The sequence below is a fragment of the Sphingomonas sp. UV9 genome, from assembly GCF_004101245.1.
Classification (GTDB): Bacteria; Pseudomonadota; Alphaproteobacteria; order Sphingomonadales; family Sphingomonadaceae; genus Sphingomonas.
The window spans coordinates 1-57,259 of record NZ_SCIN01000003.1 but is presented as its reverse complement, the minus strand read 5'-3'; the positions used below and the strand labels follow the sequence as shown (position 1 = coordinate 57,259).

The window sequence follows — 57,259 nt, the reverse complement described above, 5'->3', positions numbered from 1 at the left end:
GGCGTGAAGTTGCGCGAGGGCGGCGCGAGTCTACGGAACGCCTCCGCCATGGCGAGGCCCGCAATCCCCACCGCGGCAAGCGACCAGCGCCACCCGGCGACATCGGCGACCACGCTGACGACCAGCCGCCCGGCCATCCCCCCAAGCGCGCTGCCCGCGATATACAACCCCATCGCCGCGCCGACCGCGCCCGCATCGACCTCCTCGGCGACATAGGCCATCGCCACCGCGGGCACCCCCGCCAGCGCGACGCCGGTCAGGAAACGGAGCACGAGCAACCCGCTCCACCCCGGGACGACCGCCGCGGCCAAGGTCAGTGCCCCCGCCGCGAACATCGCCGCGATCATCAACGGCCGCCGCCCGACGCGGTCCGAGACGAACCCGGCAAAGAGGATGCCGATCGCCAGCGGCCCCGTCGCGAGCGACACAGCCAGCGACGCGACCTCCGCCGTCAGCCCGAACTGCGCGGCGAACAGTGGCAGCAACGGCTGCACCGAATAGAGCAGCGAGAAGGTCGAGAACCCCGCGAACAGCATCGCCAGCGTCAGGCGCCGATAGGCTGGCGTGCCGACTCCGATGGGGCTTGCGATCGGGGCTTCAGAACCCACCAAGGAAGCTCGCGACATTGTGCCCGAGCGCGTCGACCGCATAGCCCCCCTCCATCACGATCGCTGTCGGCCAGCCGCGTGCGGCGATGTCGCGCGCGAGCACGCCGTAATCGGGGGTGGTCAGCTTGAAGTGCGAGATCGGATCGCCCTCCCACGTATCCGCGCCGAAACTGACGACGATCAGGCCGGGCTCGAATGCGGCGATCGCGTCCAGCGCGGTGGTCTGCGCCGCGCGAAACGCATCGATGCGCGTGCCATGGGGAAGGGGGAGGTTCAGCGTCGTGCCGAGCCCTTCGCCTTCGCCGGTCTCGTCGGCATGACCCCAGTAGAACGGATAGTCGGTCTTGGGATCGGCGTGGACGGACGCGTAGAACACGTCGCCGCGGTCCGCGAAGACGTCCTGCGTCCCGTTGCCGTGGTGGTAGTCGATATCGAGGATCGCGACCCGCGCGATCCCGGCGTCGCGCGCCGCCTGCGCAGCGATCGCGGCGGTATTCAGGTGGCAATATCCGCCGCAATAATCCGGCCCCGCATGATGCCCCGGCGGCCGACACAGCGCGAACGCGGCACGGTCGCCACCCAGCACCGCATGCGTCGCGGCGAGCGCGGATTGCGCGCTGCCATAGGATGCGGCCCAGGTCTCGGCCGTGATCGGCGTCGTCGCATCGAAGCTGTGCGCCCCGATCAGCGCATCGATCCGGGTCAGGTCGAGCGGCCGGCGCCCCCGGATCGGAAACGCGTACGGGATCGCATCGCCCTCCCGCCCCGCCTCGCGCCACAACCGCGCGGCCTCCTTGAGAAACGCGACATACGCCGCCGAATGCACGGCCAGGATCGGCGCCTCGCCACGATCCTCCGGCGCTTCGACCGGCCCGAGCGCGCGCAGGATCGAATCGATCCGCGCAGGCGTCTCGGCATAGGCAGTAAACGCCCCGTTATGCAGCTCCCGCGCCGGCGCATGAGTCCGCTGGGCCTCGTCGAAGAACAACCGCATCTCTTGTTTCCCCTGCGCACGCGTCATGATGACAGAACCGACGGATCACTCTGCAGGTCCGCGAACCGATAGGCACGCATGCCGCAGTTCGGCGCGCCAAGGAATGTCTGGAATGGGAAGGAAAGCGGACCGTCCGCTATCAGATGATCGGTAGCCATTGCAGACCCTCGCGACGGCGCTAAGGTCGTCCAATGCGCGAGCCAGATTTCGAGATCGACGGGTGGTGTCTTGAGGACGGGGAGGCCTACCATGCCGAAGCGCCTGAAACCTTTTGGATACCTGAGCGAGACAGGCGAGAAAGCCTTGAAGCTGGCGATCACGCAAAGCTTATTTTTCGCATAAATGTCGACAATGCGGATGGGAATGTCTCATTCGAGCGCATGTGGGTGCTTGTCCGAGAGCGGACATCAGACGGGTATCTTGGTGTTCTAAATAATGAACCCGATACCGTCGCCGAGAACGATGAGTTTTGGCTTGGTACGGAGCTTCCATTCTCTGCCAAACACGTGATCAACATCAACGAACGAGACGCAACCACCACGGCGCTCGCCCTCGACGAGCCGCGCACGCGCTGGCCAGGCTGACGGCTGCTCCGGGCCTGTGCCGACAGGGCATTGGACGTCCGCTAATGGGGGAGGAAAGCGGACAGGCGGCGTTCGGGACGATCCGCTGAAAAGCGGACGCTGAGAATTACCGACTTGTGAGCAATCGCTTCCTATACAGCGCGTCCGGGGCCTTGGCCGCTTCGATCCTGATACGGCGATGTAGCACCCCCACCATCAATGGACCGCCTACTAGAAGCAGCCCGACCAGCACCTCTACGAACTCCGGCGACCAGCCAGCCAGCAGAGCCGCTCCATAGATCAGCGCGAAGAACGCGAACCACGTGAATGCTGCGGCATCAACGAGGAGCAGCGGCGTCCTGCACTGGTAGTGCTGGTGTGCAAAACGCCAAAACGCCGCTTTCATGCTGCCCCCATCTCTATTTCGGCCCAATCGTAACGTCGGCTTTCGGGAAGCGCCACCTGCGATGCAAGCGGCAACAACTGGGCGTAAGCGGAATGGTCGGAATGGAGAGGAAAGCGGCCAGGTGACTTTCGAGAGCGGGGCGTGGATAACTGCCGTTGCGTGTCGGTTCCATTGGATACATTCGATCGCAAAGGATCGCGGATGTTCAGAGCAATAATCGAGGTGTTGGGTGCGTTATTCGCCAATGCTCCGGTGTCCGAAGACGCCCGTGGGCGGCGATTCTGATTTTTGGCTGTCGCCATGACTTTAGCAGCGGTTTTTATTTACATTGGCATCGCAATACATAGGTAGTTCGCTTGGGCGAATGTCCGCAATCGGGAAGCGGAAGGCTGGCTCTGAACGGCCGCAATTGGGCGAAGGTACGCCTTACCGCGCCAACGCCTCCGCAATCAGCGTCCGAGAGTTCGCCACGCCGTACAGCGCGATGAAGCTGCCCATCCGCGGGCCCTGCTCCGACCCGAGCAGCGTCTCGTACAGCGCCTTGAACCAGTCGCGGAGATTCTCGAACCCGCCGGTCTTGCCGATCTCGTAGACGATGTTCTGGATATCCTCCGCGCTCGCCTCCGCCGGCAACGCGGCCAGTTCCGCATCCAGCCGCTCCAGAGCCGCGACCTCGACACCCTCGGGCGCGCGGCGCTTCAACGTCGGCGCGACGAAATCACGGCCATAGGCCAGCGCATGGTCGATCAGCTTGTCGAGCTCGGGGTATTTCTCCGCCGACGCATCCGGCACGTAATTCGCCAGATAGCCCCAGACCTGCTCCTTGCTCGCATCGCCCATCACGCCGACGAGGTTGAGCAACAGCCCGAACGTCACCGGCAGCTCGCCCGTCGGCAGCTTGCCGTCATGGATGTGATGCACCGGGTTGCCGAGCTTCTGCTTCAGGTCCTGACCCGCGTAATTGCCGCGGAACTGCCAGTAATCGTCCACCGCACGCGGGATCACGCCCATGTGCAGCGATTTCGCCTTTTTGGGCTCGCGGTAGGCGTAGAACGCCAGCGACTCCTGCGGGCCATAGGTCAGCCACTGGTCGAGGCTCAGCCCATTGCCCTTCGACTTCGAGATCTTCTCGCCATTCTCGTCGAGGAACATCTCGTAGTTGAACCCCTCGGGCGGGCGCCCGCCGAGCACGCGCGCGATCTTCGACGACTGAGTCACCGAATCGATCAGGTCCTTGCCCGCCATCTCGTAATCGACGCCGAGCGCGACCCAGCGCATCGCCCAGTCGACCTTCCACTGGAGCTTCGCCTTGCCGCCCAGCACCGACTGCGTGATCCGCTGCCCCTCATCCTCGAACGCAATAGTGCCCGCCTCGGCATCGATCACCTCGATCGGCACCTGCAACACGATCCCGCTGGTCGGCGAGATCGGCAGCACCGGCGAATAGGTCGCGCGGCGTTCTGCACGAAGTGTAGGGAGCATCACGTCCTGAATGCCCTGGAAATGCTGGAGCACCCCCTTCAGCGCCTCGTCGAAACGACCGGAGGTGTAGTATTCGGTCGACGATGCGAATTCATAGTCGAAGCCGTAGCGGTCGAGGAATTCGCGCAAAATCGCGTTGTTATGCGCGGCAAAGCTCGAATGCGTCCCGAACGGATCGGGGATCTGCGTCAGCGGCTTGCCGAGATGTTCGCGCAGCATGTCGCCGTTCGGCACGTTGTCCGGCACCTTGCGCAGCCCGTCCATGTCGTCCGAAAACGCGATCAGCCGCGTCGGCGTATCGCTCAGCGCATGGAACGCGTTGCGCACCATCGTCGTCCGCAGCACCTCGTTGAAGGTGCCGATATGCGGCAGGCCCGACGGCCCGTAGCCGGTCTCGAACAGCACCGGCGCGCCCTGCTTGCCCTGCGGATAGCGCTTCAACAGTTTGCGCGCCTCCTCATACGGCCAGGCTTTGGACTCGAGGGCGGCGGTGCGGAGGTCTTCGGTCATGCCTGGGGCGATAGCGTGTGCCAGCCGAAACGCACAACCCCGTTCCCCCGCGGACGCGGGGGCCCAGCTAAACCTCGGGCGGGATGCTTGGCCCCTGGCCTCCCGCCTTCGCGGGAGAACAAGGAAGCAAAAGGTTGCCCTTTCGTTCCGCTTCGCACAAGGTCCGGCAGTGCTGCCCTATCCCGCCCTCCACGCCAGCCACGCCGGCATCTGGATCGCGAATGCAGACGGCGCGCGTCCGATCGGCCGGGGCGAGGCGATCCGGATCGCCGCCGACACGCCCGTCATCATGCTCAACGCGCCGCTCGTTGGACAGCGCCTCGGCTATCCCGACCTGTCCGGGCTAGACCTGCTCGAACTCTACGCGTTCCTGCGCCCGGCGCAGTTTGCGGTGCCGACGCCCAAGGGGATCGCCCGCGTCACCGGGCTCGAAATGCCCAGCGAGGATGCGAAGGTCGCCCCCTTCCTGCTCCGCGCGGCCGAGGCGATGCTTGCGCTGACCGACACCGACTGGCCGGAACGCGAAGGCGCATGGACCGCGGCGCAATCCTTGTTCCGCCTGCGCTGGCCCTGGGCGCCGGTCGTCGCCGAGCGGCTGAAGAAACCCGCGGTCAACGAACGCTGGCTCTTCACGCGGCTTCCCGAATGGGAGGAGCACGCCCCGCGACCCGCGCCGCGCACCGTCACGATCGAGCCGGGCGATGCCGAGGCGCGCCTCGTCGACCTCACCGGCCACGGCGCGGAGGAACGGATGGGCCAGCGCGCCTATGCCGGCGCCGCCACCGCCGCGTTCGCTCCGCGCGCGATGCGCGACACGCCGAACCTCGTCCTCGCCGAGGCCGGCACCGGGATCGGCAAGACCTTGGGCTATCTCGCCCCAGCCTCGCTCTGGGCGGAGAAAGCCGGCGGCGCGGTGTGGATCTCGACCTACACCAAGACGCTCCAGCGCCAATTGGGCCAGGAAACCGCGCGCCTGTTCCCCGACCCCGCGATCCGCAAGGCCAAGGTCGTCACGCGCAAGGGCCGCGAGAATTATCTCTGCCTGCTGAACCTGGAGGACGCGCTGCAAGGCGGGTTCGCGGGTCGCGCGGCGATCCTCGCGCATCTCGTCGCACGCTGGGCCGCGTACAGCGCGGATGGCGACATGGTCGGCGGCGACCTGCCCGGCTGGCTGCCGACATTGTTCCGCCGCAACGGCTCGACCGCGCTGACCGACCGGCGCGGCGAATGCGTCTATGCCGGCTGCCCGCACTACCGGAAATGCTTCATCGAGCGCGCCGCCCGCGCCTCGTCCGACGCCGACATCGTCATCGCCAACCACGCGCTGGTGATGGTCAACGCCGCCCGCGGTCGCGAACTCGCGACGCGTCCGACGCGCTACGTGTTCGACGAGGGGCACCATATCTTCGACGCGGCCGATTCGATGTTCGCGACCGCGCTGACCGGTGCTGAGACGATCGAGTTGCGCCGCTGGATCCTCGGCCCCGAATCGAGCGGTCGTGGCCGGAGGCGAGGGCTCGCCGCGCGCCTCTCCGATCTCGCCAGCTACGACGAACAGGGGGCCAGGGCGATCAGCGACGCGGTCACCGCCGCGGGGGCGCTGGCGTCCGACGGCTGGCTGCAACGTCTGGGCGAAGGCGCGCCGTTCGGCCCGATCGAGACGCTGCTCGCCGCCGTCCGCGGCCTCACCTACGCGCGCGCCGAACAGCCGGGCGACGCGGGCTATGGCCTGGAGACCGAACTCGCCGAACCCGACGCCACGCTGATCGAGGCCGCAGCCCCCGCCGCCGCGTCGCTCGACGCACTGGTCCGCCCGCTCGTCACGCTCGGCCGTCGGCTGGAAGCGGTGCTCGCCGAAGCGCCCGACTGGATGGACGGACCCGCGCGCGCACGAATCGAGGGCGCGATCGCCTCGATCGGCTGGCGCGCGGAGACGGTCGCGTCGTGGCTGTCGCTGCTCGCGCGCGTCGGCGGCCCGGTCGACGGCGATTTCGTCGACTGGCTCGCGGTCGACCGCATCGAGGGCCGCGAGTTCGACATCGGCCTCCACCGCCACTGGCTCGACCCGACGCGGCCCTTCGCCGAGATCGTCCTGAAGCCCGCCCACGGTGCGCTCGTCACCTCGGCGACGCTCACCGGCGGCGGCGACTGGGAGGTGGCCGAAGCCCGCACCGGCGCACCACATCTATTGCGCCCACCCGCCCGGTTCGAGGCAAAGAGCCCGTTCGACTACACCCGGCAGGCCGAAGTCCTGATCGTCACCGACGTGAAGCGCGGCGACATCGGCGCGCTGGCCAACGCCTATGCACAGCTGATCGTCGCCAGCCGCGGCGGCACGCTTGGCCTGTTTACCGCAATCCGCAGGTTGCGCGGCGTCCACGGCCGAATCGCCGATCGCCTCGCGCGCGAAGGCCTGCCGCTCCACGCACAGCACGTCGATCCGATCGACACCGGCACGTTGGTAGACATCTTCCGCGACGATCCCGGCGCGAGCCTGCTCGGCACCGATGCGCTGCGCGACGGCGTCGACGTGCCCGGCGAATCCTTGCGGCTGGTGGTGATGGAGGGCGTTCCCTGGGCGAAACCCTCCGTCCTCCATGCCGCACGCCGTCTCGCCGGCGGCGGTTCGGCGTACGACGATCGCCTCGTCCGCGCGCGGCTCGCACAGGCGTTCGGCCGGCTGATCCGCCGCGCCGACGATTCGGGCGTGTTCGTGATGCTCTCCGCGGCGATGCCTTCGCGCCTGCTCAGCGCCTTCCCGCCGGGCGTGCCGATCGCCCGCGTCACGCTCGAAGAAGCGGTGGCCCGAGTCGCAAGCCGGCTTTCCTCAAGCGCCAGCGTAGGGCATGAAAGCCACGAACCGGCTTGAGGATTACCATGAAGACGTTGACGCTCTTGCGCCACGCCAAGTCCGGCTGGGACGATCCGGTCGCGCGCGACTATGATCGTCCGCTCAACGCCAAGGGCAAGCGCGCCGCCGCGATGGTCGGCCGCCACATGCGCAGCCTCGACCTCGTTTTCGACCACGCGATCGCCTCGCCGGCGATGCGCGTGACGGAAACGCTGGAGCAGATCGAGGCCGGTTATGGCCGCACGATCGCCCCCGCGCTGGACCGCCGCGTGTACCTCGCGTCGGCGGCGACCTTGCTGGACGTCGTCCACGGGTTTCCGGCGGAGGTCGAGAGCGCGCTGCTGATCGGCCACAACCCCGGGCTCGAGGATCTGGTGCTGATGCTGGTCGCGGACGGCGCGGACGGCGCGGACCCCTTACGCGACGCGGTGGAGGACAAATACCCCACCGCCAGCATCGCCGAACTTCAGTTCGACACGGCCGATTGGGCGGACATCGCCACCGGCACCGCCCGCCTGACCCGCTTCATCCGCCCCCGCGATCTCGACCCGACGTTAGGCCCCGACGCGGACTGACCTGTACGCGAACTAACTTGTTTCCCCGCGAAGGCGGGGACCCAGACTGGGCTCCCGCCTTCGCGGGAGAACAAGGAGAGGCGCGTACCCTCCCAACCAACACCACCCCGGCGAAGGCCGGGGCCCAATTGGGTGACCTCGCGAACTGCGCGCGCGCCTAGTTACCGCGACCTTTCCAATTGGGCCCCGGCCTCCGCCGGGGTGGTGGGTATGCGTGAGAACAGAAACTCAGCGCTTCGCCGCCATCTGCGCCTTCAAATCCGCAAACGCGTTCGCCGGCCGGAACTCGTCCTCGCTGATCACCCCGGCCGCCGCCAGCGCCGCCGCCGCATTCGGCCCTCTTGGAAACGGATCGATCGCCAGCGCCAGCGTATCCGCCGCCGCCTCACCCAGATCGATCGCGCCGCCCACGATCGCGACCACGTCGAGCGCGTCGTCGGACAGTTCGACCTCGTCGCCCTCCGCCACCAGCTGTTGGACGAAGCGCAACGCCACCGGCTCGTCGATCTGCGTATCGAGAGGTTCGTCGGTCACCGAACACGCCTGCACCGCCGCCCCGGTCACGCGGCCCTTCACCAGGATCCCGCTATCGTCGCGCCGAATCGTGAACCGCGCCTCGAGTCGCGCAATCGAGACGATCGCGAACCGCTTCGCCAGCGCGGCGCGCTCGGCCTCGTTCGCGACGATCTCGACGATCCGCTCGCGCTCGCCGATCGTGTCGAGGCGTTCGGGGCGGCTGAACTCGGTATTCAAGGCAACTCTCCAGCAAGCAAATTAGTCATCGGCGTCGTCGCCAGCGCGGCATGGAACGCCATCACGGAGTCGCGGACATGCGCGAGCGCGGCATGCTGAGGCGCCGCGCCGCGGTACAGATTACGAACCAGCGCCGGCGTGATGTCACCCGCCGCCAGCCCGTCGCGATACGCGCCGAGGCGCCCGCCGAGCATGCTCATCATCTTGCCGATATGCTTGCCGACGATGATGTCGCCGATCCCTATCTCGCGCAATTGCCCGTCCATGTCGTCGACGAAGCGCTCCGCCAGCCTTGCCGCGGGTTCGCCGCCCGCCGGCTCCGCCTCGAGCCGCAGCATGACGATCGCGAGCAACGTCGCGATCATGTCGAACCGGCCATCCACCGTGTCGGGCACCGCGCCATCGCAGTACCAATGTTCCGCGCGTGCACGGCCGACCACCGCATTATACAGTGGCAATGCCTCGTCCGGCTTCTCGCCGAGCAGTTTTCCGAACCAGCCCAATCGTCGTCCTTCGGGTCGTACCTGCGCTTCGGCTTGTTTGCCCGCGCAACCTCGCATATCGAGGCGAACGGCGGCCGATGCAAATGCGTGGGACTCGTCACGTGTTTTCGCGTGCCCCGGTTGGGAGTTTATATGAGTGTGTTTTCCGCCCGTACGGGTCTCGCCGCAGCACTTGCGGTCGCCGCCTTGGCCAGTGGGGGCTGCACCCAGCTGCGCTCGCATCAGGGCTATGTCGTCGACACCGACCTCGTCAACTCGGTCCAGCCGGGGGTCGACAACCGCCAGTCGGTGCTCGCCACGCTCGGCAAGCCGACGCTCGCGGGGCAGTTCGACCAGGGCGACTGGTATTATCTCGCGCGCGACAGCCGCAACCTCGCGTTCCGCAATCCGCGCCCGAACGCGCAGATCACGCTGCAGATCAGCTTCGACCAGAAGGGTACCGTCACCGCGATCCGTCGCGGCGGTCTCGATCAGGTCGCCTCGATCAAGCCGTATGGCAAGAAGACCCCGACGCTTGGTCGCGAGCGCGGCTTCTTCCAGGATCTGTTCGGCAACATCGGCACGGTCGGTGCGGCGGGTGCAGGCGGTGGCGCGGGCAATGGCAGCAACACCGGCGGCGGCGGACGCGACCGTCCATAATTTCTGTGTGATTCGAGTATCCTGAGGCCAGTTTGGCCGCGCCGCGTGCTACGCATCGGCGCGGCCGGCCCGATGACGGTTCGGTGCCGATCCCGAAAGGGGGAAAAGGGATCCCGTGCCTAACGCGCGTGCCGCGGGAAGGTTCGAATAATATCGCACGGCTCAAACATTCGATTCGGATCAGGTTGAAACCGAAACGGACGCGATCTTGTATAGCCTCCGCGCCCGGGGGTGCGATGTGGTCGAGTCGTTGTGGATCTTCGACGTCTTCGCACGCGAGACCCTGCTGTTCGCCGGCGTAGGTTTGCTGATCGGTGGCATCGACGACCTGCTGATCGACCTGGTCTTCCTCGTCCGACGCCTCCTATATGGGCACCGGCCCCGCCTGACGCTCGCGACCCTGCCGCCACGGCGCGTCGTCGGCCGCATCGCGGTCTTCGTCGCCGCGTGGGACGAGGTTGCGGTGATCGGCGGCATGTTGTCGACCGCGATCGAGCGCTACGAGCATGACGACTATCGCATCTATGTCGGCGTCTATCCCAACGACAAGGCAACGATCGACGCCGCCGCGGCGGTCGCGGAACGAGACCCGCGGATCCGGCTGGTCATCGGGCCGCGCAATGGGCCGACCACCAAGGCGGACTGTCTCAACACGCTGTGGCGGGCGCTGCGCCGCGACGATGCGCGCGATGCGCGGCCGACCAAGGCGATCGTCCTCCATGATGCCGAAGACGTGGTGCATCCGCAGGAACTGCGCGTCGTCGACAGCCTGATCGATCGGTACGAGGTCGTGCAGCTGCCCGTCCTGCCGCTGGTCAACCGCGGCGCGCGGCTGGTGTCGGGCCACTATGCCGACGAATTTGCGGAATCGCACGCCAAGCAGATCATCGTCCGCACCGCGCTCGGCGCGGGGATGCCGCTGGCGGGGACGGGCTGTGCGATCGCACCCGAAGTATTGGCGATGGTTGCCCAGGCGCGCGGCGGCGACCCGTTTGACGCGACCAGCGTGACCGAAGATTATGAGCTTGGCCTGCGCCTCGCCGAACTCGGCGCCCGTGGCATATTCGCGCGGGTCGCGACCGACGATGTCGGCGGGGTGGTCGCGGTCCGCGCGTATTTCCCGGGAACGATCGATGCGTCGGTGCGACAGAAGACCCGGTGGATGACCGGCATCGCGCTCGCCGGCTGGGATCGGACGGGATGGGCGCCGCCGCGCGCGGTCGCCGATCACTGGATGCGGATGCGCGACCGTCGGGCACCGCTCGGCGTCATCGTGCTCGCGGTCGCCTATCTCGCGATGCCGGCATGGGCGTTGGCGATCCTGCTGCACTGGCAGGCGGGTGCCGCGATTCCCTATCCCCCGTCGCAGCCGACCGGCTTCGTCCTGCTCGTCGCCAACGCCGCGCTGCTGGCGTGGCGGCTGGCGATGCGAATGATCTTCACCGGGCGAAGTTACGGCCTGCGCGAGGCGCTGTGGTCGTTGCCGCGTTTCCTGGTCGGCAATGTCGTCGCGCTGCTCGCGGCGCCGCGCGCGGTGATCGTCTATATCGGCATGCTGCGTGGCGCGCCGCTGGTCTGGGACAAGACCCGACACGACTTTCCCGACGTGATGGCCGGCGCCGAAACGCTGCCGACCGGTCGACCGCAGACCGCCGCCGTCGTCGTCGCCGTCGCCATCGCCGTCGCCGTCAGATGACCGGCGGTCGTCCGCTGCGGTTCCTGGCGATGATGCTGGGCGGGTGGACGATGATCCGGATCGCGGTCCTGCTCTCCGAGGACGGAACGCTGCCCGACGGCCCGGTCATTCCGGCGGTGATCGAAATCCTGGTCCCCGACGCGGTCGCAGCAGTCTTCACGAAGTCCGGCGAGCGCCAGCCCATACCCGAACCGATCGGTGCGCTCCGTACCGAGCCGGTCGCTGCGCCACATTTACGGACCCTCGCGCTGGCGTGGAAAATGCCTGACCGGCCCCACTACCCCATCGACCACGGTCTTCCAGCGCAGCCCCGACCGTTCGCCGAATCGAAACGGCAAACCATCCCCTCCCCGTTCGCACCGCCGGCACGCGTACGCGAAGCGCGCCGACTGAACGGCAGTGCGTGGCTGCTCGCCCGCGGCGGACCTGCGGGTACGTTGTCCGGCGGTCAGCTTGGCGCCTCGCAAGGCGGGGTTCGATTGACCTACGCACTGGGACGACGACGCCGGTTCGCGCTGACCGCGCGTCTGGCGGCCCCGTTGCGCGGCAAAGGCCGCGAAGCCGCGCTCGGCGTCGAATGGCAACCGACCGCGCTGCCGATCCGCCTGATCGCCGAGCAGCGTTTCGTGCTGGACGGCGGCCGCGGCGGCCCGACATTGGGGATCATCGCCGGCTACGGCCCCGCCGACATCGCCCCCGGCGTACGCGTCGAAGCGTATGGCCAGGCCGGCGTCATCGCCCGCGACGGTCTGGAGCGGTTCGTCGATGCATCCGCGCGCATCACGCATCCGCTGGGCGGCGTCGCGGGCGCCCGCATCGATATCGGGCTCGGGATATGGGGCAGCGCGCAACGCGGCACCGAACGCCTCGACATCGGTCCGTCGCTGGTCGTCGGCGTACCCGTCGCAGGCAAATCGTTGCGCCTCACGCTCGACTGGCGCGAACGCGTGGTTGGCGCCGCCCGCCCCGGCTCGGGCCCGGCCCTGTCGATCGGCAGCGACTTTTAAAGACGGTATCGCATGCCACGACGGCCTAGCCCCGCCGCCGGGTTCCGGTGTAACGCTGCGGCCGTGGATCTGTATCTCCCCGTCGCCAACCTGTCGGTCAATGCGCTCGTCATCATCCTGCTTGGCGGGGGTGTCGGGCTGTTGTCGGGTATGTTCGGGGTCGGTGGCGGCTTCCTGACGACGCCGCTGCTGATCGTCTACGGCATCCCGCCGACCGTCGCCGCCGCCTCGTCGGCCAGCCAGGTGACCGGCGCCAGCGTCTCGGGCGTGTTCGCGCATTTCCGGCGCAAGGGCGTCGATACCAAGATGGGCGGGGTGCTGGTCGCGGGCGGTATCGTCGGCTCGTTCTTTGGGGCGTGGCTGTTCCGGCTGCTCCAGCAGAGCGGCCAGATCGATACGGTTATCGCGATCGTCTACGTCGTCATGCTCGGCTCGATCGGCGGGCTGATGGCAAAGGAGTCGATCAGCACGATCGGCCGCGTGCGCACCGGCCGCCCGCCCAAGGCTCGCAAGCGACGCCATCACCCGCTGGTCGCCGCGCTCCCGCTGCGCACGCGCTTCTACGCGTCGGGGCTCTACATCTCGCCGCTCGCGCCGCTCTTGCTCGGCTTCTTCACCGGTATCCTGACGATCCTGCTCGGCATCGGCGGCGGCTTCATCCTCGTTCCCGCGATGATCTACCTGCTCGGCATGGCGACCTCCGTCGTCGTCGGCACGTCGTTGTTCCAGACGTTGTTCGTCACCGCGGTGGCGACGATGGTGCACGCGACCACCACCAAGGCGGTCGACATCGTCCTGGCCGGCCTGCTCCTGCTCGGCTCGGTGGTCGGCGCACAGATCGGCGCGCGGTTCGCGACCAAGTTCCGCCCCGAATATCTCCGCCTCGCACTCGCGGTCATGGTGCTGCTGGTCGGCGCGCGCATCCTGCTCGGGCTGGTCTGGCGGCCCGAGGAGATCTTCTCGGTCACGCTGTCATGAGGGCTGGCTGGCTCGTCCTCCTGGCGCCGCTCCTGATGGCGCAGGCGAAACCCGTGCTCGTCCCCGACGTGTCGCAGCGCAATATCGAGATCGCCTACAGCTTCACCGGCGCCGAGCTCCTGCTGTTCGGTGCGATCCTTTATCCCGGCGGGCGATTGCCAAGCGACGAGCATCCGACCGACGTCGTCGTCGTCGTGAAGGGCCCGACCCAGTCGATCCTGATGCGCGAGAAGGAAAAGGTCGCGGGTATCTGGGTCAACGCCTCGCGGCTGCGCTATCGCTCGGCGCCCAGCTTCTACGCGATCGCCTCGTCCAAGCCGATCGACCGCCTCGTCGACGACCGCACCCGCGCGATCTACGAACTCGGGCTCGACAGCCTGCAATTGTCACCCGCGTCCAGCGCGCCGACCGGCACGCAGGACCGCTTCCAGAAAGGCCTCGTCGACCTCAAGCGCCGCGCCGGCCTGTATTACGAGGCGCCGCGCGCGGTCGAGATCACCGACGGTGTCCTCTACCGCGCGCGCGTGTCGATCCCGGCGCGCGTGCCCGTCGGCCGATTCACCGCGGAGACGTTCCTGATCCGCGACGGCCGCGTGCTGGCGGCGGCGGTGCGCGACATCGAGATCCGCAAATCGGGTTTCGAGCGCTTCGTCGCCCGCGCCGCGGATCGATCGTCGGTGATCTACGGTCTGGTCGCGGTCGCGCTGTCGGTATTCCTCGGCTGGGCGGCAGGCTGGATCGCGCGAAGAGTGTAGCGCGCGTTCACCATCGTCACCGGATGTTTACGCCTTTGCGGGCACGGTCGGGTTGGAATGACTGGGGATCTTGCCGGAATGAGCCAAATGCCGGGATCAGACGCGTTTGCGCGCGCAGTGTCGCTCGGCGGCAGTTTGCCCAGTGCGGATGCGGTTGCCGCACCGATCGGGGTCGTCTTCGCGATCGCCGGATCGAGCAGCCGCGTGTTGCTCGACCGCGCCTCGATCGGCGGGCTGCTCGACGACCCGGACCCTGTCGTCGTGGCGGCCGGCCAGGTCGGCAGCCAGGTCAAGATGCGGGTCGGCGGAACATGGCTGGTCGCCAATGTCCGCTCGTTGAAACTCGAGGACGCAGTGGGCACCTGCATCGCCGCCGAGATCGACTTTCTCGGCGAGGGCGACCAGGAGACGCTCACCGGCAAGCTCCATCGCTTCCGGCGTGGCGTCACCCGCTATCCGATGCCCGGCTGCGAGGTGTTTCCGATCACGACGTCGGACCTGCAACAGATCTACGCTGCCGACGACCGTGCCAACATCACGATCGGCACGGTCTATCCGACCGAGGACATCCCCGCGGCGCTGTACGTCGATGCCATGCTCGGCAAGCATTTCGCGCTCGTCGGGTCGACCGGCACGGGCAAGTCGACCGGCGCCGCGCTGATCCTCCACCGGATCTGCGAACTCGCGCCGCAGGGTCACATCGTGATGATCGACCCGCACGGCGAATATGCCGCCGCGTTCAAGGCGAACGGCGCGATCTACGACGTCTCGAACCTGCAGATGCCCTATTGGCTGATGAACTTCGAGGAGCATTGCGAGGTGTTCCTCACCAGCAGCGGTTCCGCGCGGCAGTTCGATGCGGATATCCTCGCCAAATGCCTGCTCGCCGCCAAAGCCAAGAGCCGCATCGGCCAGGAGATCGCAAAGCTGACGGTCGACGCACCGATCCCGTATCTGCTCAGCGACCTGACGGCGATCATCAACGCCGAGATGGGCAAGATGGACCGCGCCGGCGATACCGCGCCGTATCTCCGTCTCAAGACCAAGATCGACGAGATCAAGGCGGATCCGCGCTATGGCTTCATGTTCTCGGGGATGCTGGTCGCCGACACGATGGCGGGGTTCCTCGCGCGCATCTTCCGCCTGCCCGGGGACGGCAAGCCGATCTCGATCATCGACGTCTCGGGCGTGCCGTCGGAGATTACCTCGGTCGTCGTCGCGGTGCTCGCGCGAATGACGTTCGACTTCGCGATCTGGTCGCGCAACGAACCGCAGCGCCCGATCCTGCTCGTCTGCGAAGAGGCGCATCGCTATATTCCGGCGGGTCAGGAAACCAGCAGCGCAGTCGGTCGCATCCTCGGCCGGATCGCCAAGGAAGGCCGCAAATACGGCGTGTCGCTGGGCCTCATCACGCAGCGCCCGTCGGATTTGGCGGAAGGCGTACTGTCGCAGTGCGGCACGATCATCGCGATGCGCCTCAACAACGATCGCGACCAGGCGTTCGTCCGTGCGGCGATGCCCGAGGGTGCGCGCGGGTTTCTCGATTCCATCCCCGCGCTGCGCAACCGCGAATGCATCATCTGCGGAGAGGGCGTGACGATCCCGATCCGGGTCAGCTTCGACCGGCTGGAGGATGCGAAGCGGCCTGCGTCGAACGATCCGCTGTTCTCCGCGCTATGGCGCGACGTCGGCGGCGAAGATCAGATCATCGGGCGCACGATCCAGCGGTGGCGCGCCCAGGGAAAATAACGGCGGAAATAAAGGCGGGAACTTGCGGGGGATCTCGCAGGCTATTGCCGCGGCGGCATCGTCACGCGGGTCGTCGCGATCGCGCCCAGCACCATCAGCGCACCGCCGAGGTACAGGATATTGCGCGGTTCGCCGCCCAGCAGCGAGTGGTAGAATAGCGGCACCGTCAGGCTCTCGATGATCATCGGGATGACGATGAACATGTTGAAGATCCCCATGTACACGCCGTTGCGCTCGGGCGGGATCATGTCGATCAGCATGATGTACGGGTTGCCCATCATGCTCGCCCAGCCGATGCCGATGCCGAGCATCGCGACGAACAGCCCGGCTTCGGTGCCGATGCCGGGGATCGCGAGCATCGCCACGCCCGACGCGAGCAGGCACGCGGCATGCGCGCTCTTGGCGCCCCAGCGTCGCGCGAGCGGAACCAGCGCGATTGCCGCGACGAACGCGACCGCATTGTAGAACGCGCCCAGCTGGCCGACCGTCAGCACGGTGTCGCGAAATGCCTCGCTTTTGGCATCGGTCGTGCCGTGCAGCGACCGCGCGACCGCGAAGGTGATGAACTGCCAGTAGGCGAACATCGCATACCATTGGCACAGCATCGCCAGCGCCAACTGCCGCATCGGCCTCGGCATCTCGACGAGCGCGGTTTTCAGGTCGCGCAGCGTCCCGCCGAGCGTCAGCGGCTCCTTCGCCAGCCGCGCCTGCTCGTCGGCGGGCAGCGGCAGTTCGGGCACGCGCACGACCGACCAGACGATCGTCGCCAGCGACAGCACTGCGCCGATCAGGAACGCGATCCGGGTGATGTCGGGAATGCCGTTGGCATCGACCGCGTTCTTGCTGAAACCGATCCACACCAGCAGCGACGGCGCCAGGTACGACAAAGTCTGCGCGAGGCCGGTGAACGCCGACTGGGTCAGGAACCCGGCGGCGCGCTGATCGTCGGGCAGCCGGTCGCCGACATAGGCGCGGTACGGCTCCATCGTCACGTTGTTGGCGGCATCCAGCACCCACAACAGGCTCGCCGCCACCCACAGGCTCGGGCTGTACGGCATCGCCAGCAGGCACAGGCTGCACAGCACCGCACCGACCAGGAAATATGGCGTGCGTCGGCCGATCCGCGTCGAGGTCCGATCGCTCATCGCACCGATCAGCGGCTGGATGAGCAACCCGGTCACCGGCCCGGCGAGCCAGAGCAGCGGCATGCTGCCCTCGTCCGCGCCGAGATAGCCATAGATCGGCGCCATGTTCGCCTGTTGCAGCCCGAACGAGAATTGCAGCCCGAGGAACCCGAGGTTCATCTCGATCAACCGCATCAGCGACAGGCGGGGCTTGGTCATGAGGCCGAGGTTCATCATCGTCATGCCCCTTGTACAAGCCAGCAAGGCGCGGACCTATCGATCCTCCCCCGCCAGGGGGAGGTGGCTGGCCCTTGCCAGACGGAGGGGGAGGAAAGAGGAACCGCTGTTCTGTGTCCTCCCCCTCCGTCACCTTCGGCGACACCTCCCCCTTGCGGGGGAGGATTGTGAAATTGCACGATCATGCCGCCGGGCCTGCCCAGACGACGCCCCAAGGCTCGACGACAAGCGTGGCCCCGCAAGGTTGTTCGGACAAGCGATCCTGCCAGCCTGCCAAGCCATCGACTTGCACCGCAGCATCGGAGAAGTTCAGGAACACCCGGTCGCTACCACAGCCGATCCCGAGCAGGGCAGGAGAGCCCGTCGCGATCGCCGTCGGTGCGCCCGCACCGCCGCTCGCGATCCGCGCGGCACGCAAGGCTTCCAGATCGCCGCTGATCCTTCGTGCGGCAGTGCCGTCGACTGCCGCCCAGTCCATCTCCGGCCGGTGCAGCCAGCGGCCTTCGTGCGCGCGCTCGGGATCGGTCAGATAACTCGTGTCGTTCAGCAGCCCCGCTTCGTCACCCATGTATGTCGTCGCCAGCCCACCACTCGCGATCGACAGCGCATTCAGCAATGCGATGCGCCGAAACGCCATCTCCCGCGCCTCGTCATCCGCCGCCGCTTCCAGCCCGGCCAACGACGCCATCGTCCCGTTCGAGCCATGCAGCACCGAGCCGTCCGACTGGAACGGCGCGCCGCGCGCCCAGCTGCCGTCGCCGCCTTCCAGGAAGCGGGCCGCCGTCTTCAGCCGTACGACCGGATCCGGGTCGACCCCGGCGAGATCGCCGATCACCGCGCCCCAGCCGATATCGTCGTGGCAGCGCGCGTAGCTCAGCCAGTTCGCACCGCGGGGCAGGCCGCCGCTCGCCTCGCCGATCGCATGGGGCAGGGTGGCCGACTGTTCGGCCAGCGCGACCCAGCCCGCCACCATCAGCGAATTATTGTAGACCAGATGGCATTCGGGCTCGAACCCGCCACCCCAATCGGCCCCCTCGTCGGCCCCGAAATACGGCGGCACCAGCGCGGTCGGCACGATCGCCTCGGCCTTCAGCAGCGTCGCGGGCGCGACGATGTCGAGCGCAGCCCTGAGCGCCCGGACGATGAAATGCGCTTGCGGACGATTACGGCAATCGGTGCCGATCTGTTTCCACAGGAACGCGATCGAATCCAGCCGGAACGCCTCGAACCCGTGGTTCGCCAGCCGCAGCATCGTATCGACGATCGCGAGCATGACTTCGGGATTGGACCAGTTCAGATCCCACTGGAACGGATAGAAGGTCGTCCAGACCTGCCCGCCCATCGCCGGCACATGCGTAAAATTGCCCGGCGCGGTCGTCGGAAACACCTGCGGCAGGTCGGCCTCATAGGCCTGCGCCTCGTCCTCGCTCAGCACATGATAAAAGGCGCGGTAGTGCGGATCGCCGGCCAGCGCCGCCTTCGCCCAGGCATGATCGTCGGCCGTATGGTTGAGCGCCAGATCGACGCACAGGCTGATCCGCCCGTCGCGCAACCGCGCGGCAAGTCGCTCGACATCGGCCATCGACCCAAGCCGCGGCTCGATCGCAAGATAGTCCGCAACCGCAAACCCGCCATCGCTGTCGCCCGCGCGCGCCTTCAGCAACGCGAGCAGATGCAGATAGCGAACGCCCAGCGACTCCAGATGGTCGACCCGGTCGATCAGCCCGCCGACGGTCCCGGCGTACCGATCGACATAGGTCGAATAGCCCAGCATGTCGGGCGCGACGAACCAGTCGGGATCGCCCAGTCGCGCGTCGTCGAGCGCGACCATCGCCGCCGGCCGATCGGCCGCGCGCTCGCGAAGGATCGTCTCCATCCGCGGCCAGAGCACGGCCAGCCGGTCCGCGCCGTACAGCCGCTCAAGCTGGCGTTTGAGGCGGGGGGCGAGCGCGACGAGGCGCCGCTCGGTTTGAGACGACAAGGTCACGCTCACCCGCCCGATCAGAAGCCGACGCGAACCGCGGCGGAGATCGTCCGGCCGGTGATCGAGCGCGCCCGCACGATGCCGTTGGTCGGGATCGCGCCTTCCTCGGCCTCGGTGATGCCCTTCACGTCGAACAGGTTGTTGCCGTTCACCGACAGCGTCACGTTCTCCGCCGGACGGACCGACACGAACGCGTTGACCTGCGTGTAGCCGGGCATCTTGAGGACATTGTTGTCCTGCGCGAAGCTGTCGGTGGTGCCGATCACGTTCGCGCCGACGGTCAGCCGACCGACATCGACCTGCGGGGTGGCCTGGAAGATGAACTTGGCCTGGCGACGCGGGCGGTTGCCTTCGACCGCGGGGTTCAGGACATCCTTGGTGATCTCGGCATCGGTGTAGGTGCCGCCCGCCGACAGCGAGAACGGCCCGCGTGCGATCCGACCCTCGAGCTCGACGCCCTTGGCTTCATATTCGCGGTTGAAGAAGCGCTGCGTCGTGGCCTCGAAATTCTGCTCCTCGGTGCGTGCCCAGAAGCCGGTGGCGTAGAGCGAGAGGCCGTTCTGGCGGAACTTGAAGCCGCCTTCGAGCTGGCGGACGAAATCGACCGCGGCGCCCTGGTCGGTGAGGCCACCCGTCGTCGTGTCGATCGAGGGGCCGAACAACAGGCGATCGGCATTGGCGCGGCCGCCGCGGCTGTAGCGGGCGAACAGCGCGGTGGTGCCGGTCAGGCGATAGTTCGCGCCGCCCGAATAGGACAGATAATCGTAGTTGTAGTTCAGCGGCGACCGGACGTTCGGGATCACCGCGACCTGGCGCTCGGCGGCCGAGATCACGCCGTCGCCATTGATGTCGAAGCTCGTGATGCCGGTGCCGAAGCCCGCACCCAGATCGGCGCCGGCGACGCTGCCGCGAGCCCGACCGAAGTCGTAGCGCAGCGAACCGTCGATGTTGAAGCGGCCGATCTCCAGCCCCAGCTGTGCGAACGGCGCGTAGGTCGTGTAGTCGAGATCGTACGACCGGCGGCAGCAATTGCCGAAGCCTTGCGCCGAAAATCCCTGCTGGCCGCCCTGCGTCACCGGCACGCCGGCGGCGGTGCGGATGTCGACGAGTTCCGAACGCCCGTCATCGGCGACGGTCTGGACGAACGAGTTCCACAGCCAGTCGCTCTTGATGTCCTGGCGCGACGCATAGAAGCCGCCGGTGATCGCCAGCGTTCCCGAGCCCAGCGGCACCGAGCCGTTGAGGCGGATGTCGTTGGTGATATTGTTGAGGCTCTTCAGGTCGACGTCGAACAGCACGACGTTTGCGAGCAGGCCGTTGCCGTTGAGCGACGCCGGGTTGGCGATCCGCTGGCCCGCCTGCGATCCGCTTGCGTAGAACAGCTGCGCGCCCGCGCCGCCGATCGAGTTGGCGATCGTCTGTGCGGAGTCCACGGCGGATGGGAACGGCGAGGTGAAGCCGCCCGAGATGTCCGAATAGCGGAAGCGCTCGACGATGTTCCAGCCGTCGGCGACCGGGATCTGCGTCTCCAGCCCGGCCGAATAGACGACCGGATGCTGGCCGTCGGCGATCGAGCGCGTGGTCAGCTGGTTGTTGCCGTCGAGCGTCTGGACGGTGCGGATGTTGCCGCTGTGCAGCGTGCCGTTGTTGATCGAGAAGTTCGGCAGGTTGCGGTAGGTCGGATCGCTATTGGTGCCGGTCACCTGCACCGGGTTCGGCAGGTAGCCGATCGCGCGGTCGTCGAGATACTTGCCGTACAGCCGGACATAGCCGCCGTCGCCGAACGACTTGGTGATGTTCGCCTTGAACTGGCCGCCCTTGACGCCGTCATAGCCGACCTGTCGCTGGCCGTCGCCGATCCGGTAGAAGCCACCGAAATGATAGGTGAGGGTGTCGGACAGCTTGCCGCCCTGGTCGAAATCGACGCGGAACTCGCGGTAGTCGAGCCCGCTCGACAGCTGGAACGCGCCGCCTTCCTGCTCGCCGGTCTTCGAGATGAAGTTGATGACGCCGCCCGGCGAGTTCGAGGCGAAGGTCGAGGCCGATCCGCCGCGGACCGACTCGATCGTCCGGACGTTGAAATCGGCGCGCAGGAAATTGTCCGTGTTGCCGAAGGTGATGTCGCCGAATTCGAGGATCGGCAGGCCGTCCTCCTGCAACTGGAGAAACTTCGACCCGCCCGACGCGACCGGCAGGCCGCGCACCGAGATGTTCGCGTTGCCGTCGCCGCCAGACGCCTCGACGCGGATGCCGGGGAGGTTGCGGAGAAGCTCACCCGAGGTGCGCGGTGCAAGCTGGACCAGCGTGTCCGAGTTGATCGAGCTGGTCGTGATCGAGGTGTTGAGCCGGTTGGTGCCGCGCGCGACCGCGGTGACGACAATGTCGTCCTGCGGTGCGTCGGCAGCGGGAGCGGCGGCGGCTGCCGGGTCGACCTGCGGATCGGCGGTCTGGGCCGAGGCCGTGGTTGCGAACGAAGCGGCGGCGATGCCAGCCAGCAAAACGTGACGTACTCTCATGCGATCCTCCCTGCGGGCTGGCTTTCTGTGAAGCCAAGGATCGCCTCCTACTATTTCTGCAATCGATTGCAACAGGATTTTCACAATCGATTGCAGAGCTCATCCGGACTGTCGTGTAATCAACACGGGGGGGACGATCGCGGACTCGGCAGGCTCCCCGGCGATCCGTTTCAGCAGGCGATCGACCATGAGTTCGGCGCCGATTTCCAGGTCCTGGCGGATCGTCGTCAGCGACGGCGAGGTGTGGGCGGCGAGCGTCACGTCGTCATAGCCGACCACCGCGGTCTTGCCGGGAATATCGATCCCGGCCTCGGCCAGCGCGCGCAGGACGCTCATCGCCGCAACGTCCGATGCGGCAAAGATCGCATCCGGAACCGTGCCGCCGGCGAGGTGCTCCGCCATCGCGGCATGGACCGCTTCGGGCATCATCGGCGTCGTCAGCACGTCGTGCGCAACGCCCGCGTCACGTGCCGCCGCCGCGAACCCGGCCAGCCGGTCCGCGAATTCGGGCGGGGCAGGGTCGCCGACGAACAGGAGCCGCTGCCGGCCTTGCGCGATCAGATGCTCGGCCGCCATCCGACCGCCCGCGACATTGTCCGATCCGATCGTCAGATGATGCTGGTCCGGACGATGCGCGCCCCACACGACCAGCGGACGATAGCGTTGCGCCACCCGCTCGATCGCCGCGAACTGGTCCGACTGGCCGACCAGCAGCAGACCGTCGATCCGCCCGCTGTCGACCACGCGCTCCAGCCAGTCGTCGGCGGCGGGAATGACCCGCGACAACAGGATGTCATAGCCACGCTCGACCAGCAGATCGGCGAGAAACCCGAGCAGCGTCAGGAAGAACGGGTCGGTCAGATGTTGCGTCCGCGCGTGCCCCAGCGGCAGGACCAGCCCGATCGCCCCGGTGCTCTTCAGCCGCAGGTTGCGCGCGAGCTGGTTGGGCCGCACGTCATGCTCGCGCGCCAACGCCAGGATCCGCGCCTGCGTCTTGGCATTGACCGAGCTATGCCCCGCCAGCGCCCGCGATACCGTCGCGGTCGAGACGCCGGCGAGCACGGCCAGATCGGCCAGTTTCATTGCGATGGGTCAATCCTCGTCGTCGCGATACTGCTCTCCTTCGTACAATCGTCGCCCCGGGGCGGCAATCGCGGGCAGGATCGCGGTACGCGGTGTCCAAACATTGCGACGTGTAACACGAACGTCGCCGATCGTTCGCTGAAATGACGCTGACGAGACCTAGTGGCGCCGACGTGGCGACGGTGCCGCGAAGGGGTTTTATTCGATGCGTATGTTCAAGAGCCTGCTTCGGGCATCGGGTTCGCTGATCCTGGTATCGGGCGCGGTTGCGGCACAGGCGCAGGCGCAGGCGCAGGCGCAGGCCCCGGCGCAGGATCGCGTCGATCCGGCGACGCCGACGAGCGCAGGCTCCTCCGACAAGACCGGCGCGACGGCCACCGGCACCGACGAGAATGGCGAGATCGTCGTCACCGGCAGCTACGCGCGGAGCCTGCGCGCCGCGACCGAGACCAAGCGTCTCGCGGCGTACGGCGTCGACTCGATCAGCTCGACCGACATCGGCAAGTTCCCGACGCAGAACGTCGCCGAGGCGCTGCAGATGGTCCCCGGCGTGACGATCACGCGACCGCGCGGCGAGGGGCTGTATGTCAGCGTGCGCGGGCTGGGGCCGCAGTTCCAGACCACCCTGCTCAACGGCAGCCCGGTCGCGCTGAACGACCTGATCGAGAACGGCGGCGCGAACGGGCGTCAGTTCCGCTTCGAGATGCTGCCGGCCGAGTTCACGTCGAGCATCGATGTCGTGAAGACGCCGACCGCGAACATGACCGAGGGTGCGCTGGGCGGTAACATCGACGTGAAGACGTTCCACCCGCTCGATGTCGGCAACAAGACGACGGTCAATCTGCGCGGCACCTATACGAGCCAGACCGACAAGGTGAAGCCGAACGCGACGGTCATCACCAGCGCGACTAACGCCAGTGGCACGTTCGGCATCCTGGCCGGCGCGCAATATTGGCAAAAGGCGGTGCGGAACGATCGCTTCCTGAACTTCGGCTGGAACCTGGACAAGTTCACCGCGCCCGCCTCGGGCGGTCTCGCGACCGGCCTCTACACGCCGACGCGCACGCGCCCGACGATCGAGACCGAGGATCGCAAGCGGATCTCCGGCATGGTCTCCGCGCAGTGGAAGCCGAATGCCGAGTTCGAGACGACGCTCGACATTCTCGCGACCCGGCTCGACGTCGCCTATGACGAGTTCGGGCTCGACATCTATCCCGACGATGCGAGCGTCGCGGGGCATCGCCCGGTGATCGTCCCCGGCAGCGTGAAGCTCGACGGCGATACGGTGGTCGCCGCGACGATCAACGATGTGCGCTTCATGGCCTCGCGCGAATACAGCCTCAACCGCCACGACCTGCTCAACATCGGCCTGCGCCAGACCTGGGATTCGGATCGCTGGCACGCCTCGGGTACGGTCAACTGGTCGAGCGCGCACAGCTATCACCCGAGCTACGACGAGGGCACCGTGCGCAGCCGGGCGATGTTCTTCGCGCCGCTGACCTATGACGCGTCGGCGGGCTACAAGGTGATCCCGACCTTCACGACGACGACCGACGCGACCAATCCGGCGAACTACCAGCTGTACCAGTTCAACATCGCCCCCAAGGACAGCAAGGACTGGGATTTCTACACGCGCGCCGATGTCGCGCATGATTTCGACGGGTTCGTCACCAAGCTGGCGGCGGGCGGCGAATATCACTGGCGCAAGCGCGACTATTTCCGCCGCGACTTCAACGTCAATCCAGCCGCCAACACGCCGCTGTCGACGCTCGGGTCGGGCGCGTACGAGCAATTGCCGTACGACGATTTCCTGAAAGGCGTGTCGGGCAACACGCTGCGCCAGTTCCTGGTGCCGGTCACCCAGGCCTATCTCGATGCGTTCTTCACCCCTGCGGTGCAGAATTCGCCGCTGACCGCGGGCGATCTGCGCTCGTCGTTCGTCGTGAAGGAGAAGATCTGGGGGGCGTATGCGCGCGCCGACTACGGCTTCGACGTCGGCGCAGTGCCGGTCACCGGCAATGTCGGCGTGCGCTATGTCCACACCGATCAGGTCGCGAGCGGTACGTTGACGACGGGCAGCGTGGCGACGCCGGCAAGCTTTCCCAAGACGTTCAACAACTGGCTGCCGAGCTTCAACCTGCGCGCCGAACTGTCGCATGATCTGGTCGGTCGCCTCGCCGCGAGCCGCGTGCTGACCCGGCCGAACGTCACCGACAGCGCACCGCGGATCACCGTATCGACCGACGCGCCGACCGCGGGCGGCGGCAATCCGCAGCTGGTGCCGTTCCTGGCCACGCAGTTCGACGGGTCGCTCGAATGGTATTTCAACCGTGCGGGTTCGCTGACGGGCGCGGTGTTCTACAAGGCGATGGACGATTACATCACGCAGCAGAACGTCAATATCGACATCCCCGGCCGCGGCACCGTGCTGCTGTCGACGCAGGTCAACGGCGGCGATGCGAAGGTGTACGGCGTCGAGGCGGCGTACAACCAGGTCTTCACCTTCCTGCCCGCGCCGTTCGACGGGCTCGGCGTCCAGGCGTCCTATACGCACACCTCGGTCAAGGCGAGCTACACCGCGGGCGCACGGCCGATCCGCGACGAACTGATCGGCCTGTCGAAGAACAGCGCCAACCTCACCGGCTTCTACGAAAAGGGGCCGATCTCGACGCGGCTCTCCTACGTCTGGCGCGACCGGTATCTGTCGGGCACCGGCAGCACCACGCAGGCGCCGGTCTACACCGCGCCGTTCGGATCGCTCGACGGCAATATCTCGGTCAAGGCGAGCGACCGGGTGACGGTCAGCCTGGAGGGCATCAACCTGTCGGGCGCGCACCTCTACACCTACAATGACGACGAAAACCGCTTCGGCGAGATCAACTATTGGGGCCGAACGATTTTGTTCGGCGTGCGGGCAGAATTCTGATGCGGACCCTCATACTCGCAACGCTGGTGGCTGGCCTGTCGATCGGTGGCTCGACCCAGGCCGCCAGGCTAGACCGTGCACCGGGGCAGGGGCAGGGGCCGGCGCGGATGAACGACATCCAGGTCGTCGGTTCGCACAACAGCTTCAAGGCAAAGATCCCGGATGCGGTGATGGCCGAACTGCGACGGCGCGATCCGAAGACCGCGGCGGCGCTCGATTATTATCATCTGCCGCTGGCCGCGCAGCTCGATCGCGGCGTGCGGCAGTTGGAGATCGACATCTTCGCCGATCCGAACGGCGGGCGCTATGCCGATCCGAAGGGCGAACGGCTCGCTCGGGCCGCCAGCGAGAAGACCGCGTTCGATCGCGCGGCGATGCTGCGGCCGGGGTACAAGGTGTTCCACGTTCCCGACATCGACTATATCTCGACCTGCGTGACGTTGCAGCGCTGCCTCGGCGCGGTGAATGCTTGGTCGCAGGCGCACCCGCGGCATCTGCCGATCATGGTCACGATCAACGCCGCCGATACGCAGGCCTCCGCGCAGGTCGCGGCGCCGTTGCCGCTCGACGATAGCGCGCTGCTCGACTCGCTCGATCGCGAAATCCGGCAGGCGATACCGGGGCGGCGGCTGATCGTGCCGGACGAGGTGCGGGGCAATGCCGCGACGCTGGCGGCGGCCGTACGCGGCAAGGGCTGGCCGACGCTGGCGGCAGCGCGCGGTCGGATCTACGTCCTGCTCGACGTTCGTCCGGCCGTCTCTAACGTCTATCGCGCGGGCCATCCGTCGTTGCGGGGCCGGGCGATGTTCGGCTGGTATCCCGACGGCGAGCCCGAAAGCGCGATCCAGATCGTCCAGGATCCGCTGGTCGACGGTGCCCGCATCCGCGACTGGGTAGAGGCCGGCGTGATCGTCCGGACGCGGACCGACGCCAACACCGTCGAAGCGCGCACGCACGACAGGACCAAGGCGAAGGCGGCGGCAGACAGCGGCGCGCAGGCGGTCAGCACCGATTATTATCCGGGCGCCCCCGATCCACAGAAGTTCGGCTTCGCGGTGACCCTCCCCGATGGGGCGATGGCGCGGTGCAATCCGGTGCTGGTCGCGGCACCGTGCACGGTGGAGCCCTGAGATGCGTTTGAGAAGCCTGCTGGTCGGACTGGCGATCGCCGGCAGCGCGGCGATGCCGGTCCGCGCCAGCCTCGTGACCGAACGCGCGGTGCTGGTGATGCGGCACGGCATTCGCGCGCCGCTGCCTGGGGAAGTCCCCGCCGGCACGCGCACCGCCTCGCCCTGGCCACGATGGGCCGTCGCCGACAGCCGGGTGACACCGCACGGCGTTCGGGCGCTGGAGATCGTCGCGGCAGAGGACCGTAAATGGCTGGCGGCACGCGGCCTGTTTGCGGCGAAGGGATGCCCGAGCACCGGCACGTTACGGATCGCCAGCAACAGTTCGGATCGCACCATCGTCAGCGGCGAAGCCTATGCGCCGGGGTTTGCGCCGGGCTGCGGCCTGCACGTCGAGCACCGGGCGCCGGGCGTGGTCGATCCGATGTTCGAACCGCTCCGCGCGCATGCGACCGCGTTCGATGCGACCAAGGCGATCGCCGATATCGACCGCGCGACCGGGGGCATGCCTGCGCTCGTTCGCCGGCACCACGACGCGATCGCTCTGCTCGATCGCGTGCTGGGTTGCGGCGGCGGATGCGTGCCGTCGGGACCGGCGCGGATCGTATCCGATGACGGTGGTCACGGCATCGCGCTCGACGGGGCGATCCGCGGCACGTCCGGCGTCGCGCAGGTATTGCTGCTCCAGTATCTCGAAGGCCTGCCCGCGCGCGACGTCGGCTGGGGACGCGCCGACGCTCCGACGTTGAAACGGCTTGGGGCGCTGCATGCGGCCTTGTTCGCGGTGTTCGCCAGGCCGCCCTACATGGCGGCGCACCAGTCTTCGGTGATCGGGCGACGGGTGATCCGGTCGCTGCACGACGGTCCGCGGCTCGATGTGCTGATGGGCCACGACACCAACGTCGCCGCGCTGGTGGCTGCGCTCGGGGTCGATCTCGTCACGCCGGGCTATGCGACCAACGACGTTCCGCCGGGCGGCGCGCTGCTGTTCGAGCGGCTTCGCGATACGCGCACCGGACAGACGTTCGTGCGGGTATCCTATCGCACGCAGTCGCCGGCCGTTTTGCGTGCCGGCGGGCATGCCGTGACGATCACGCCGCTGCGGGTGACTGGCTGCGCACGGACACTCTGCCCGGCGGCGATCTTCACCCGGTCGCTCGAACGACGCCTTGCCCCCATCCGGAACTGATCGCCAGGCCGGGTCCGACCTCGCTACCCGCCGACCCGTACCGCGAGCAGCTGCGCGACCTTTGCCTTGAACGCGCGCAGCTTCGCGCCGGACAGTTGCGCGACGCTGGCGAACGAGACCGAGCGCGGGTTGATCGCGCCGCCGTTCTTCCACACTTCCCAGTGCAGATGCGGGCCGGTCGACATGCCGGTCGAGCCTATATAGCCGATCACCTGACCCTGCCGGACCCGCGTACCGGACGACACCGCGATCCGGCTCATATGGCCATAGCCGCTCGCCAGGCCGCCGCCGTGGACCAGCTTGACGAAATTGCCATAGCCGCCGGTCCGCCCCGCGAACGCGACCCTGCCGTCGGTCATCGCGTGGATCGGCGCACCATAGGGCGCGCCGATGTCGAGGCCCTTGTGCATCCGCGTGAAGCCCAGCAGCGGGTGCGTCCTGAGCCCGAAGCTCGAGGTGATTCGCCCGATTACCGGCATGCCCGATACCGCGCGGCGTTCGGTCTGGCCGTTCGCGTCGAACCAGCCGCCGTGGCTCGCATCGTCGTCGACGTTCGCGGCATCGGGGGCGAACCGTACGAGCTGCACCTTGCGGCGACCCTGGTCGATCCCGGCGAACAGCAGGTCGCCGATCCGGGTCTCGCCGGTCGCCGCGCGTTCGCGCTGGACGATCAGGTCGAAACTGTCAGAGGCGGTCACGTCGCGACCGATCGACAGCCGGGTCGAGATCGCCTTGATGAACGACTCCACCGCCTTCGCCGGAACACCCGCCGCCCGGGCGGAGCGATACAGGCTCGAGCCGACGAGTCCCTGGATTCGCAGCGGCGTCGAGTCGATCGCGATCGGCTTGCGATTGACCGTCAGCCCACCGGCACCGCGGGCGAGCGACAACGCCAGATCGAACCGCGCGCGGAAATCGAGCTTTTCCAGCGGGCGTGCGACCGTACGGTCCGCCCGCCGCCCCAGCGTCAGCGCGATCCGCGTGCCTGCCGGGATCGCCGTGGGATCGACCGATTGCGCGACCAGCGCTGCCGCCGCCTCGGCATCGTTGCGGGCGACTCCTGCGCGGATCAGCACGCGGTCGAAACTGTCGCCGTCGCCGAGCGTCGCGGACAGGTCGACGCTCGGCCGCTCGGGTACTTCGGCAAGCGGGGCGACGAGATCGTTCGCCGCCATCCGCCGCCCCGTCGTCGCCCCCTGCGCCAGCGGCGCGATGCCCTGCGCCCGGGTCTCCTCCCACTCGGCGCCGGCGAGCGGCGTCGGCACCGCGCCGACCAGCGGCCTCATGCCGGGCGACAATGTCCAGGTCGCCGCACACAGCGCGGTGCAGGTCGCGAGCCCGCGCCACCAGTCGAGACTGCCGATCCGCGCGCCGAGATCGGGCACCCAGTCGATCCGCGTCGCCCGGTCGTGCAACAGCGCACGGGTCGACGGGGTCAGCGTCGGCGCGGAAGCGCGACCGAACCCCGCCGTGGCGCTCGCCAGTTCGAAGCCCTGATCGTTACGAAGATACACGCACGGCACGCCCCGATGGTGCCGGTCCCCCCGGCGTCAGGCGGTGGTTGTGGTCGCTACATGCTAAAGTCAAATTAACCGGTGGGTATGAAGCGCGCGGATTGCGGCGAGATGTGCCGCTCCGGCGGCAGGGTGTTAATACCGACGAAACTCTTCGCAGGTCATTGCGCAGGCAGGCTTTACCCCCGATGTTGCTGGCATGAACGACGGCGCGAACGACGGGATCACGGCGGTTCTCGGCCCGACCAACACCGGCAAGACGCACCTCGCGATTGAGCGGATGTGCGCGCACTCCAGCGGCATGATCGGCTTTCCGCTGCGCTTGCTCGCCCGCGAGGTCTATGACCGGGTGGTCGCGATCAAGGGTGCCAACCGCGTTGCGCTGGTGACCGGTGAGGAAAAGATCGTCCCCCCCGATGCGCGCTGGTTCCTCTGCACCGCCGAGTCGATGCCGGACCGCGACGTTGCCTTTGTCGGCATCGACGAGGCGCAACTGGGCGCAGACCCGGAGCGCGGGCACGTTTTCACCGACCGCCTGCTCCGCGCGCGCGGCCGCGAGGAGACGATGATCCTCGGCTCCGAAGCGCTCCGCCCGATGATCAAGAAACTGGTCCCCGGCGCGGAGATCGTCAACCGGCCGCGCTTTTCGACGCTTACCTATGCAGGCGCGAAGAAGATCAGCCGCCTGCCGAAGCGCTCGGCGATCGTCGCGTTCTCGGCCGAGGAGGTCTACGCGGTCGCCGAGATGCTGCGGCGCCTGCGCGGCGGCGCGGCGGTGGTGATGGGCGCGCTCTCCCCGCGGACCCGCAACGCGCAGGTCGCGATGTTCCAGGCGGGCGAGGTCGATTATCTGGTCGCCACCGACGCGATCGGGATGGGGCTGAACATGGACGTCGCGCATGTCGCGTTCGCCAGCCTCAACAAGTTCGACGGCAAGCGCCAGCGCCGCCTGACGGTTGCCGAGATGGCGCAGATCGCCGGTCGCGCCGGGCGTCACCAGCGCGACGGCACGTTCGGCGCGCTGTCCGACGACGGCCCCGGCGCGTTCCTCCCCGAGGAAGTGCTGGCGATCGAGGAGCACCGCTTTCCCCGCCTCGAGAACCTCTATTGGCGGCAGGGTGAACCCGATTTCACCAGCATCGACGCGCTGGTCGCGAGCCTCGAAGCGCGCCCTCCCGCCGGCGTCCTGCGCGCCGCGCCCCAGTCGCTCGATCTCGGCGTGCTGAAGCGCTTGGCCGAAGAGGGCTGGGTCCGCCAGCGCGCACGGCATCCGGCGATGGTCGCGCGGCTCTGGGCGGCGTGCGGCGTCCCCGATTTCCGCAAAGTCGGCCTCGATCCGCATGCGCGCTTCGTCTCGCGGGTGTTCGGGCATCTGAGCGAAGGGCGCGGGCATATCCCGCACCAGTGGTTCGCCGACGAGATCGCGCGGCTCGATACGGTGGCGGGCGACGTGCCGGTGATCGCCGGTCGGATCGCCGCCGCGCGCATCTGGGCATATATCGCGCAACGTGCTGACTGGCTGGCCGAGCCCACGCTCTGGGCCGCGCGCACTGCTGCGCTCGAGGAACGCCTGTCGGACGCGCTCCACGCCAGCCTGACGCAGCGCTTCGTCGACAAGCGCACGACCGCGCTGATGCGCCAGATCGGGGCCGATGCCGGCGCGCTGCCGGTGGTGATCGGCCCCGAGGGCGAGGTGATGGTCGAGGATCATCCGATCGGTCGCCTCGACGGCTTCCGCTTCACCGTCGCCGCCGACGCCCGCGCGAGCGACAAGCGCCTGTTGCTCGCCGCCGCGGAGAAGCGCCTCGTCGGCGAACGCTCGCGCCGCGGCCAGTCGTTGGTCGATGCGGCCGACGCGGACATCGCGCTCGACGATACGGCGCAGATCGTCTGGGGTGGCCATCCGGTCGCCAGGCTCGGCGCAGGACCGTCGTTCGCGCGTCCGCGTCTGCTGCTCGACCGCGCGCTCGACTGCCTCGACAAACCTGCGCGCGACAAGATCGAGGCACGGCTGGCGGCCTGGCTCGACGCGATGCTAAAGCGCCGGCTCGGCGTCCTGGTCCAGCTCGCCGAGCTCAGCCGCGATCCGACCGTCACCCCGGCGTTCCGCGCGGTCGCCAGCGCGATCGAGGAGGCCGGCGGGATCCTGCCGCGGCTGCCGATGCGCCTCGCGCTCGACGCGATCGACCCGGACGAACGCAAGCGGTTGCGCAAGGTCGGCATCACGGTCGGCGCGCTCGACCTGTTCGACCCGCGGTTGCTCAAGCCCGAGTCCGCGCGCTGGCGCCGGATTCTCGCCGGTGTGCGCGGCACGATGATCGCCGCCCCCCGCGACGGCGCCACCGTGCTCCCCCGCGGCACTGAGGGCGCGACGCTCGAGGCGGGCTACCGTCCGCTCGGCCTGCAGGCCGTCCGCGTCGACCTGATCGAACGAATCGCCCGCGCCGCACACGATTCGCGCCAGGGCCGCACGCCGTTCGCGCCCGACCCCGCGCTCGCGACCTCGATGGGGGTCGACCCCGCCTCGCTGGAGCGGCTGATGGCCGAACTCGGCTTCAAGGCGCTGGCGGGCGATACGCCGCGCTGGGTCTGGCGCGGTCGGCCGCCCGCCAGGCCAGCCCCCGTCGTGCCGATCGATCCGTCCCGCCAGAACGCCTTTGCCGGGCTCGCCGCACTGGTTCGGCATGGTTGAAGGCGCGATGCGGATCGACCGGTTCCTGTGGTTCGTACGGCTCGCGAAAAGCCGCAGCGCCGCGCAGGCGATCGCCGAGAAGGGCCGGCTCCGTATCGATGGCCGCGCGATCGATCGCGCGCATTGCCCGGTACGGATCGGCAACGTCCTTACCTTCGCCGCCAACGACGAAGTCCGCGTGATCCGTATCGAGGCGCTCCCTTCGCGCCGCGGCCCCGCCCCCGAGGCGCAGGCCTGCTACCAGGACCTGATCGCCGGCAAGACGCCCGCCGGCACGGTCCGCGACCCCGCCTCAGAATGATCTGATCCTCCCCCGCTAGGGGGAGGTGGATGGCACTTGCCAGACGGAAGGAGAGGACGCGGAACGTCGGCCATCGCTTACCTCCCCCTCCGTCACCTTCGGCGCCACCTCCCCCTAGCGGGGGAGGACAAGAGGGGGCTGATAGCCTGATAACGTGTCGCAGAAGGCCAGCTATGATTGACGCGACGGGCCTGCGCGCATAGTCGCTGGCGCGTTCGTCGCCGGGAAGGAATCCGGCCCAGGAGTTCTGCAATGACCTACGTCGTCACCGATGCCTGCATCCGCTGCAAGTACATGGACTGCGTGGAAGTGTGCCCCGTGGATTGCTTCTACGAAGGCGAGAACATGCTGGTGATCAATCCCAGCGAATGCATCGATTGCGGCGTGTGCGAGCCGGAATGCCCCGCCGAAGCGATCCTGCCCGACACCGAGAGCGGGCTGGAGCAGTGGCTCGAGCTGAACACGACCTTCTCGGCGCAATGGCCCAACGTCACGCGCAACGACAACCAGACGCCGCCGGATGCCGACTCCATGAAGGGTGTCGAGGGCAAGTTCGACAAGTTTTTCTCGCCCGAGCCCGGCGCAGGCGACTGATCCGGCATGGCTTTGTCCCAATGGGGCAAGCCGCCTGCCATGTTCGGCTGGTAATTTTGTTGCAAAGCTGCTATTGGGTCCGCGACGGGCGCGATGACGGATGTCGTGCGCCTGGCGTGAGTTAGACCTATCCCTCCCCCCGATGCAGCAGCGACGAGTCCTTCGTCGAGGCGTCGCGTGGAGGCCTGATCCGGAAAGGCCCCAAATGGCTGCCAAGGCACTGTCCTTCGATGTCGGTGATTTCGTCGTTTACCCAAAGCACGGGGTCGGCCGTGTGATCGAGCTCCAGCGCTCGGAAATCGCCGGCATGACACTGGAACTCTACGTCCTCCGCTTCGAGAAGGAGCGCATGACGCTCCGCGTCCCGACCAACAAGGCGGAAAGCGTCGGCATGCGCAAGCTGTCGTCGGACAAGACCATGCGCGAGGCGATGGACACGCTCAAGGGCAAGCCCAAGGTCAAGCGCACCATGTGGTCGCGCCGTGCGCAGGAATATGAAGCGAAGATCAACTCGGGCGACCTCGTGTCGATCGCCGAAGTGGTCCGCGACCTGTTCCGTGCCGACGACCAGCCCGAGCAGAGCTATTCCGAGCGCCAGATCTTCGAAGGCGCGACCAGCCGTCTCGCCCGCGAGCTCGCCGCGATGGAAGAGATTGACGAGCCCAAGGCGCAGGAGAAGATCCTCGACATCCTCCGCGCCGCGGCCGCGATCTACAACAAGGACAAGGTGCCGGCGTAACGCCTGGGTAGCTTGACGAGACGAAAGGGCGGTCCTGCGGGGCCGCCCTTTTTCGTTTTGCACCGAAATCAACGATCCTCCCGCGTCAGGGGGGCGCCGAAGGCGACGGGGGGGAAGGACACGGAACCTATGTTGCCCTTACCGCCCCCTCCGTCTGGCAAGCGCCAGCCACCTCCCCCTGGCGGGGGAGGATTGAAAGGTGGTGCCCCTCCACGACCATCCCGTCCTTCGCGGGGCTGGTGCAAGTACCTCAAGTATATCTTGCGATCAGCTTCGTTGATTCCGCTAATCTGAACGTAAGCTTGTCATCGATGAAGAATGCGACCGGCAGGATCGTTACAGGCAAAATTCAGTCGCAGACTCCATCGTCGGACAAGTCTCGCCTACCGGCTGAACGTCTCGCCGGACGGAGCGACCGTCTTGCCGGATATCGATTGTCATTGCCCCGACTCTCCGCTGACTGACCCCATCCATGTTTGGAAAGGTTAAGTCTATGCGTACGAATCTCCCGAAATACCCGACGGTCGCCCTGATCCTCATCGCCGGGGTCGGCCTGAGCGGTTGCGCCACGAAGGGCTTCGTCCGGGATCAGATCGCGGTGGTCAACACGCGGATCGACGGCATGGACGGCCGCCTGCGGACCGTCGAAGGCACGTCAGGCCAGGCGCTTGCCCAGGCTCAGGCGGCAGCCGGTCAGTCGCAGCAGAACGGCCAGCGCATCGATCAGCTCAACGGCCGCGTCGATGGCCTCGACCAGCAGATGCAGATGCAGGCCCAGCAGCGCCAGCGCAAGCCGCGCGGCTAAGCCATCCTCGCTAACGTCAATATCGACGGCCAGCCTCGCCGGACACTGTCCGCGGGGTTGGCCCGCCGTGCCTGTCATTTGGGCATGGGCTTAGGCCTAGCGCTTGCACTCTTCGCACCCCAGGTTGCGTCGGCGCAGGTCGCGTCGGCCGGCGAGACGAGGGCTGGGGCGGCGAGCAAGGCGGCCGGTTCCACCAAGTCGCGCAAGGCCAAGGCGCCCAAGCGGTCCCGAACCAAGGCCGCCAAGCCGGTGGAGGCGGCCCCGCTGGTCCTGCCCCCGCAATCGGAGCCGGCGAGTCGCATGATCGCCTGGATCGCGGCAGAGCACGACAATGCCGGCTTGCCCTATGTCATCATCGACAAGCAGGCGGCTTCGTTGCTGCTGTTCAGCGCCACGGGCGACTTTCTCGGCCAGACGCCCGTTCTGCTCGGCGTCGGCGTGGGCGACGATTCCTCGCCGGGCGTCGGTGCGAAGGACCTCGCCGATATCGGCCCGGCCGAGCGGACCACGCCGGCCGGGCGGTTCGTCGCGAAGTTCGGCCGCGCCTTCGGTAACCAGCGCGTGATCTGGGTCGATTATGCCAATTCGGTCGCGCTCCACGCGGTGGTCACCACGCACAAGAGCGAGCACCGCGTCGACAGGTTGTTGTCGCCGACGCCGGACGACAACCGCATCAGCTTCGGCTGTATCAACGTCGGCACCAAATTCTACACCCGGACGCTCACGCCGCTGTTCCAGAAAAAGGGCGGCATCGTCTACATCCTGCCCGACACCAAATCGCTAGACGACGTCTTTCCCCGCGTGCGACTGTTGCCGTATGTCGGCACCGGATCGCCCGAACAGGGCGCGATCGGAACGGAAGGCCAGTCATGATCCTGCTGATGCTTGCGACGCTCGCTGCGGCGCCTCATCGACCGGCGGCACGACCGGTGGTGGTGAGTTCGCTGACGACTCAACAGCTGCTGGAATATTGCCGCGGCAAGGACAGCGATCCGACCGCCAATTTCTGTACCGGCTACATTCTCGGCGAATTCGATGCGCTGTCATTGTCGGGCGACATCTGCCCGTTGCCGGCCCGTGCCTCGAACATCGAGGTCGCCGCGACGGTGAGGAAATACCTGCACGCGCGTGCCAAGAAGACAGGCACCGGCGCGCCCTCCTTCGTCGTCCGCGACGCCCTGCGCGACGCCTACCCCTGCAAGCGCCGCTAAGCGCTGCATCCTCCCCCGCCAGGGGGAGGTGGCTGGCACTTGCCAGACGGAGGGGGGGGGTAAAGGGCAACGTAGGTTCCGTATCCTCCCCCTCCGTCACCTTCGGCGCCACCTCCCCCTTGCGGGGGAGGATCCCAGGGGCACACACCAGCCGCCCACGTAATTTCGCTTTGCAGCCCTCACGATCAGGTGTATTGCTCAAACAATACACAGGAGGATGCGATGAACTTTCTTGCGCTCGGGCTGATCATACCTCTCGCGGCCTGCTCGTTCAGTTGGAACGACGACAAGGAGGGATCGGGTGTGGCCGCGTCGGGATCGGGCACGACGCGTACGTTCCAGGTCGGCGATTTCGACCAGATCGATCTGCGGGGCTCGGACGACGTCGACGTCCGCGTCGGCACCGGCTTCTCGGTCCGCGCCGAGGGCCCGAGCGAGCAGCTTGATCGTCTTCGCATCGAGCGCGACGGCGAGACGCTCGACATCGGCCGCAAGAACGGGACGGGCTTCGGCTGGAACAAGGGCGCGAAGGTCAAGGTATACGTCACCTTGCCGCGGCTGACCGAGGCGACCATCTCCGGCTCGGGCAACATGGCGGTCGACCGCGTCGAGGGCAGCGCGTTCGAGGGCGGGATCGCCGGTTCGGGCAACCTGACGATCGCTGCCGTACAGGTCGACTCGGTGAAATTCTCGATCGCGGGCTCCGGCACGGCAAGCGCCAGCGGGTCCGCACGCGATCTGAGCGTCGAGATCGCCGGGTCGGGCAATGTCGAGGCATCGAAGCTCCAGGCGAAGTCCGCCAAGGTCGAGATCGCCGGCTCGGGCAGCGTCCGCGCGGTCGTCGACGGCCCGGCCAAGGTCGACATGATGGGCTCGGGCGACGTCGATCTCGGGCCGCGCTCGCGCTGCACGACGTCGAAGATGGGCTCGGGGAGCGTGCGCTGCGGTAACTGACTTGCAGGCGGGCCCTGAAGCGGCGACGGTTGCGGGCATGAGATATCTGCTCGCCCCGTTGCTGCTTTTGTCCTCGCCGGCGTTGGCCGCTCCGGTCGCTAGTCGGACGGTGTCGGTCGGCAGCTTCGACCGGATTCGCGTCGAGGGGCCGTTCGAGGTGCGCGTCACGATCGGTTCGCCGCGCGCGACGATCGCCGGCGATCCTCGGATCATCGAAGGCGTCGCGGTGCGTATCGACGGCACGACGCTGTCGGTCCGCAAGGGCACCGGCGGCTGGGGCGAGCAACCGAGGAGTGGCGCTGGCGCCGGGCCGATCGTCGTGACGCTATCGACTCCCGGGCTCGTCTCGGCGAGCGTGGCGGCCGGGGGGCGACTGACCATCGCCCGGATGCGCGGGATGAAGGTCGACGTGACGGTCGGCGGGAACGGCAGCCTGGCGCTCGCGGCCGCCGACACCGACCAGCTGAACGCGACGCTGATCGGCACCGGCCAGATGACGCTGGCCGGCCGCGCGTCCCGTGCGCGCCTGATCGCCAGCGGACCGGGCGCGATCGATGCGTCGGGGTTGGGGGTCAACGACCTCATTGTGCATCTCGACGGCGTCGGCGAGGTGAAGGCCGCGTCGCGCTATACGGCGGAGGTGACGAACAGCGGGCTGGGGACGGTCACGGTCGCGGGCAATGCGAAATGCCGGGTCGATGCGGCGGCTGGCGGGCCGGTGGTGTGTGGCGCACCGGGGCCTGCGGGGTCCGCCCAGTAAGGGAGAAGTCGTTCCGTTCTTGCCCGGTTTTTACGGATCGGCTTTCGTTTCTGCGTGCCCGATCCGACCGGTGTGTATCCGCATCCCCCAAATCCGTCACCCCAGCGAAAGCTGGGGTATCTCGCGGGGCAGATGACGCGCGCCACACGATGATATCCCAGCGTTCGCTGGGATGACGGGTGGACGGTCGGGCGGCAAAGCGGTTTGTCGACACGGCGGCTCCGCACGGGACAGACAATCGATCGCCAATCGCGCGCGCGCCCTCAGATCAGCGCCAACTCCGCCAGCTTCGTCATCAACGCCGGCGGCATCACGTCCAGCCCGGTCGCATCGCCGCCCAGATCGAGCGGCGCATCCGCCCCTTCCAGATACCGCCACCCCTGGTGCGCACGCTTGGGGCGGGCCTGGACCAGCACGAGCTTCGGATCGATATGGATCGCGACGCGCCCGCCCTCGGCCTCGCCGAACCCGAGGATCGGCGAGCGGGCGATCAGCTGGTGCTTCAGGATCCAGAACATCGAGCCCCCCTCGCCGACGGGCCCCGCGACCTCCTCATGCCGCTTGGGCAGATAGCGCGTCGTGAGAAACACCGGTCCTTCTTCTCCGCGCAGGCGAAGCCGCTCCGCCAAGTGATCGACGCTGTCCGCGCCGAACGCGACTTTGGTGAGGTGGAGCGGCATGCTGCTGAAAATGGGCTCTGAAAAGCGGCGGTCAACCGTGCAGCCCCCAAAGACTCGCCAGCCCCAGGAACGAGAAGAACCCCATCGTGTCGGTCATCGTCGTCACAAACACGGCGGAGGACACCGCCGGATCGATCCGGAACTTGTCGAGCGTCACCGGCACCAGCACGCCGCTGAGCCCCGCGACCAGATTGTTGGTCAGCATCGCCGCCGCGATCACGATCGACAAATTCTGGTTGTGGAAGATCAGATACGTGCCGAAGCCGATCAGCGTCCCCAGCATCACGCCATTGGCGGCGGCGATCCGGAACTCGCGCCCGATCATCCGCTTGGTGTTCGAACTGGTCAGCTGGTTGGTCGCGAGCGCACGGACGACCACGGCGAGCGTCTGCGTGCCGGCATTGCCGCCCATCCCCGAGACGATCGGCATCAGCACCGCGAGAAGCGCGAAGGCCGCGATCGTGTTCTGGAACAGCCCGACGACGGACGACGCGACCATCGCCGTGCCGAGATTGACCACCAGCCAGATGAACCGCGTCCGCACGGTCAGCCGGATCGGCTCGTTGATGTCGCCGTCGCCCGCGCCCGCCAGCCGCAGCGAATCCTCGCCCGCCTCTTCGGAGATGATGTGGACGATGTCGTCGACCGTGATCATCCCGACCAGCCGGCCGCCATGATCGACCACCGCGGCCGAGATCAGCGCGTATTTCTGAAACCTAAGCGCGACTTCCTCCTGGTCCATGTCGACCGGGATCAGCGTCTGTTCGCGCTTCATCACGTCGGCGATCGCGATGCCGCGCGGCGTGCGCAGCATCCACGACAGTTGGCACGTGCCGATCGGCCGGTGCGCGGGGTCGACGACGAAGATCTCCCAGAAATCGGTCGTCAGTTCCTCATGGCCGCGCAGATAGTCGATCGCGTCGCCGACCGTCCAATGCTCCGGCACCGCGATCAGCTCGCGCTGCATCAGGCGGCCGGCGGATTCCTCGGCGTAGCTCAGCGCCTCCTCGATCGCCGCGCGATCATCGGGGTCGAGCGCGCGCAGCACCGCGCGCTGCTCGTCCTCGTCCATGTCCTCGATGATCGCGACCGCGTCGTCGGTATCCAGCTCGGACGCGAGATCGGCGACCTGGTGCGGCTCGAGCGCATCGATCAGATCCTCGCGGACGTAATCGTTCATCTCGGCGAACACGTCGCCGCCGAGCAGGTCGGTGACCGCGCGGGCCAGCGCGGCGCGATCCTCCTGCGGGGTCAGCTCGAACAGATCGGCGATGTCGGCGGGGTGGAGCGGCTCGACCAGCGCGCGCGCCGCCTCGTCATTGCCCTCCTCGACCGCATCGAGCACGGCACGGACGAATTCGGGGCGCAGATGGTCGTCGCGGTCGAGCTGGGTCTCGGGCTGGGTTTCGGTTTCGACCTCGGGAAGCTCGAGTTCGCTCATGGCAGCCTCCCTTAAAAAGTACGCGGTTGGGCCCTAACCCGGTCGGCGTGCATTTGCCAGTCGGAGTGCGGCTCCCTATCTGCCCCCCATCAATTCAGGAGAAGACACCCATGGCCGATACCCCCGAAACGCTGACGCTGACCCTCGATGGCGGCGATGTCACGATCAAGTTGCGTCCGGATCTGGCCCCCAAGCACGTCGAGCGGATCGTCGAGCTGGCCAATGACGGCTTCTACGACGGCGTCGTGTTCCACCGCGTGATCCCGGGCTTCATGGCGCAGGGCGGCGATCCCACCGGCACCGGGACGTCGGGCTCGGACAAGCCGAACCTCAAGGCGGAATTCTCGGCCGAGCCGCACGTCCGCGGCGTGTGCTCGATGGCGCGCACCAACCAGCCCGACACGGCGAACTCGCAGTTCTTCATCGTGTTCGACGACGCGCGCTTCCTCGACAAGCAGTACACCGTCTGGGGCCAGGTCACGAACGGCATGGACCTGGTCGACGCGCTGCCGAAGGGCGAGCCGCCGAAGACGCCGGGCAAGATCATCAAGGCACGCGCGGCCTGAGCCGAACGCTGTCTCCGACGTAGCGAAGCTGCGCCGGAGACAGCCGAAGCCGGCCGGCGGAGCAAGGCTCCGTCCGACGGCGCGGCTTTGCCGCGACGCGGTTCGGGTCTGGAGGGCGTCGCGGAAATTCTTACGCTTCCCGCATTTAACTTAATCGCAACTCCACCCCGCACCGTCATCCAAGCGAAAGCTGGGATCTCCCGTTCGAGCCTAAGAGCTTCACCACGGGGAGACCCCAGGTTTCGCGGGGGTGACGACGAAGGTGCGCCGGCGCCGTGAGGCTCAGGTTTTGCCGCGGCACCTCAAACTTCCGCCAGCGCCTTGATCAGCCAATCATGGAACAGCTTCACCGGCTTGGTCTGCAGCGCCCGTGGGCGGCAGACGAACCAGTAGCTGTACGGGCTCTCCACCTCGATATCGAACAGCCGCACCAGCCGCGGATCGTTGGCATCCGCAAAATGGCTCGCATGCATGAACGCGACGCCCAGGCCCTGCGCGGCGGCCTCCAGCATCAACGCACCCGAATCGAAATGATCGATCGCCAGCGGCTCGATATCGTCGAGACCTGCCGCGGTCCGCCACGCGGTGAACGTATCCGTCATGTCGCGGTGCACCAACGCCGTCAGCGTCGACAGCTGTTCAGGCCGCGTGATCGGATCGGCGCGCTCCAGCAAACTCCGCGCGCCGATCACATACACCGAGTTGCGATCGAGCCGCCGCGCGTACAGCGACGGATCGATTTCGCGCGACAACGCGATCACCGCGTCGAGCCCATCGCCCAGCCGCGACACCAGATGCGCCGCGGTATCGATGTCGAGATGCAGCTCGGGATGCGCCTTGCGCAACTCGCCCAGCCGGGGAAACAGCTTCTGCGACGCGTAGAGCGGCAAGATTCCCAGCCGCAGCCGCAGCACCTCGGTCGTGCTGGTCATCGATTCGACCGCATCCGACAGCGAGTCGAGCACCGGCGCGATCTGCGCCAGCAACCGCTCGCCATCGGCGTTCAGCACCATCGCCTGGTGGCGACGCGCGAACAGCGGCTTGGCGATGAAGCGTTCGAGGCTCTGCACGCGGCGGCTGAGCGCGGGCGCGGACAGCGCCAGATCCTCGGCCGCGGCCTTGATCGACCCCAGCCGCGCGACCTGCACGAACGCCTCGATAGCCCCCAGTGGCGGCAGCCTGCGCATGATTCCTCTTTCGACTCGACGAGTGTGACAATGACCGCTGGACGCATTCATGCATGCGATTGCAGTTAGCGCAATCGTAGCTGATCCCTTCGCACTTGCAACATGAACCGTCTCGCCGCAAAAAGACCTCGCCTTTCAGGCATCCTCTCCTAAAAACTTTCATGGGCTGGCCTTCATTGGCCGGCCCTTTTTTTGTGCGTTTTCGCTGGCTGAAACGGGTCAAGTCCTCGCAAGCCCGGAACCCATCCCCATCTGACACGCTTCGAATACGAAGGAGTCGAGATGCCAGACAGCGAAACCCCGACGCGAAAAATCCAGGTCGCCAACGCGCGGCCCGAGGACAGCGGCCGCGGCCTGGCGCATCTGCCCCGCGCGCTGATGGCAACGCTCGGGATTGGCGAGGGCGACGTGATCGAGATCCTCGGCAAGCAGAACACGCCCGCGCGCGCCGTCGGACCCTATCCCGAGGACGAGGGCCTCGACATCCTCCGCATCGATGGCCTCCAGCGCGCCAACGCGGGCGTCGGCTCGGGTGATTTCGTCGAGGTGCGGAAAGCCGAGTCGAAACCCGCGACGCGTGTCGTCTTCGCGCCGGCGCAGCAAAATCTGCGTCTCCAGGGCTCGACCAACGCGCTCAAGCGCACCTTCCTCGGCCGCCCGATCTGCCAGGGCGACATCGTCGCGACCGCAGGGCATCAGCGCGTCGGCGACATGCCGCCGGGCGTCCAGCAGTTCATGAACGCGCCGGCCTATGCGCTCCAGGAAATCCGCCTCGCGGTGATCACCGCCAGCCCCAAGGGCGTGGTGCATATCGACGAGAACACCGAGATCGAACTGCGCTCCGAGTACGAGGAGCCGCAGGCCGCGCGCCGCGCCGACGTCACCTATGACGATATCGGCGGCATGGCGCAGACGATCGACCAGCTCCGCGAGATGGTCGAGCTTCCGCTCCGCTACCCCGAACTCTTCCAGCGATTGGGCGTCGATCCACCCAAGGGCGTGTTGCTGCATGGCCCTCCCGGAACGGGCAAGACGCGCCTCGCGCGCGCGGTCGCCAATGAATCCGACGCGCAGTTCTTCTTGATCAACGGCCCCGAGATCATGGGCTCTGCCTATGGCGAGTCCGAATCGCGTCTTCGCGAAGTGTTCGAGGAAGCCGCCAAGGCCGCACCCTCGATCGTGTTCATCGACGAGATCGACTCGATCGCCCCCAAGCGTGGCCAGGTGTCGGGCGAGGCGGAAAAGCGCCTCGTCGCGCAGTTGCTCACGCTGATGGACGGACTAGAGTCGCGCGCCAACCTCGTCGTGATCGCCGCCACCAATCGTCCCGAGGCGATCGACGAGGCGCTTAGGCGTCCCGGCCGGTTCGACCGCGAGATCGTCGTCGGCGTCCCCGACGAGCGCGGCCGTCGCGAAATCCTCGGCATCCACGCGCGCGGCATGCCGCTTGGTGACCGCGTCGATCTCGATGAGCTGGCGCGCACCACCTATGGCTTCGTCGGCGCCGATCTCGCGGCGCTGGCACGCGAAGCGGCGATCGAGGCGGTCCGCCGGATCATGCCCAAATTGAACCTCGAGGAGCGGACGATCCCGCCCGAGGTGCTCGACGAGCTGTCGGTCACGCGCGAGGATTTCCTCGGTGCGCTCAAACGCGTCCAGCCATCGGCGATGCGCGAGGTCATGGTGCAGGCGCCGACCGTGCGCTGGGCCGATGTCGGCGGGCTCGACGACGCGCAGATGCGGCTGAAGGAAGGCGTCGAACTCCCGCTGAAGAACCCCGACGCGTTCCGCCGTCTCGGCATCCGCCCGGCCAAGGGCTTCCTGCTCTACGGCCCGCCCGGCACCGGCAAGACGCTGCTCGCAAAGGCGGTTGCGCGCGAGGCGGAGGCGAACTTCATCGCCACCAAATCGTCCGATCTGCTGAGCAAATGGTATGGCGAGAGCGAGCAGCAGATCACCCGGCTGTTCCAGCGTGCGCGTCAGGTCGCGCCATGCGTGATCTTCATCGACGAACTCGATTCGCTCGTGCCGGCACGCGGCAGCGGCTCGGGCGAGCCGCAGGTGACCGAGCGGGTCGTCAACACGATCCTGGCCGAGATGGACGGGCTGGAGGAACTGCAATCGGTCGTCGTGATCGGCGCGACCAACCGCCCGAACCTGATCGACCCGGCGTTGCTGCGCCCGGGCCGGTTCGATGAGCTCGTCTATGTCGGCGTCCCCGACAAGGCAGGCCGCCGCCGTATCCTCGGGATCCAGACCCAGAAGATGCCGCTCGCGTCCGACGTCGATCTCGATCGCCTGGCGGACCGCACCGATCGCTTCAGCGGCGCAGACCTGGAAGACGTCGTCCGCCGCGCCGGCCTGGTGGCCTTGCGCCGCTCGATCGACTCGACCGACGTGACGATGGCCGACTTCGAAGGCGCCCTGAAGGAGTCCCGCGCCAGCGTCACGCCGGAAACCGAGCGCGAATACGAACAGATGGCCGCCCGGCTGAAGCAGGACGCGACGGCCATCCAGCCGCTCGGCTTCGCCTTCCCGGCAAAGAAGGACGACTAACCTTGCCCCCCTCTCTCTTCCCGGAAGAGGGGGCTCGCTCGACGGGACGGGCAAGACCCGCACCGTCGAGCGAGTGATGTCGGATATGGGTGGAGAGCGGTCGGGCCGCTTTCGCGTAGCGATCACCGTAAACAGCAGTTCGTTCAGGTAGTGGGGCAGGGGCCAAAGGACCGCGTCGGTTTGATAGCGGCCGGACCGCTTTCAAGCAGCAAGCGAGAAACAGATGTTCACACTCAGTGGCGCTACGCCGCCTAACCTTGGCTCAAGCGGGCCGCAGCCTGCGATAGACCGTGTCGAATGCCGTTAAGCGCGGTCAAGTGAACGGAAGGCAAGGCACCCCGCTCCAGGTGCGGCGCTCGGCGTCTCCCCGGCTCAGTAATTCCACTGCAATTGCGTACGGATCACGTCGCCCTCGGCGCGCCCCGCCCGTCGTTCGTCGCCTTCGCGCCGCTGCATATGGGCATAGGCAAGCGTCAGCTCGAGCACGGGGTTCGGCTGGAACTCAATCCCCAATTCGATCTCGTCGGTCTCGAGCCGGGGCGCGTTGGTCAGTGCCTTCCAGCCGCCGCGGTAATGTTGCCAGCGCGCATAGGGCATGAACGGCCCGACCGGCGAGCGCCGCACGCGTGCCATCGTCTGGACGTAGCCGCCGTTCAGCGGAAGGGAGCGGATCGCCTGGCGGGTCACGTCAAATTCGGGACCACGCCCCCAGTTCCATTCCGCCTGGAAGCCCAACGGTTGCGGGTAGAGCACCGCATGGATCCCGCCGCGTTCCTCGCGGTAGACGGTGTCGCTCGTTCCGCCGCTGCGGATTTCAGGCTGTACGCCATTGCGCAACAGGGCACCGCCCAGCTCGAGCACCTGCCCGGCGAACGCCCCGCCCAGCCCGTCGAGCGCGAACGGCCAGGTCGCCATCGCGACCGTCATCACGCCGTCGTTGGTTTCGGTCCGGTTGATCCCTTGCCCGTTGAAGACGCCAACGCCGAACGCGCCGTAATTGCCGAACAGCTTCTGCCCGTCCTCCTCCAGCCTCTGCCAGATGCGTTCGACCTGGCGTGGGGTGTAATAGGCGATCACGCCGATATCGCGCTCCCCCGGCACCGCACTATTGATGCCGTCGCTGCGATCGAGCGTCAGGCGGTTGGACGAGGATTGCATGTTCTCCCACCCGAACGGCACCTTCGACTGACCGAAGCGCAGCCGGAACCGCTTGTCGCGGTCGAGGAAGGTATCGACGTACGCGTCGCGGAGCTGGACAAACCCTTCGCGGCGTTCACCGCCCGACTGATTGGCGACGCTGTTTGCGAAGTCAGGCTGGAAGTAGAAGGAGACGCGGTCGCTGAGATCGCCCTGCAGGATCAGGCGAATTCGGCGGAAGGTGGAGTTGGTATCGTCGCCGATCCCGCCGTCCCCGACCGAGCGCAACCGCGAGATTCCGTCCGGCGCGCGCCGGTCGCCGCTGATGATCTCGTTGAAGCGCAATTGCGTATAGCCGCGAATGGCGATGCGGTCGTACCATTGCTGTCTGGCAGGTTTATCGACGGCAGCGATCGCGACCGTCGGTTGTTCCGCACGCGGCGCGGCCGGCGCGGCCGGCGCGGTCGTCGGCGCCGCTGCGACCGCCACACTCGCGGTCGGCGTCGGCGCGGGGCCGGGCGACGCCTTACCCTTTTGCGCGGCTTTCATCTCGGCAATCGTCGCCTTCAGTTCATCGATCTGCGCCTGCAATTCCTGCACCGTCTGCGCCTGCGCGCCTTCTACGGGGAGGATCGCGAAGATTGCGCCGAACGAGGCCGATAAAAGTCGTCGTTGCACGGATCATACTCACGGATCGTCGACGCTGCAGGCGATACGGCACCGCCCCTGATCGTCGCTGCAACCCCGAACAAGGGCCGCCGATCGGCCCGCCTATTGCCGCAGGAGCAGGACCTCGGCAAGATCCCGTCGCAGTGCCGATACTGCTGCTACCAAAGTCCGAAATTGGACAGTTACGGTCTTCCAATTCACCTCGCCGCGTCTTTGGCGACCTCTTTGTTTCGATATCGAAACGGTCTGCAGCTTACCTGTCCTTGGTGTAACCTTATCCTAACCTTTGGCGTCCTTCAGCGCCACATAGGCATAGGCAACCATCACGACGCACGCTGCGCCTGCGACCAGATAGGGCAGCGAGTGCTGGGCTTCGTACAGCCCGACGCCGATCGACGGGCCGAGCACGAAGCTGGCGCCGTTGATGCTCGTCACCTTGCCGGCGACCGAGCCTTGCGCATTGGCCCCGACCGCGAGCGACGAGCCTGCGGTGAACCCCGGGCGGGTGAAGCCGAAGCCGAGGCTTGCCAGCGCATAGGCCGTGGCGATCGTGTAGAGCGACGTCGCGAGTCCCGTCAGCGCGGTGCCGACCGCCGCCAGCACCAGGCCGGTCAGGACCAGCTGCCGCGGGGTCAGGTTCAGCCGTGGGATGATCCCCCATTGCGCGAGCAGCGCCGCGCCCGCGCCCATCATCAGGACGATGCCCGTGGGCTCCAGCGCCAGCGCGGGGGCGAGGTGGAGGCGGTCGATCACGAGGAAGCCGATCGCCTGTCCGGTCATCGCCTGCGCGTGGCCCATCACCAGTCCGGCGATCATCCATGCGCGGATCCGCGGGTCGGTATAGCCGACATGCTCGACATGCGAGCCGGTGGCGGCGGCGACCGAGGCTCCGGTTGGGGCGCCGCCGATCGACGGGTACGCCGAACTGGCGCCGTGCGTCTCGTGCGGTGCGACGATCTTGTCGTCGGGCAGCATCCGCCGCACCGTGATCCACACCGCCACGCCGAACACCGCGAACAGGAAGGCGGGGCCGGCGAGCCCGATCTCGACCCCGCCGATCGAGCCCAGGATCAGATACGGCGCGATCGCCGGCCCCAATATGGTGCCGAGCCCGAACGCGGAGGCGAGGAGGGTCAGTGCTTTGGTCCGCTCCTCGCGCGTCGTCTCGCCGGCGACCAGCGCCTGCACCGCGGGCGGCGCAGCGGCGCCGAACGTCCCGTAGATCAGTCGTCCGCCGATAAAGCACAGGAACGCGGTCGTGCCGCCGATCCACGCGTTGATCCCGGCCAGCAGGAACACGCCGCACAAGGCCAGCGATACGCTGAACCCGCCGACTCCAAGCAGGATCATCGCCCGCCGGCCGTGCCGGTCCGACCGGTTCGCCCAGAACGGCGCGGCGATCACCCACAGCAGCGCGGAGACCGAGAACGCCGCCGCCACCGCGCTGTCCGCGACGCCGAGCGACCGCCCGAGCGCGGGCAACACCGATTGCAGCGCGGTATTGCCCGCCGCGATCGTCAGCATCACGAGGAACATCAGCGCGAAGCGGCGGTCGATCTTCGGGCCGTCCAGCGACGCGCCGGTCATGGCCGCGCCCAGTCGTATGCCCGCTCGACTCGCGCGACGGTCACCGCATAGCGGTCGTACCAGAGCGCCCGCCCGGACTCGCGAATCGCGGCATGCTCCGGGTGGTGACGCCATGCGATCGCGGCGTCGTCGTCCGCCCAGTAGCTGACGGTGATTCCCATGCCGTCCGCCTGCCGCGCGCTGTCGACCCCGCGATAGCCGGGCTGCGCGGCGGCGAGCGCGTCCATCGCCGCTGCGGCTTCGGCATAGCCGATCATGTCCGCGCCGTTACGAAACGACACGAAAATGACCGCCACTTCTCCTGTTCGATCGTCGTGCATGCTCTGTGCTTAAGCGATGGCGCGGGCTTGGCAACGGCGTTGGCCGATCGGCGGAACCACTTGTCGTCACACGACTTCCACTTCGGTTCGTCGCCGCATGCAACCCGCAGCCCTTGAAACGCGTTCGGAATTCGTGCGACGGGAGGGGCAAAGCCCCGCCACCGTGCGGGACCCCTGATCGTAAGGAACACGATGCCCAGTTCGACCACCGCCACCCGGCGTGCACGCAGCCGACCCGCCGGCGTGCCGTCCCCGTGGCAGATGTTTTTTTCGGGGTTCCTGAAACATCCCGTCATGGTCGGATCGATCGTGCCGTCATCGGACAAGCTGATCCGGAAAATGCTAGGCCCAGTCGACTGGGCGAACTGCAAGCTCTTCGTCGAGTACGGCCCCGGCGTCGGCACCTTCTGTCGCCCGATCCTCGACCGTATGGCGCCGGATGCCAAGCTGGTGGTGATCGATACGAACCCCGAGTTCATCCAGTATCTGCGCCACACGATCACCGATCCGCGCTTCTGCGCGGTGTTGGGGTCGGCGGACGAGGTCGAGACGATCGTCGCCGACCACGGCTTCGAAAAGGCCGATTACGTGTTGTCGGGTCTGCCCTTCTCGACGCTGCCCCCCGGCGTCGGCCCGGCGATCGCGACCGCGACGCATGCGGTGCTGCGGACCGGTGGCGCGTTCCTGGTCTATCAGTTCTCGCCCAAGGTGAAGGACTTCCTGACGCCGCATTTCGATGCGATCGACCACGACATGGAGTGGTGGAACGTGCCCCCGGCGCAGTTGTATTGGGCGTGGAAGGCCTGACGCAGGCGCGGCAACGCCCGCGACGCTGCGCGGAGCGATAGCGCCGCGCAGCGTCAGGCCCGGCCGGCGGGTCGGCTGAAATAGCCGAACCCGTCCGACGGTGGCTTTGCCGTCGGCGCTGGTGACTTGAGATTATCGGAACCCAACACTCCTCCCCGTCAGGGGGAGGACCGATATTGCCCGCTACTCATCAATCCCGAAATTCAGGCCACGCGACAAGCTCGGGTCCACCACCGCGACCACGAAATACGCACCGAGTTGCTTCAACCGCTGCACCCAGCCGGTGTTCGCCTGGTACAGCGCCTTGGTCACCTCGGTCGACTTCGCCACTTCGCCGTCGATGTACTTGCCAACGTGCGTCGCAAACGCGGCGTCCTCGATCCGGAGCATCAGTTCGAGGTTGATGAACAGGCTGCGCATGTCGAAGTTCGCGGAGCCGATATGGACCGCATCGTCGATCACGTAGAGCTTCGTGTGCAGCTTGGTCGGCTGATATTCGAACACCCGCACGCCCTTGCGGAGCAGGCCGGCATAGGTGAACCGTGCGGCGGCGATCGTGGCGTTATTGTCCGATTTGCTGGCGGTCACGATCCGCACGTCGGCCTGCCGACGCCCGGCCTTGTCGAGCCGGCGCAGCAGCGCGGGGCTAGGCGTGAAATAGCCGGCGATGATGTCGATCCGTCGGCCGGCGCGCATGTCGTCGCGCACCGCGCGCGCCCAGGGCGATAGTTTTCGCGTCGGGCCGCCGATCAGCCAGCGCGTGGTCCCCTTCGTCTCGCTCCAGCGCGACAACGCGGCGTTCAGGTGGCGGAGCTTGCCCCTCGGCTCGTGGATCCAGTCCTTCAGCGCATCGAAATACCCTGCGAGCCGGCCCGCTGCCGGCCCCTCGACCAGCAGGCCTAGGTCGCGCCAGGCCTGCTCGGCGGCCGTGCCGAAATAATCGTCCTCGATGTTGAAGCCGCCGATGATGATTCGCGTTTCGTCTGCTAGCGCGAGTTTCTGGTGATTGCGCAGCAGATAGCGGCGACCGAACCGTGCAGAGAAGCGGCAGACCGAGATGCCCGCGGTTTCCAGCGGCTCAAAGAACGCGTCGGGGGCATCGTCGCTGCCGAAGCCGTCGACGATCAGCGCGACTTCCACCCCGCGCTCGGCGGCAGCGATCAGCGCTGCGTTGACGCGCTTGCCCGACTCGTCGTCGGCGTAGATGTAGTAGAGTATGCGGAGAGTCCGCTCGGCACCGTCGATCAGCGCGAGGACCGCGTCGAGGCGGCGCGGGCCTGTATCGAGCAGCGTCATCTGGTTGCCGTCGACGGCAAAAGTCGGCTGGTCTGCGGGATCGTCCATGCGGCGCGTGATGGACATGGGGGGCGTCGGTGGCAACCCGCAGGGGGCTCCATGATGCGGGGGCGGCGGAATTCTTGACTTTGCGGGCCACCCCCCGTAGGCGACGCATTCTCATTCTATCGTTGTTACGAAGGAAGCCGCATGGCGCGCGTTACCGTCGAGGATTGTGTCGACAAGATCCCCAACCGGTTCGACCTGGTGTTGTTCGCGGCCCAGCGTGCGCGCCAAATCTCGGGCGGTGCAGAACTGACGCTCGACCGCGACCGCGACAAGAACCCCGTCGTCGCCCTGCGCGAGATCGCCGACGAGAACGTCAAGCCGGCGCATCTGAAGGAACAGGTCATCCAGGGCCTGCAAAAGGTTCGCGTCGACGACGACGACGAGGTCGATGCCGTCGGCAGCCTGGCCGCTTCGGCTGAGGCGCTGCGTCTGACGGCTGCGGCACCGCCGCGGAACCAGAATTTGGGTGCGGATTACGAGGGTTGAGGCAGCGGGATTAGCGCGAGCTAATCCGCTTCTCGGCCGAAACCCCGGCCGGCGGGCATAGCCCGGCTGACGACGCGGCGTTGCCGCGGCGCGTGATATAGAAAAAGCCCGTGGACCCAGGTCCGCGGGCTTTTTCTATGCCCTCTCCCTGAAGGGGAGAGGGAAGGGGCCCGCGGCCCTTGCCGTGGGAAGGGTGAGGGCGCGCGATAGTCGGTGCGGCTCGCCCCCTGTTCTCCCGCGAATGCGGTAGCCCAGCCTGGGGCCCCGCCTTCGCTGGGAAACACACTTGCTAACGTCGCGCCCGGTATCACCCGGAGGCAGTGCGCCACGGCAAAGCCGTGTCGTCAGTCGTTGCTGCGCAACGCTGGCCGGGCTTTCGGCTGGTCCGAAAATAGCTGCGCTATTTCGGGTCTCGGCCCTTAAACCCCTGCGCCACCACGAACCACTCGACCGACCCCTTGCGGCTCGCCGGTGGCTTGGCATGCTTCACCGTCTTGAAGTTCCGCTTCATCTCCGCAACCAGCTCCGAATCCGCGCCACCCGCGAACACCTTCGACACGAACGTGCCACCCGGCTCCAGCACGTCGCACGCGAACGCCAGCGCGGTCTCGACCAGCGCCATCGTTCGCAAAGCATCGGTCTGCGGATGCCCCACCGTGTTCGCCGCCATGTCCGACAACACCAGGTCCGGCGCGCCGCCCAATGCCTCGATCAGTTTCCCCGGTGCCGCATCGTCGAGAAAATCCATCTCGAAGATCGTCACGCCCTCGATCGGATCGACCGGCAGCAGGTCGATCCCGACCACCGCGGCCTTGGGTATCCGACGCCGGATCACCTGCGCCCAGCCACCCGGCGCGAGCCCCAGATCGACCACGCGCTTCGAGCCCCGGATCAGTTCGAACCGCTCGTCCAGCTCGATCAGCTTGTAGGCGGCGCGGCTGCGATAGCCGTCGGCCTTGGCGCGCTTCACATACGGATCGTTCAGCTGTCGCTCGAGCCAGCGCGTCGACTGCGCGGTCCGCTTGCGGGCCGTAAGCACGCGCACATGCCCGCCCGAGCCACCGCGGCTCATGCCCCGGCTCCCGACTTGCCCGGCTTGGGCGCGCCCATCAGCCGGCGGAGAATGCCCTCGCGAATGCCGCGGTCGGCGATGCCGAGCCGTTCAGCGGGCCACAAATCCATGATCGTCTCCAGAATGGCACAGCCCGCGACCACCAGGTCGGCGCGCTCGTTGCCGATGCACGGCAGCTTGGCGCGCTCCGTGATCGACATATGGGAAAGGTCGGCGCTGATCTTGCGCATCGCCGAGGCAGGTACGATCAGTCCGTCGACGACCGAACGGTCGTAATGACTGAGCCCGAGATGGACGCTGCCGAGCGTCGTCACCGTGCCGCTGGTGCCCAGCAACCGCGGCCGCTCGATATGCCGGGGCAGGCGGCTTGCAAACCCCGCGAAACTCTCCGCCACCACGCTCCGCATCTTTGCATACGCGGCACGCCGAGCGTCCTCGCCCTCACCGCCGCCCGCGTGCTCGGTGAGCGACACCACGCCCCAGGGTGCCGAATGCCAGTCGAGCACGGTCGGGATCGGCGTCGAGGTATCGACCAGCACAAGCTCGGTAGATCCGCCGCCGATATCGAACACCAGCGCCGGGTCTTCGCCGGGCTCGATCAGCGCGTGGCAGCCGAGCACGGCCAGCCGCGCCTCTTCCTCGGCGGAAATGATGTCGAGATGGATCCCCGTCTCGGCCAGCGCGCGCGCGATGAAGTCGGGGCCGTTCGATGCCTGCCGACACGCTTCCGTCGCGACCGATCGCGCGAGCGTGACGTTGCGCCGCTGGAGCTTGTCCGAACACACGCGTAGAGCAGCGATCGTCCGCTCGATCGCCGCGTCACTTAGCTTGCCGGTCGACGCCAAGCCTTCGCCCAGCCGGACGATTCGCGAGAACGCATCGATTACTGCGAACCCGCCAGCCTGGGGGCGCGCGATCAGCAATCTGCAATTGTTGGTGCCGAGATCGAGCGCGGCAAAAGCCTGCGCATCGGCCCACCGCCCACGACTGGGCCGGGTCGCCGCCGGACGGGCAGGACTACCCTGCCGGGACGGCATTCGGGCGGAAACATCCCCCATCGCCGTAAAACTCGCTATCTATGTCTGCCGCCGCGGGAAAATACCCGCCCGGTGCTTGAAGGCGAATGTAGCGCGGCGGCGCGATTACGCAAGCGACGTGGCACATCGGCAACATCTTGGCGTTGACAGCGCCAAACCGCCCGCCTAGATCGCGCCCTCGCTGATGCCCCGTCGTCTAATGGTAAGACTGCGGTTTCTGATACCGCCTATTGAGGTTCGAATCCTCACGGGGCATCCAGCGGTCGATCTATCCGACCTGCGGCGATCCAGATCCTTCATCACTGTCGTATCCGTAGCCCCGAGGCCCGCGTGATTATCGTCGAGACGGGGCCGGACGTCTTGCGCGATCGCTTGCTCGTCGCGTCGCCCTTCAGCCGATCACTGACACCACGGCGACGGATTCCGCCCAGAGCGTGAGCAATCCCTTGCTCCTCCACGCGCACCTTCATATGGTAGCGCTATCTACCGTAGTGCATCGCTCGACAGACCTCGAAGAAGGTCGCCCGACAGGAAGGATTGAATGACTATGCGCCTTCGCTCACCCGCTCTCATCGCGACGTTGCCGTGTCTGCTCGTCGCCGGCCTCGCGCTCGCACAGAGTACCACCAAGGCAGAGCCCCGCAGTCCTGACGGCAAACGCTATCTGGCACAGCCGCTCGTCACCAAGATTTATGTCGCCGATCCCTCCGCGCATGTCTTCAATGGCAAGATCTACGTGTATCCTAGCCACGACGTCGACGCCGGCATCCCGGACGACGACCTGGGCAATCAATATGCGATGCACGATTACCGGGTGCTGAGCATGGATCGCCCCGGTGGGCCGGTGACGATCCATCCGGTCGCGATCGACGTGAAGCAGATTCCCTGGGCATCCAAGCAGACCTGGGCCCCGGACGCGGCCTATAAGAACGGCACCTATTATCTTTATATGCCCGCGCGCGACGAACAGGGTGTGTTTCGCATCGGAGTCGCCACGTCGAAGTCCCCGACCGGCCCGTTCAAGGCCGAAGCGCAGCCGATCCGAGGCAGTTATTCGATCGATCCCGCGGTGTTCACGGACACGACCGGCGAAAGCTACATGTATTTCGGCGGCATCTGGGGCGGCCAGTTGCAGCGCTGGAGCAAGGGCAGTTTCGATCCGAACGCCGGCGATACCGATCTGAAACAGGACGATCGGCCGGCGCTATCCCCGAAGGTCGCGCGGATGTCGGCGGACATGAAGCAGTTCGCCGAGCCTCCGCGCGACGTGCAGATCGTCGACGAGGCCGGCAAGCCGCTGCTGGGCGGCGATCACGACCGGCGCTTTTTCGAAGCATCGTGGATGTTCAAGCGCGGGGGTAAATATTACTTCACCTATTCGACCGGCGACACGCATTTCCTGGCCTATGCGATCGGCGACAATCCCTATGGGCCGTTCCGCTATACCGGCCATATCCTGTCGCCGGTCCAGGGGTGGACGTCGCACCATTCGATCGTCCAGTTCCAGAATCGCTGGTGGCTGTTTTATCACGATACGCAATTGTCGAATAAGAACCATCTCCGCTCGACTAAGATGACCGAATTGGTCTTCAATCCGGACGGCACGATACGGCTGATCGATCCGTTCAAGAAATGATCCAGCGGGGTTCCGGTGCGCCGGAACCCCGTCTGTCGGTAACAGGTAGGCTCAGTCGATCCGCGTCACGTCCTCGTCGTGCCCGCTTCCCGAACTGAGGAAGGCGAGCCCCATCAGTAGGCCGGCCATCATCACCGATCCGCCGACCCCGCCGATCACCGCCAGCATCGTCACCAGATGCAGCGGTCCCTGCAGATGCGCCATCGTCGCGATCACAGCCGCGACGCAGATCGCCGCGGCCAGGACCATCCACGCCATGATCCCACGAAACCGCGCCCAGGCGAACGCGGCATAGTGCGGATCGTCGAGTCCGGTCGGTCGGTCGGCCGGAGCATCGGGCAGGATATCGGTCATCGCTTCACATTGCCGCGCAAACATGGTTTCCTCAAGCCACGCGCAACAGACGCAATGGAGGAGAGGCGAAGATGACGATCGCAGCGATCCTGAAGGACCGGCAGGGCGGCATAGAGTCGTTGACCCCCGATGCGACTGTGGCGGAGGCGGTGGCACTGCTCGCGGAGAAGCGGATCGGCGCTGCACCAGTGCTCGACGGTGGCCGGGTGGTCGGCATCTTCTCCGAACGCGACGTCATCCACTGCCTGCAAGCCGATGGTGCCGCGGCACTGGCGCAGCGGATCGGCGACGTGATGACCACGGCGGTGAAGTCGGTCGGCCCGAACGAGTCGGCGATCGGCGCGCTATCGCTCATGACCCAGCGGCGGATCCGTCATCTTCCCGTGATCGAGGGCGACACGCTCGTCGGCTTCGTCTCGATCGGTGACCTCGTCAAATTCCGCATCGACCGCATCGAAGCCGACGCCGCGGCAATGCGCGAATACATCCAGTCCGCCTGACCAAGGCTCTTCCGATTATCCTTCCCCGGTGGGGGGAGGCGGATCGCAAAGCGGGACGGAGGGGGAGGACACGGCACCGCAGTTTGATGTTACCTCGACTACGCGTGCGGGGATCGCTCAAGCCGCAACCGGCTGTTTCCGCACGACCGCGACCAGTTCCCGGATCGTCGACCGCGCAAAGACCAGCATCCAGCTCGCATAGACCACGGCACCGACCGGGACGAGCACGGCCAGCCGCCAATGCGTATCGAGTGGCGGCAGGGTGCGATCGACCAGCGTGACGACCGCCGCCATCGCCATCGCCGCAATCGTCGGCGATGCGACGGCGCGGACCACGTCACGCGCCCGCACGCCGATAACGGGCAGGGTCCGCCACGCGCTGATCGCCAGATAGACCGGATACGCCGCGATCCAGGCGATCCCTAACCCGGTTGGGCCCCATTGCACGCCGACCAGGAACGCGCTGGTCAGGATCAGCGCCCCGGTCGCGCCGTTGCGGACGCCGATTCCCGGCCGACCGCGTGCATCGGAGGCTGGCGTAAACAGCACCTGCAGCGTCATGAACGGCATCGCCAGCGCGAGCAGGTGCACCACCGGTGCGGTCTCGCGCCATTTTTCACCAAGGACGGTCAGCACCAACGGTTCGGCGGTCGCGGCCAGGCCAAGATAGAACGGCATCGCGACCATCATCACCATCCGCACGCCTTTTACGAACGCGCGTCCGATCGCATCGGGATCAGCCTGCATCCGCGCATAGGCAGAAAAGGCGACTTCGTTCAGCGGCGGCACGAATTTCGAGACGAAAATCTGCGTGAGGAACAGGCTGGTCGTATAGATACCGAGCATGTGCGGAGAAAAGCTGCGTCCGGCGATGAACACGTCCGCCTGGCTTTGCAGGAACCAGAACAACTGTCCCGCCGCCATCACCCCGCCATAGCGCGCGATCGTCCCCGCGCCCCGAAAGTCGAAGCTCGGCCAGACGAGCGACCGCGCGCTCCACGTCATCATCGCCCCGCGCACGCTGAACAGCACGATCGGCGCAAGCACCAGCGTCCACACGCCAAGACCATAGAGCGCCCCGCCGAGCGCCGCGCTGGCCGAGGCGATCGATGCGGTGATGTTCGCCTTGGCCTGGTGACGGAAATCCATCGCCCGCGACAACAGCGCATAAGGGAGCGCGATGAACGGTGTCGTCAGATAGAGCAGCGCCTGGACGCGGAGCATGTCGCCGACGATCGGCTGGCGATAATAGGCGGAGGCGAGCGGCGCGAGCGAGACCTGCGCGATGGCGAGCCCGACGTTCAGGACGATCAGCATCCCGAACAGCTGGCGCACTTCGCGGTCGCTGATCTCCTTCTGCTGGATCAGACCGCTCGCCAGCCCATAGCCGTTGAGCATCGCCATGAAGGTAAGGATCACCTGGCACATCGCGAACAGGCCGTAATCGGCGGGTGCGAGGATCCTGATCACCAGGAACGTCGCGCACCATTGCACCATCTGCGCGACGATCTGGCTTCCCGACCGCCATATGAGCGCGCTGCGGACCTGTCCGGCGAGTGAGACCGGGTCGGTAGGCGTGCCAGACGGGCCGAGCGCCGACACGGTCTCGGGCACGCTCGCCGGCGGGGGGGCGGGGATCGCGGTATCCATCGTATTGGGCATCTAGCGGTATGGGCCTTCACAAGCGCTTAAGGCGAGGCCCTAAAGACAGATGGTAGGTCGTGGCGAAATGCGCGAGCAGCCAACACGACGTCGAACGGCGGAACGACGTGCGATTACAAACACTTCGCCAGGCACCGGGCAAGCGGCACAGGGCGTCAAAAACGCGCCAACGCGAGAAAATTGCCACAAAAATGAAAGATAGTGTTTGACGCGAATCGGAGCTGGCCCTAGAGGGGTGTCACCGCAGCGAACGACCTCAGGGTTTGGTTGCTACGGTCGCAAAAAACCAGATGCTTCAAGCTTTCCGAGAGGGAGGTTATGCGAGTGTCGGTATTTTTGTCGGCTCTTTGACATTGTAGGTTAAGATGAAGGGACATGTGGGCGGCGGCTTGC

General features: G+C 66.9%; 49 protein-coding genes and 1 tRNA gene (1 of these 50 cut by a window edge). 28 read left to right on the top strand and 22 right to left on the bottom strand.

Annotation, left to right across the window (positions count from 1 at the left end; all coding sequences use genetic code 11):
* Positions 1-608: the 5' end (the start) of an MFS transporter gene (locus EQZ23_RS12580; protein ID WP_240663557.1), read on the bottom strand. Its footprint begins 637 nt before the window's first position; only the first 608 of its 1,245 coding nucleotides appear in the window; the start codon lies at positions 606-608; its stop codon lies off the left edge, out of view.
* Positions 598-1,602: a histone deacetylase family protein gene (locus EQZ23_RS12575; RefSeq protein ID WP_128454813.1), complete on the bottom strand. Its 1,005-nt coding sequence runs from the start codon at positions 1,600-1,602 to the stop codon at positions 598-600. Before EQZ23_RS12575 ends, EQZ23_RS12580 begins: the two co-directional genes overlap by 11 nt.
* Before the next feature lie 191 nt (positions 1,603-1,793).
* On the opposite strand from EQZ23_RS12575, the gene EQZ23_RS12570 reads away from it, so the two are divergent.
* A complete protein-coding gene (locus EQZ23_RS12570) occupies positions 1,794-2,186 on the top strand; it encodes a hypothetical protein (RefSeq protein WP_128454812.1) in 393 nt (130 codons plus the stop codon).
* Positions 2,187-2,292: 106 nt separating this feature from the next.
* Here EQZ23_RS12570 and EQZ23_RS12565 read toward each other — a convergent pair whose 3' ends face one another.
* Positions 2,293-2,571 carry a hypothetical protein gene (locus tag EQZ23_RS12565; RefSeq protein ID WP_128454811.1) on the bottom strand — a complete coding sequence of 93 codons (279 nt, stop codon included), beginning with the start codon at positions 2,569-2,571 and terminating at the stop codon, positions 2,293-2,295.
* Between the two features lie 426 nt (positions 2,572-2,997).
* Positions 2,998-4,563 (bottom strand): lysine--tRNA ligase, encoded by a 1,566-nt coding sequence (locus EQZ23_RS12560; protein ID WP_128454810.1) that lies wholly within the window; start codon positions 4,561-4,563, stop codon positions 2,998-3,000.
* Between the two features lie 169 nt (positions 4,564-4,732).
* On the opposite strand from EQZ23_RS12560, the gene EQZ23_RS12555 reads away from it, so the two are divergent.
* Both EQZ23_RS12555 and EQZ23_RS12550 read left to right on the top strand, forming a co-directional pair.
* Complete coding sequence (locus EQZ23_RS12555; protein WP_128454809.1) at positions 4,733-7,432, top strand: ATP-dependent DNA helicase; 2,700 nt, start codon at positions 4,733-4,735, stop codon at positions 7,430-7,432.
* An 8-nt stretch (positions 7,433-7,440) separates the two neighbouring features.
* Positions 7,441-7,989, top strand: coding sequence for a histidine phosphatase family protein (locus EQZ23_RS12550; protein WP_128454808.1), 549 nt, complete (start codon positions 7,441-7,443; stop codon positions 7,987-7,989).
* Between the two features lie 228 nt (positions 7,990-8,217).
* Here the strand turns inward: EQZ23_RS12550 and EQZ23_RS12545 are convergent, their stop codons facing one another.
* Positions 8,218-8,742: a DUF177 domain-containing protein gene (locus EQZ23_RS12545; RefSeq protein ID WP_128454807.1), complete on the bottom strand. Its 525-nt coding sequence runs from the start codon at positions 8,740-8,742 to the stop codon at positions 8,218-8,220.
* Positions 8,739-9,245, bottom strand: a complete 507-nt coding sequence (locus EQZ23_RS12540) for a ubiquinol-cytochrome C chaperone family protein (RefSeq protein WP_240663556.1) — start codon at positions 9,243-9,245, stop codon at positions 8,739-8,741. Before EQZ23_RS12540 ends, EQZ23_RS12545 begins: the two co-directional genes overlap by 4 nt.
* A gap of 132 nt (positions 9,246-9,377) precedes the next feature.
* Here EQZ23_RS12540 and bamE point away from each other — a divergent pair, with 132 nt between their 5' ends.
* The 6 genes from bamE (at position 9,378) to EQZ23_RS12510 (ending at position 16,069) form a co-directional block, all read left to right on the top strand.
* Entirely contained in the window at positions 9,378-9,884 is a 507-nt protein-coding gene (gene bamE, locus EQZ23_RS12535) for an outer membrane protein assembly factor BamE (protein WP_128454806.1), read from the top strand.
* 238 nt (positions 9,885-10,122) lie between these two features.
* Complete coding sequence (locus tag EQZ23_RS12530) at positions 10,123-11,580, top strand: glycosyl transferase family protein (RefSeq protein ID WP_240663555.1); 1,458 nt, start codon at positions 10,123-10,125, stop codon at positions 11,578-11,580.
* Positions 11,577-12,587, top strand: coding sequence for a hypothetical protein (locus EQZ23_RS12525; protein WP_128454805.1), 1,011 nt, complete (start codon positions 11,577-11,579; stop codon positions 12,585-12,587). Before EQZ23_RS12530 ends, EQZ23_RS12525 begins: the two co-directional genes overlap by 4 nt.
* Before the next feature lie 63 nt (positions 12,588-12,650).
* Positions 12,651-13,565: a sulfite exporter TauE/SafE family protein gene (locus EQZ23_RS12520; protein ID WP_128454804.1), complete on the top strand. Its 915-nt coding sequence runs from the start codon at positions 12,651-12,653 to the stop codon at positions 13,563-13,565.
* Positions 13,562-14,320 (top strand): TIGR02186 family protein, encoded by a 759-nt coding sequence (locus tag EQZ23_RS12515; RefSeq protein WP_128454803.1) that lies wholly within the window; start codon positions 13,562-13,564, stop codon positions 14,318-14,320. The genes EQZ23_RS12520 and EQZ23_RS12515 overlap by 4 nt, the downstream gene beginning before the upstream one ends.
* Before the next feature lie 78 nt (positions 14,321-14,398).
* Positions 14,399-16,069 (top strand): DUF87 domain-containing protein, encoded by a 1,671-nt coding sequence (locus EQZ23_RS12510; RefSeq protein ID WP_128454802.1) that lies wholly within the window; start codon positions 14,399-14,401, stop codon positions 16,067-16,069.
* A gap of 41 nt (positions 16,070-16,110) precedes the next feature.
* Here EQZ23_RS12510 and EQZ23_RS12505 read toward each other — a convergent pair whose 3' ends face one another.
* From EQZ23_RS12505 to EQZ23_RS12490, 4 genes are all read right to left on the bottom strand, one after another.
* Positions 16,111-17,436 carry an MFS transporter gene (locus tag EQZ23_RS12505; RefSeq protein WP_240663554.1) on the bottom strand — a complete coding sequence of 442 codons (1,326 nt, stop codon included), beginning with the start codon at positions 17,434-17,436 and terminating at the stop codon, positions 16,111-16,113.
* A 175-nt stretch (positions 17,437-17,611) separates the two neighbouring features.
* A complete protein-coding gene (locus EQZ23_RS12500; protein ID WP_128454801.1) occupies positions 17,612-19,417 on the bottom strand; it encodes an alpha-amylase family glycosyl hydrolase in 1,806 nt (601 codons plus the stop codon).
* Positions 19,418-19,431: 14 nt separating this feature from the next.
* The gene (locus EQZ23_RS12495; RefSeq protein ID WP_128454800.1) at positions 19,432-21,930 is read right to left on the bottom strand and encodes a TonB-dependent receptor; all 2,499 of its coding nucleotides are present in this window, start codon (positions 21,928-21,930) and stop codon (positions 19,432-19,434) included.
* A 99-nt stretch (positions 21,931-22,029) separates the two neighbouring features.
* Entirely contained in the window at positions 22,030-23,013 is a 984-nt protein-coding gene (locus tag EQZ23_RS12490) for a substrate-binding domain-containing protein (protein ID WP_128454799.1), read from the bottom strand.
* 205 nt (positions 23,014-23,218) lie between these two features.
* Between EQZ23_RS12490 and EQZ23_RS12485 the strand changes: the two genes are divergently transcribed.
* From EQZ23_RS12485 to EQZ23_RS12475, 3 genes are read left to right on the top strand one after another with little or no spacing between them, the layout of a single operon-like run.
* Positions 23,219-25,939: a TonB-dependent receptor gene (locus EQZ23_RS12485; RefSeq protein WP_128454798.1), complete on the top strand. Its 2,721-nt coding sequence runs from the start codon at positions 23,219-23,221 to the stop codon at positions 25,937-25,939.
* Positions 25,939-27,069, top strand: a complete 1,131-nt coding sequence (locus EQZ23_RS12480; RefSeq protein WP_128454797.1) for a Ca2+-dependent phosphoinositide-specific phospholipase C — start codon at positions 25,939-25,941, stop codon at positions 27,067-27,069. Before EQZ23_RS12485 ends, EQZ23_RS12480 begins: the two co-directional genes overlap by 1 nt.
* A 1-nt stretch (position 27,070) precedes the next feature.
* Entirely contained in the window at positions 27,071-28,255 is a 1,185-nt protein-coding gene (locus tag EQZ23_RS12475; RefSeq protein WP_128454796.1) for a histidine-type phosphatase, read from the top strand.
* 23 nt (positions 28,256-28,278) lie between these two features.
* On the opposite strand, the gene EQZ23_RS12470 is transcribed toward EQZ23_RS12475, so the two are convergent.
* Positions 28,279-29,769, bottom strand: a complete 1,491-nt coding sequence (locus EQZ23_RS12470) for a M23 family metallopeptidase (RefSeq protein WP_128454795.1) — start codon at positions 29,767-29,769, stop codon at positions 28,279-28,281.
* 199 nt (positions 29,770-29,968) lie between these two features.
* On the opposite strand from EQZ23_RS12470, the gene EQZ23_RS12465 reads away from it, so the two are divergent.
* The 9 genes from EQZ23_RS12465 to EQZ23_RS12425 all read left to right on the top strand — a co-directional run bounded on the left by EQZ23_RS12465 (position 29,969) and on the right by EQZ23_RS12425 (position 37,825).
* On the top strand, positions 29,969-32,461 hold the full coding sequence (locus EQZ23_RS12465) for a helicase-related protein (protein ID WP_128454794.1): 2,493 nt from the start codon (positions 29,969-29,971) through the stop codon (positions 32,459-32,461).
* Entirely contained in the window at positions 32,454-32,762 is a 309-nt protein-coding gene (locus tag EQZ23_RS12460) for a S4 domain-containing protein (RefSeq protein ID WP_240663553.1), read from the top strand. The genes EQZ23_RS12465 and EQZ23_RS12460 overlap by 8 nt, the downstream gene beginning before the upstream one ends.
* 252 nt (positions 32,763-33,014) lie before the next feature.
* Positions 33,015-33,356 (top strand): ferredoxin FdxA, encoded by a 342-nt coding sequence (gene fdxA, locus EQZ23_RS12455; protein WP_128454793.1) that lies wholly within the window; start codon positions 33,015-33,017, stop codon positions 33,354-33,356.
* Positions 33,357-33,561: 205 nt separating this feature from the next.
* Complete coding sequence (locus EQZ23_RS12450; protein ID WP_056018441.1) at positions 33,562-34,095, top strand: CarD family transcriptional regulator; 534 nt, start codon at positions 33,562-33,564, stop codon at positions 34,093-34,095.
* A 493-nt stretch (positions 34,096-34,588) separates the two neighbouring features.
* On the top strand, positions 34,589-34,900 hold the full coding sequence (locus EQZ23_RS12445) for a hypothetical protein (protein ID WP_128454792.1): 312 nt from the start codon (positions 34,589-34,591) through the stop codon (positions 34,898-34,900).
* A gap of 84 nt (positions 34,901-34,984) precedes the next feature.
* Positions 34,985-35,773 (top strand): hypothetical protein, encoded by a 789-nt coding sequence (locus EQZ23_RS12440; RefSeq protein WP_128454791.1) that lies wholly within the window; start codon positions 34,985-34,987, stop codon positions 35,771-35,773.
* Positions 35,770-36,111, top strand: a complete 342-nt coding sequence (locus EQZ23_RS12435; protein WP_128454790.1) for a Rap1a/Tai family immunity protein — start codon at positions 35,770-35,772, stop codon at positions 36,109-36,111. The genes EQZ23_RS12440 and EQZ23_RS12435 overlap by 4 nt, the downstream gene beginning before the upstream one ends.
* A gap of 222 nt (positions 36,112-36,333) precedes the next feature.
* Positions 36,334-37,065, top strand: a complete 732-nt coding sequence (locus tag EQZ23_RS12430) for a head GIN domain-containing protein (protein WP_128454789.1) — start codon at positions 36,334-36,336, stop codon at positions 37,063-37,065.
* A gap of 37 nt (positions 37,066-37,102) precedes the next feature.
* Positions 37,103-37,825 (top strand): DUF2807 domain-containing protein, encoded by a 723-nt coding sequence (locus EQZ23_RS12425; RefSeq protein WP_128454788.1) that lies wholly within the window; start codon positions 37,103-37,105, stop codon positions 37,823-37,825.
* Between the two features lie 263 nt (positions 37,826-38,088).
* Here the strand turns inward: EQZ23_RS12425 and EQZ23_RS12420 are convergent, their stop codons facing one another.
* Together EQZ23_RS12420 and mgtE are read right to left on the bottom strand one after the other, a co-directional pair.
* On the bottom strand, positions 38,089-38,505 hold the full coding sequence (locus EQZ23_RS12420) for a DUF1489 domain-containing protein (protein WP_128454787.1): 417 nt from the start codon (positions 38,503-38,505) through the stop codon (positions 38,089-38,091).
* A 31-nt stretch (positions 38,506-38,536) separates the two neighbouring features.
* A complete protein-coding gene (gene mgtE, locus EQZ23_RS12415; protein WP_128454786.1) occupies positions 38,537-39,946 on the bottom strand; it encodes a magnesium transporter in 1,410 nt (469 codons plus the stop codon).
* Positions 39,947-40,056: 110 nt separating this feature from the next.
* Between mgtE and EQZ23_RS12410 the strand changes: the two genes are divergently transcribed.
* A complete protein-coding gene (locus EQZ23_RS12410; RefSeq protein ID WP_128454785.1) occupies positions 40,057-40,512 on the top strand; it encodes a peptidylprolyl isomerase in 456 nt (151 codons plus the stop codon).
* A gap of 302 nt (positions 40,513-40,814) precedes the next feature.
* On the opposite strand, the gene EQZ23_RS12405 is transcribed toward EQZ23_RS12410, so the two are convergent.
* The gene (locus EQZ23_RS12405) at positions 40,815-41,699 is read right to left on the bottom strand and encodes a LysR substrate-binding domain-containing protein (protein WP_128454784.1); all 885 of its coding nucleotides are present in this window, start codon (positions 41,697-41,699) and stop codon (positions 40,815-40,817) included.
* A 282-nt stretch (positions 41,700-41,981) separates the two neighbouring features.
* Here EQZ23_RS12405 and EQZ23_RS12400 point away from each other — a divergent pair, with 282 nt between their 5' ends.
* Positions 41,982-44,255, top strand: coding sequence for a CDC48 family AAA ATPase (locus EQZ23_RS12400; RefSeq protein ID WP_128454783.1), 2,274 nt, complete (start codon positions 41,982-41,984; stop codon positions 44,253-44,255).
* Between the two features lie 372 nt (positions 44,256-44,627).
* On the opposite strand, the gene EQZ23_RS12395 is transcribed toward EQZ23_RS12400, so the two are convergent.
* The 3 genes from EQZ23_RS12395 to EQZ23_RS12385 all read right to left on the bottom strand — a co-directional run bounded on the left by EQZ23_RS12395 (position 44,628) and on the right by EQZ23_RS12385 (position 47,968).
* Entirely contained in the window at positions 44,628-46,034 is a 1,407-nt protein-coding gene (locus EQZ23_RS12395; RefSeq protein WP_240663636.1) for a porin, read from the bottom strand.
* A gap of 306 nt (positions 46,035-46,340) precedes the next feature.
* Positions 46,341-47,648 (bottom strand): MFS transporter, encoded by a 1,308-nt coding sequence (locus tag EQZ23_RS12390; RefSeq protein ID WP_128454782.1) that lies wholly within the window; start codon positions 47,646-47,648, stop codon positions 46,341-46,343.
* Positions 47,645-47,968 (bottom strand): antibiotic biosynthesis monooxygenase, encoded by a 324-nt coding sequence (locus EQZ23_RS12385; RefSeq protein ID WP_128454781.1) that lies wholly within the window; start codon positions 47,966-47,968, stop codon positions 47,645-47,647. Before EQZ23_RS12385 ends, EQZ23_RS12390 begins: the two co-directional genes overlap by 4 nt.
* Positions 47,969-48,160: 192 nt before the next feature.
* Between EQZ23_RS12385 and EQZ23_RS12380 the strand changes: the two genes are divergently transcribed.
* Complete coding sequence (locus EQZ23_RS12380; RefSeq protein ID WP_128454780.1) at positions 48,161-48,775, top strand: methyltransferase; 615 nt, start codon at positions 48,161-48,163, stop codon at positions 48,773-48,775.
* 183 nt (positions 48,776-48,958) lie between these two features.
* On the opposite strand, the gene EQZ23_RS12375 is transcribed toward EQZ23_RS12380, so the two are convergent.
* Entirely contained in the window at positions 48,959-50,119 is a 1,161-nt protein-coding gene (locus EQZ23_RS12375) for a phosphatidylserine/phosphatidylglycerophosphate/cardiolipin synthase family protein (RefSeq protein WP_128454779.1), read from the bottom strand.
* A gap of 141 nt (positions 50,120-50,260) precedes the next feature.
* Between EQZ23_RS12375 and rpoZ the strand changes: the two genes are divergently transcribed.
* Positions 50,261-50,605: a DNA-directed RNA polymerase subunit omega gene (rpoZ, locus tag EQZ23_RS12370; RefSeq protein WP_055882033.1), complete on the top strand. Its 345-nt coding sequence runs from the start codon at positions 50,261-50,263 to the stop codon at positions 50,603-50,605.
* A 400-nt stretch (positions 50,606-51,005) separates the two neighbouring features.
* On the opposite strand, the gene EQZ23_RS12365 is transcribed toward rpoZ, so the two are convergent.
* Together EQZ23_RS12365 and EQZ23_RS12360 are read right to left on the bottom strand one after the other, a co-directional pair.
* A complete protein-coding gene (locus EQZ23_RS12365) occupies positions 51,006-51,677 on the bottom strand; it encodes an RlmE family RNA methyltransferase (protein WP_128454778.1) in 672 nt (223 codons plus the stop codon).
* Positions 51,674-52,714: a Ppx/GppA phosphatase family protein gene (locus EQZ23_RS12360; RefSeq protein WP_128454777.1), complete on the bottom strand. Its 1,041-nt coding sequence runs from the start codon at positions 52,712-52,714 to the stop codon at positions 51,674-51,676. The genes EQZ23_RS12365 and EQZ23_RS12360 overlap by 4 nt, the downstream gene beginning before the upstream one ends.
* A gap of 185 nt (positions 52,715-52,899) precedes the next feature.
* Between EQZ23_RS12360 and EQZ23_RS12355 the strand changes: the two genes are divergently transcribed.
* Both EQZ23_RS12355 and EQZ23_RS12350 read left to right on the top strand, forming a co-directional pair.
* Positions 52,900-52,973: transfer RNA gene (locus tag EQZ23_RS12355), tRNA-Gln, on the top strand.
* 288 nt (positions 52,974-53,261) lie between these two features.
* Positions 53,262-54,350 carry a glycoside hydrolase family 43 protein gene (locus tag EQZ23_RS12350; RefSeq protein ID WP_128455555.1) on the top strand — a complete coding sequence of 363 codons (1,089 nt, stop codon included), beginning with the start codon at positions 53,262-53,264 and terminating at the stop codon, positions 54,348-54,350.
* 51 nt (positions 54,351-54,401) lie between these two features.
* On the opposite strand, the gene EQZ23_RS12345 is transcribed toward EQZ23_RS12350, so the two are convergent.
* The gene (locus EQZ23_RS12345; RefSeq protein ID WP_128454776.1) at positions 54,402-54,704 is read right to left on the bottom strand and encodes a hypothetical protein; all 303 of its coding nucleotides are present in this window, start codon (positions 54,702-54,704) and stop codon (positions 54,402-54,404) included.
* A gap of 71 nt (positions 54,705-54,775) precedes the next feature.
* Here EQZ23_RS12345 and EQZ23_RS12340 point away from each other — a divergent pair, with 71 nt between their 5' ends.
* Positions 54,776-55,204: a CBS domain-containing protein gene (locus EQZ23_RS12340; RefSeq protein ID WP_128454775.1), complete on the top strand. Its 429-nt coding sequence runs from the start codon at positions 54,776-54,778 to the stop codon at positions 55,202-55,204.
* Positions 55,205-55,321: 117 nt separating this feature from the next.
* On the opposite strand, the gene EQZ23_RS12335 is transcribed toward EQZ23_RS12340, so the two are convergent.
* A complete protein-coding gene (locus tag EQZ23_RS12335; protein ID WP_276318474.1) occupies positions 55,322-56,866 on the bottom strand; it encodes a lipopolysaccharide biosynthesis protein in 1,545 nt (514 codons plus the stop codon).
* Between the last annotated feature and the right edge of the window lie 393 nt (positions 56,867-57,259).

Excerpts from the sequence above, each read along its gene's own strand:
- EQZ23_RS12460 (WP_240663553.1), top strand. The coding sequence starts at position 32,454 with ATGGTTGAAGGCGCGATGCGGATCGACCGGTTCCTGTGGTTCGTACGG.
- bamE (WP_128454806.1), top strand. The coding sequence starts at position 9,378 with ATGAGTGTGTTTTCCGCCCGTACGGGTCTCGCCGCAGCACTTGCGGTC.
- EQZ23_RS12495 (WP_128454800.1), bottom strand. The coding sequence starts at position 21,930 with ATGAGAGTACGTCACGTTTTGCTGGCTGGCATCGCCGCCGCTTCGTTC.
- EQZ23_RS12560 (WP_128454810.1), bottom strand. The coding sequence starts at position 4,563 with ATGACCGAAGACCTCCGCACCGCCGCCCTCGAGTCCAAAGCCTGGCCG.
- EQZ23_RS12345 (WP_128454776.1), bottom strand. The coding sequence starts at position 54,704 with ATGACCGATATCCTGCCCGATGCTCCGGCCGACCGACCGACCGGACTC.
- EQZ23_RS12575 (WP_128454813.1), bottom strand. The coding sequence starts at position 1,602 with ATGCGGTTGTTCTTCGACGAGGCCCAGCGGACTCATGCGCCGGCGCGG.
- EQZ23_RS12435 (WP_128454790.1), top strand. The coding sequence starts at position 35,770 with ATGATCCTGCTGATGCTTGCGACGCTCGCTGCGGCGCCTCATCGACCG.
- EQZ23_RS12515 (WP_128454803.1), top strand. The coding sequence starts at position 13,562 with ATGAGGGCTGGCTGGCTCGTCCTCCTGGCGCCGCTCCTGATGGCGCAG.
- EQZ23_RS12510 (WP_128454802.1), top strand. The coding sequence starts at position 14,399 with ATGAGCCAAATGCCGGGATCAGACGCGTTTGCGCGCGCAGTGTCGCTC.
- mgtE (WP_128454786.1), bottom strand. The coding sequence starts at position 39,946 with ATGAGCGAACTCGAGCTTCCCGAGGTCGAAACCGAAACCCAGCCCGAG.
- rpoZ (WP_055882033.1), top strand. The coding sequence starts at position 50,261 with ATGGCGCGCGTTACCGTCGAGGATTGTGTCGACAAGATCCCCAACCGG.
- EQZ23_RS12440 (WP_128454791.1), top strand. The coding sequence starts at position 34,985 with ATGGGCTTAGGCCTAGCGCTTGCACTCTTCGCACCCCAGGTTGCGTCG.
- EQZ23_RS12445 (WP_128454792.1), top strand. The coding sequence starts at position 34,589 with ATGCGTACGAATCTCCCGAAATACCCGACGGTCGCCCTGATCCTCATC.
- EQZ23_RS12335 (WP_276318474.1), bottom strand. The coding sequence starts at position 56,866 with ATGCCCAATACGATGGATACCGCGATCCCCGCCCCCCCGCCGGCGAGC.
- EQZ23_RS12465 (WP_128454794.1), top strand. The coding sequence starts at position 29,969 with ATGAACGACGGCGCGAACGACGGGATCACGGCGGTTCTCGGCCCGACC.
- EQZ23_RS12425 (WP_128454788.1), top strand. The coding sequence starts at position 37,103 with ATGAGATATCTGCTCGCCCCGTTGCTGCTTTTGTCCTCGCCGGCGTTG.
- EQZ23_RS12400 (WP_128454783.1), top strand. The coding sequence starts at position 41,982 with ATGCCAGACAGCGAAACCCCGACGCGAAAAATCCAGGTCGCCAACGCG.
- EQZ23_RS12365 (WP_128454778.1), bottom strand. The coding sequence starts at position 51,677 with ATGAGCCGCGGTGGCTCGGGCGGGCATGTGCGCGTGCTTACGGCCCGC.
- EQZ23_RS12410 (WP_128454785.1), top strand. The coding sequence starts at position 40,057 with ATGGCCGATACCCCCGAAACGCTGACGCTGACCCTCGATGGCGGCGAT.
- EQZ23_RS12360 (WP_128454777.1), bottom strand. The coding sequence starts at position 52,714 with ATGCCGTCCCGGCAGGGTAGTCCTGCCCGTCCGGCGGCGACCCGGCCC.
- EQZ23_RS12430 (WP_128454789.1), top strand. The coding sequence starts at position 36,334 with ATGAACTTTCTTGCGCTCGGGCTGATCATACCTCTCGCGGCCTGCTCG.
- fdxA (WP_128454793.1), top strand. The coding sequence starts at position 33,015 with ATGACCTACGTCGTCACCGATGCCTGCATCCGCTGCAAGTACATGGAC.
- EQZ23_RS12390 (WP_128454782.1), bottom strand. The coding sequence starts at position 47,648 with ATGACCGGCGCGTCGCTGGACGGCCCGAAGATCGACCGCCGCTTCGCG.
- EQZ23_RS12570 (WP_128454812.1), top strand. The coding sequence starts at position 1,794 with ATGCGCGAGCCAGATTTCGAGATCGACGGGTGGTGTCTTGAGGACGGG.
- EQZ23_RS12475 (WP_128454796.1), top strand. The coding sequence starts at position 27,071 with ATGCGTTTGAGAAGCCTGCTGGTCGGACTGGCGATCGCCGGCAGCGCG.
- EQZ23_RS12375 (WP_128454779.1), bottom strand. The coding sequence starts at position 50,119 with ATGGACGATCCCGCAGACCAGCCGACTTTTGCCGTCGACGGCAACCAG.
- EQZ23_RS12380 (WP_128454780.1), top strand. The coding sequence starts at position 48,161 with ATGCCCAGTTCGACCACCGCCACCCGGCGTGCACGCAGCCGACCCGCC.
- EQZ23_RS12490 (WP_128454799.1), bottom strand. The coding sequence starts at position 23,013 with ATGAAACTGGCCGATCTGGCCGTGCTCGCCGGCGTCTCGACCGCGACG.
- EQZ23_RS12525 (WP_128454805.1), top strand. The coding sequence starts at position 11,577 with ATGACCGGCGGTCGTCCGCTGCGGTTCCTGGCGATGATGCTGGGCGGG.
- EQZ23_RS12565 (WP_128454811.1), bottom strand. The coding sequence starts at position 2,571 with ATGAAAGCGGCGTTTTGGCGTTTTGCACACCAGCACTACCAGTGCAGG.
- EQZ23_RS12385 (WP_128454781.1), bottom strand. The coding sequence starts at position 47,968 with ATGCACGACGATCGAACAGGAGAAGTGGCGGTCATTTTCGTGTCGTTT.
- EQZ23_RS12450 (WP_056018441.1), top strand. The coding sequence starts at position 33,562 with ATGGCTGCCAAGGCACTGTCCTTCGATGTCGGTGATTTCGTCGTTTAC.
- EQZ23_RS12505 (WP_240663554.1), bottom strand. The coding sequence starts at position 17,436 with ATGACGATGATGAACCTCGGCCTCATGACCAAGCCCCGCCTGTCGCTG.
- EQZ23_RS12485 (WP_128454798.1), top strand. The coding sequence starts at position 23,219 with ATGCGTATGTTCAAGAGCCTGCTTCGGGCATCGGGTTCGCTGATCCTG.
- EQZ23_RS12340 (WP_128454775.1), top strand. The coding sequence starts at position 54,776 with ATGACGATCGCAGCGATCCTGAAGGACCGGCAGGGCGGCATAGAGTCG.
- EQZ23_RS12350 (WP_128455555.1), top strand. The coding sequence starts at position 53,262 with ATGCGCCTTCGCTCACCCGCTCTCATCGCGACGTTGCCGTGTCTGCTC.
- EQZ23_RS12405 (WP_128454784.1), bottom strand. The coding sequence starts at position 41,699 with ATGCGCAGGCTGCCGCCACTGGGGGCTATCGAGGCGTTCGTGCAGGTC.
- EQZ23_RS12420 (WP_128454787.1), bottom strand. The coding sequence starts at position 38,505 with ATGCCGCTCCACCTCACCAAAGTCGCGTTCGGCGCGGACAGCGTCGAT.
- EQZ23_RS12550 (WP_128454808.1), top strand. The coding sequence starts at position 7,441 with ATGAAGACGTTGACGCTCTTGCGCCACGCCAAGTCCGGCTGGGACGAT.
- EQZ23_RS12480 (WP_128454797.1), top strand. The coding sequence starts at position 25,939 with ATGCGGACCCTCATACTCGCAACGCTGGTGGCTGGCCTGTCGATCGGT.